General features: G+C 73.0%; 50 protein-coding genes and 1 riboswitch. Of the genes, 27 read left to right on the plus strand and 23 right to left on the minus strand.

The window, feature by feature from the left end; translation table 11 throughout:
• Positions 1–446, plus strand: a 446-nt coding sequence (locus tag C1I92_RS16310; protein WP_158564158.1) for a DUF222 domain-containing protein, incomplete at its 5' end; no start/stop codon positions are given.
• A gap of 2 nt (positions 447–448) precedes the next feature.
• On the opposite strand, the gene C1I92_RS16315 is transcribed toward C1I92_RS16310, so the two are convergent.
• From C1I92_RS16315 to C1I92_RS16325, 3 genes are all read right to left on the minus strand, one after another.
• A complete protein-coding gene (locus tag C1I92_RS16315; protein WP_111255709.1) occupies positions 449–1,381 on the minus strand; it encodes an NUDIX hydrolase in 933 nt (310 codons plus the stop codon).
• Positions 1,382–1,745: 364 nt separating this feature from the next.
• Entirely contained in the window at positions 1,746–4,976 is a 3,231-nt protein-coding gene (locus C1I92_RS16320) for an ATP-dependent helicase (protein WP_111255755.1), read from the minus strand.
• Positions 4,977–4,978: 2 nt separating this feature from the next.
• A complete protein-coding gene (locus C1I92_RS16325) occupies positions 4,979–8,131 on the minus strand; it encodes an ATP-dependent helicase (RefSeq protein WP_111255710.1) in 3,153 nt (1,050 codons plus the stop codon).
• Between the two features lie 146 nt (positions 8,132–8,277).
• On the opposite strand from C1I92_RS16325, the gene C1I92_RS16330 reads away from it, so the two are divergent.
• From C1I92_RS16330 to C1I92_RS16360, 7 genes are all read left to right on the plus strand, one after another.
• The gene (locus C1I92_RS16330) at positions 8,278–8,946 is read left to right on the plus strand and encodes a ThuA domain-containing protein (RefSeq protein WP_111255711.1); all 669 of its coding nucleotides are present in this window, start codon (positions 8,278–8,280) and stop codon (positions 8,944–8,946) included.
• On the plus strand, positions 8,931–9,821 hold the full coding sequence (locus tag C1I92_RS16335; protein WP_111255712.1) for a nucleoside hydrolase: 891 nt from the start codon (positions 8,931–8,933) through the stop codon (positions 9,819–9,821). Before C1I92_RS16330 ends, C1I92_RS16335 begins: the two co-directional genes overlap by 16 nt.
• A 91-nt stretch (positions 9,822–9,912) precedes the next feature.
• On the plus strand, positions 9,913–10,986 hold the full coding sequence (locus C1I92_RS16340; protein WP_111255713.1) for a Gfo/Idh/MocA family protein: 1,074 nt from the start codon (positions 9,913–9,915) through the stop codon (positions 10,984–10,986).
• A 120-nt stretch (positions 10,987–11,106) separates the two neighbouring features.
• A complete protein-coding gene (locus tag C1I92_RS16345; protein WP_111255714.1) occupies positions 11,107–11,865 on the plus strand; it encodes a phytanoyl-CoA dioxygenase family protein in 759 nt (252 codons plus the stop codon).
• Positions 11,862–12,779: a sugar phosphate isomerase/epimerase family protein gene (locus tag C1I92_RS16350; protein WP_111255715.1), complete on the plus strand. Its 918-nt coding sequence runs from the start codon at positions 11,862–11,864 to the stop codon at positions 12,777–12,779. The genes C1I92_RS16345 and C1I92_RS16350 overlap by 4 nt, the downstream gene beginning before the upstream one ends.
• A 33-nt stretch (positions 12,780–12,812) precedes the next feature.
• Positions 12,813–14,885, plus strand: coding sequence for a type 1 glutamine amidotransferase family protein (locus tag C1I92_RS16355; protein WP_111255716.1), 2,073 nt, complete (start codon positions 12,813–12,815; stop codon positions 14,883–14,885).
• The gene (locus tag C1I92_RS16360) at positions 14,869–15,834 is read left to right on the plus strand and encodes a zinc-binding dehydrogenase (protein ID WP_111255717.1); all 966 of its coding nucleotides are present in this window, start codon (positions 14,869–14,871) and stop codon (positions 15,832–15,834) included. Before C1I92_RS16355 ends, C1I92_RS16360 begins: the two co-directional genes overlap by 17 nt.
• Positions 15,835–15,846: 12 nt before the next feature.
• Here C1I92_RS16360 and C1I92_RS16365 read toward each other — a convergent pair whose 3' ends face one another.
• Positions 15,847–16,875, minus strand: a complete 1,029-nt coding sequence (locus C1I92_RS16365) for a LacI family DNA-binding transcriptional regulator (protein ID WP_111255718.1) — start codon at positions 16,873–16,875, stop codon at positions 15,847–15,849.
• Between the two features lie 50 nt (positions 16,876–16,925).
• Between C1I92_RS16365 and C1I92_RS16370 the strand changes: the two genes are divergently transcribed.
• The 6 genes from C1I92_RS16370 (at position 16,926) to C1I92_RS16395 (ending at position 23,192) form a co-directional block, all read left to right on the plus strand.
• Positions 16,926–17,756: an AraC family transcriptional regulator gene (locus tag C1I92_RS16370; RefSeq protein ID WP_111255719.1), complete on the plus strand. Its 831-nt coding sequence runs from the start codon at positions 16,926–16,928 to the stop codon at positions 17,754–17,756.
• Positions 17,757–17,889: 133 nt separating this feature from the next.
• Positions 17,890–19,197, plus strand: coding sequence for an ABC transporter substrate-binding protein (locus C1I92_RS16375; protein ID WP_111255720.1), 1,308 nt, complete (start codon positions 17,890–17,892; stop codon positions 19,195–19,197).
• A gap of 20 nt (positions 19,198–19,217) precedes the next feature.
• On the plus strand, positions 19,218–20,159 hold the full coding sequence (locus tag C1I92_RS16380) for a carbohydrate ABC transporter permease (protein ID WP_111255721.1): 942 nt from the start codon (positions 19,218–19,220) through the stop codon (positions 20,157–20,159).
• A complete protein-coding gene (locus C1I92_RS16385) occupies positions 20,156–21,145 on the plus strand; it encodes a carbohydrate ABC transporter permease (protein WP_158564159.1) in 990 nt (329 codons plus the stop codon). Before C1I92_RS16380 ends, C1I92_RS16385 begins: the two co-directional genes overlap by 4 nt.
• On the plus strand, positions 21,142–22,140 hold the full coding sequence (locus C1I92_RS16390; protein WP_158564160.1) for a Gfo/Idh/MocA family protein: 999 nt from the start codon (positions 21,142–21,144) through the stop codon (positions 22,138–22,140). The genes C1I92_RS16385 and C1I92_RS16390 overlap by 4 nt, the downstream gene beginning before the upstream one ends.
• A complete protein-coding gene (locus C1I92_RS16395) occupies positions 22,140–23,192 on the plus strand; it encodes a Gfo/Idh/MocA family protein (RefSeq protein WP_111255723.1) in 1,053 nt (350 codons plus the stop codon). Before C1I92_RS16390 ends, C1I92_RS16395 begins: the two co-directional genes overlap by 1 nt.
• Before the next feature lie 3 nt (positions 23,193–23,195).
• Here C1I92_RS16395 and C1I92_RS16400 read toward each other — a convergent pair whose 3' ends face one another.
• The 3 genes from C1I92_RS16400 to C1I92_RS16410 all read right to left on the minus strand — a co-directional run bounded on the left by C1I92_RS16400 (position 23,196) and on the right by C1I92_RS16410 (position 25,315).
• On the minus strand, positions 23,196–24,389 hold the full coding sequence (locus tag C1I92_RS16400; RefSeq protein WP_111255724.1) for an endo-1,4-beta-xylanase: 1,194 nt from the start codon (positions 24,387–24,389) through the stop codon (positions 23,196–23,198).
• Between the two features lie 120 nt (positions 24,390–24,509).
• Positions 24,510–24,935, minus strand: coding sequence for an RbsD/FucU family protein (locus C1I92_RS16405; protein WP_111255725.1), 426 nt, complete (start codon positions 24,933–24,935; stop codon positions 24,510–24,512).
• A gap of 29 nt (positions 24,936–24,964) precedes the next feature.
• Positions 24,965–25,315 (minus strand): Rieske (2Fe-2S) protein, encoded by a 351-nt coding sequence (locus tag C1I92_RS16410; RefSeq protein ID WP_111255726.1) that lies wholly within the window; start codon positions 25,313–25,315, stop codon positions 24,965–24,967.
• 103 nt (positions 25,316–25,418) lie between these two features.
• On the opposite strand from C1I92_RS16410, the gene C1I92_RS16415 reads away from it, so the two are divergent.
• A complete protein-coding gene (locus tag C1I92_RS16415; RefSeq protein WP_111255727.1) occupies positions 25,419–26,567 on the plus strand; it encodes an amidohydrolase family protein in 1,149 nt (382 codons plus the stop codon).
• Between the two features lie 10 nt (positions 26,568–26,577).
• On the opposite strand, the gene C1I92_RS16420 is transcribed toward C1I92_RS16415, so the two are convergent.
• Positions 26,578–26,886: an MGMT family protein gene (locus tag C1I92_RS16420; RefSeq protein ID WP_111255728.1), complete on the minus strand. Its 309-nt coding sequence runs from the start codon at positions 26,884–26,886 to the stop codon at positions 26,578–26,580.
• A gap of 55 nt (positions 26,887–26,941) precedes the next feature.
• Between C1I92_RS16420 and C1I92_RS16425 the strand changes: the two genes are divergently transcribed.
• Positions 26,942–29,329 (plus strand): flippase-like domain-containing protein, encoded by a 2,388-nt coding sequence (locus tag C1I92_RS16425; protein WP_158564161.1) that lies wholly within the window; start codon positions 26,942–26,944, stop codon positions 29,327–29,329.
• A 52-nt stretch (positions 29,330–29,381) separates the two neighbouring features.
• Positions 29,382–31,784: a lysylphosphatidylglycerol synthase transmembrane domain-containing protein gene (locus C1I92_RS16430; protein WP_158564162.1), complete on the plus strand. Its 2,403-nt coding sequence runs from the start codon at positions 29,382–29,384 to the stop codon at positions 31,782–31,784.
• Between the two features lie 6 nt (positions 31,785–31,790).
• Here C1I92_RS16430 and C1I92_RS16435 read toward each other — a convergent pair whose 3' ends face one another.
• From C1I92_RS16435 to C1I92_RS16445, 3 genes are read right to left on the minus strand one after another with little or no spacing between them, the layout of a single operon-like run.
• Positions 31,791–32,618 carry a hypothetical protein gene (locus tag C1I92_RS16435; RefSeq protein ID WP_111255731.1) on the minus strand — a complete coding sequence of 276 codons (828 nt, stop codon included), beginning with the start codon at positions 32,616–32,618 and terminating at the stop codon, positions 31,791–31,793.
• A 4-nt stretch (positions 32,619–32,622) separates the two neighbouring features.
• Positions 32,623–33,795: an adenylyltransferase/sulfurtransferase MoeZ gene (moeZ, locus tag C1I92_RS16440; protein WP_111255732.1), complete on the minus strand. Its 1,173-nt coding sequence runs from the start codon at positions 33,793–33,795 to the stop codon at positions 32,623–32,625.
• Between the two features lie 11 nt (positions 33,796–33,806).
• Positions 33,807–34,802: an alpha/beta fold hydrolase gene (locus C1I92_RS16445; protein ID WP_158564163.1), complete on the minus strand. Its 996-nt coding sequence runs from the start codon at positions 34,800–34,802 to the stop codon at positions 33,807–33,809.
• Positions 34,803–34,883: 81 nt separating this feature from the next.
• Here C1I92_RS16445 and C1I92_RS33850 point away from each other — a divergent pair, with 81 nt between their 5' ends.
• The 3 genes from C1I92_RS33850 to C1I92_RS16460 all read left to right on the plus strand — a co-directional run bounded on the left by C1I92_RS33850 (position 34,884) and on the right by C1I92_RS16460 (position 36,095).
• Entirely contained in the window at positions 34,884–35,075 is a 192-nt protein-coding gene (locus tag C1I92_RS33850; protein WP_111255733.1) for a hypothetical protein, read from the plus strand.
• Between the two features lie 94 nt (positions 35,076–35,169).
• Positions 35,170–35,754 carry a TetR/AcrR family transcriptional regulator gene (locus tag C1I92_RS16455; RefSeq protein WP_369124108.1) on the plus strand — a complete coding sequence of 195 codons (585 nt, stop codon included), beginning with the start codon at positions 35,170–35,172 and terminating at the stop codon, positions 35,752–35,754.
• A gap of 113 nt (positions 35,755–35,867) precedes the next feature.
• Positions 35,868–36,095: a DUF3107 domain-containing protein gene (locus C1I92_RS16460; RefSeq protein ID WP_111255735.1), complete on the plus strand. Its 228-nt coding sequence runs from the start codon at positions 35,868–35,870 to the stop codon at positions 36,093–36,095.
• 51 nt (positions 36,096–36,146) lie between these two features.
• Here C1I92_RS16460 and C1I92_RS16465 read toward each other — a convergent pair whose 3' ends face one another.
• On the minus strand, positions 36,147–36,842 hold the full coding sequence (locus C1I92_RS16465; protein ID WP_111255736.1) for a ferritin-like fold-containing protein: 696 nt from the start codon (positions 36,840–36,842) through the stop codon (positions 36,147–36,149).
• A gap of 224 nt (positions 36,843–37,066) precedes the next feature.
• Here C1I92_RS16465 and C1I92_RS16470 point away from each other — a divergent pair, with 224 nt between their 5' ends.
• Positions 37,067–38,590 (plus strand): DEAD/DEAH box helicase, encoded by a 1,524-nt coding sequence (locus tag C1I92_RS16470; RefSeq protein ID WP_111255737.1) that lies wholly within the window; start codon positions 37,067–37,069, stop codon positions 38,588–38,590.
• A gap of 38 nt (positions 38,591–38,628) precedes the next feature.
• Here C1I92_RS16470 and C1I92_RS16475 read toward each other — a convergent pair whose 3' ends face one another.
• Positions 38,629–39,594 (minus strand): threonine ammonia-lyase, encoded by a 966-nt coding sequence (locus C1I92_RS16475; protein ID WP_111255738.1) that lies wholly within the window; start codon positions 39,592–39,594, stop codon positions 38,629–38,631.
• A 380-nt stretch (positions 39,595–39,974) separates the two neighbouring features.
• Between C1I92_RS16475 and C1I92_RS16480 the strand changes: the two genes are divergently transcribed.
• The gene (locus C1I92_RS16480; RefSeq protein ID WP_146605166.1) at positions 39,975–42,548 is read left to right on the plus strand and encodes a helix-turn-helix transcriptional regulator; all 2,574 of its coding nucleotides are present in this window, start codon (positions 39,975–39,977) and stop codon (positions 42,546–42,548) included.
• A 90-nt stretch (positions 42,549–42,638) separates the two neighbouring features.
• Here C1I92_RS16480 and C1I92_RS16485 read toward each other — a convergent pair whose 3' ends face one another.
• From C1I92_RS16485 to C1I92_RS16510, 6 genes are all read right to left on the minus strand, one after another.
• Positions 42,639–43,376 carry a L,D-transpeptidase gene (locus C1I92_RS16485; protein WP_111255740.1) on the minus strand — a complete coding sequence of 246 codons (738 nt, stop codon included), beginning with the start codon at positions 43,374–43,376 and terminating at the stop codon, positions 42,639–42,641.
• A gap of 143 nt (positions 43,377–43,519) precedes the next feature.
• Positions 43,520–44,353, minus strand: coding sequence for a RecB family exonuclease (locus C1I92_RS16490; protein WP_111255741.1), 834 nt, complete (start codon positions 44,351–44,353; stop codon positions 43,520–43,522).
• A 34-nt stretch (positions 44,354–44,387) separates the two neighbouring features.
• Entirely contained in the window at positions 44,388–44,993 is a 606-nt protein-coding gene (locus C1I92_RS16495) for a MarC family protein (protein WP_111255742.1), read from the minus strand.
• A 33-nt stretch (positions 44,994–45,026) separates the two neighbouring features.
• A complete protein-coding gene (locus tag C1I92_RS16500; protein ID WP_111255743.1) occupies positions 45,027–45,866 on the minus strand; it encodes a PHP domain-containing protein in 840 nt (279 codons plus the stop codon).
• 39 nt (positions 45,867–45,905) lie between these two features.
• Entirely contained in the window at positions 45,906–46,547 is a 642-nt protein-coding gene (locus C1I92_RS16505; RefSeq protein WP_111255744.1) for a DUF6758 family protein, read from the minus strand.
• Positions 46,548–46,605: 58 nt separating this feature from the next.
• Positions 46,606–47,205 (minus strand): histidine phosphatase family protein, encoded by a 600-nt coding sequence (locus C1I92_RS16510; RefSeq protein ID WP_111255745.1) that lies wholly within the window; start codon positions 47,203–47,205, stop codon positions 46,606–46,608.
• 43 nt (positions 47,206–47,248) lie between these two features.
• Between C1I92_RS16510 and C1I92_RS16515 the strand changes: the two genes are divergently transcribed.
• The gene (locus C1I92_RS16515) at positions 47,249–48,211 is read left to right on the plus strand and encodes a magnesium and cobalt transport protein CorA (protein ID WP_158564164.1); all 963 of its coding nucleotides are present in this window, start codon (positions 47,249–47,251) and stop codon (positions 48,209–48,211) included.
• On the opposite strand, the gene C1I92_RS16520 is transcribed toward C1I92_RS16515, so the two are convergent.
• The gene (locus tag C1I92_RS16520) at positions 48,208–48,693 is read right to left on the minus strand and encodes a YflT domain-containing protein (RefSeq protein WP_111255747.1); all 486 of its coding nucleotides are present in this window, start codon (positions 48,691–48,693) and stop codon (positions 48,208–48,210) included. The two genes, C1I92_RS16515 and C1I92_RS16520, sit on opposite strands and share 4 nt — an antisense overlap.
• Positions 48,694–48,814: 121 nt before the next feature.
• Between C1I92_RS16520 and C1I92_RS16525 the strand changes: the two genes are divergently transcribed.
• Positions 48,815–49,465: a TetR/AcrR family transcriptional regulator gene (locus tag C1I92_RS16525; protein WP_111255748.1), complete on the plus strand. Its 651-nt coding sequence runs from the start codon at positions 48,815–48,817 to the stop codon at positions 49,463–49,465.
• A gap of 97 nt (positions 49,466–49,562) precedes the next feature.
• Positions 49,563–49,970: a RidA family protein gene (locus tag C1I92_RS16530; protein WP_111255749.1), complete on the plus strand. Its 408-nt coding sequence runs from the start codon at positions 49,563–49,565 to the stop codon at positions 49,968–49,970.
• A 12-nt stretch (positions 49,971–49,982) separates the two neighbouring features.
• Here C1I92_RS16530 and C1I92_RS16535 read toward each other — a convergent pair whose 3' ends face one another.
• The 3 genes from C1I92_RS16535 to C1I92_RS16545 form a co-directional block, all read right to left on the minus strand.
• Positions 49,983–50,489, minus strand: a complete 507-nt coding sequence (locus C1I92_RS16535; RefSeq protein WP_111255750.1) for an HNH endonuclease — start codon at positions 50,487–50,489, stop codon at positions 49,983–49,985.
• 160 nt (positions 50,490–50,649) lie between these two features.
• Positions 50,650–51,381 (minus strand): lysophospholipid acyltransferase family protein, encoded by a 732-nt coding sequence (locus C1I92_RS16540; RefSeq protein ID WP_158564165.1) that lies wholly within the window; start codon positions 51,379–51,381, stop codon positions 50,650–50,652.
• A gap of 48 nt (positions 51,382–51,429) precedes the next feature.
• The gene (locus tag C1I92_RS16545) at positions 51,430–52,146 is read right to left on the minus strand and encodes a hypothetical protein (RefSeq protein WP_111255752.1); all 717 of its coding nucleotides are present in this window, start codon (positions 52,144–52,146) and stop codon (positions 51,430–51,432) included.
• A 257-nt stretch (positions 52,147–52,403) separates the two neighbouring features.
• Positions 52,404–52,509: riboswitch (TPP riboswitch) on the plus strand.
• 91 nt (positions 52,510–52,600) lie between these two features.
• On the opposite strand from C1I92_RS16545, the gene C1I92_RS16550 reads away from it, so the two are divergent.
• Positions 52,601–53,200 carry an ECF transporter S component gene (locus C1I92_RS16550; RefSeq protein WP_111255753.1) on the plus strand — a complete coding sequence of 200 codons (600 nt, stop codon included), beginning with the start codon at positions 52,601–52,603 and terminating at the stop codon, positions 53,198–53,200.
• On the plus strand, positions 53,200–54,541 hold a 1,342-nt coding region (locus C1I92_RS16555; RefSeq protein WP_111255754.1), incomplete at its 3' end, for an ABC transporter ATP-binding protein. The genes C1I92_RS16550 and C1I92_RS16555, both read left to right, overlap by 1 nt.

Consider the following 54,541-nt stretch of genomic DNA (forward strand, 5'->3'; position numbering starts at 1 on the left):
CCCTGGCCCGCCGCGACCTCCCCCGCGTCGCAGCCGCGTTCCAGCGTCAGGGCGCCCATCTCGACGCGATGCAGGCACGCGTCATCGCCGAGCTGGCCGGCCGCACCGACCCGCCGGGCGGCCCGGCGACCGCCGTCACCGTCGCCGAGTCGCTGCACCTGGAGCTCGACGCCGCCACCGAGCTCGTCGCGCTCGCCGTCGAGCTCGTGAGCGGACTGCGGGCCACGCTCACCGCCCTGGACGAGGGTCGCATCACGCTGGCGAAGGCGCGGGTCATCGCCCAGCGCACCCGCCGGCTCGGCCAGGCCACGCGGCTGGCGGTCGAGGCGGTCGCGCTGGCCCGGGCGCCGCAGCTCACCGAGGCGCAGCTGCGCCGCTGGCTCGACGACGCGATGGACGGCGAGAACGGCAACGGCGGCAACGGCGAGCACCGCGCCTCGTCCTGAGGTCAGGAGGCGACCGCGCGGAGGGCCTCGGTGGTGACGGCGGTCAGCGCGAGGTCGGCGACGGCGGCCGGGTCGAACCAGCGGGCGCCGACGGTGGAGCCGCCGACGTCGGCGAGGACGACCTCGCCCGGCTCGTCGACGACGACGTCGTAGTAGGGGCGGACGCCGTGCCAGTCGATGGCGAAGCCTTCCGGGCCGACCTGCGCGGGCTCGCGGTGACTGGCGACGCCGAGCAGCCGGCGGACCCGGCCGACCTGACCGGTCTCCTCGTGCAGCTCGCGCAGCAGCGCCTGCGCCGGCTGCTCGCCGAAGTCGGTGCCGCCGCCGGGCAGGTGCCAGCAGCCGGCGTCGGGATAGCCGTCGGCGACCTGGGTCAGCAGGATCCGCCCGCGCGGGTCGCGGACCAGCCCGTACGCGGCGAACCGCTGCACGGTGTGCCGGCCGTCGGCCGCCTGCTGGATGTGGAAGCCGGGCAGCTCGGGCATCCGCTCCGGCGGCAGGTCCACCGTCGACAGCGGGAGCTTGAGGATCTGCGCGACGAACGGGCGCAGCTGCAGCGTCGCGGCCTCGTCCAGGCTGACCCAGCGGACGTCGTCGACCATCGGCGACAGCGGCTCCGGCTCGCCGCTGATCACCTCGGCCTCGAACAGGATGCGGTCGGTGTGCAGGGTGACCTCGCGGTGCGGCCGCGACCGGGTGTCGGCCAGCACGTCCATCGGCGCGACGGCGCGCAGCAGCAGCCCGGACTCCGCCGCGGCCTCCCGGACGACGGCGTCGCGCGGGTGCTCGCCGTGCAGCACGCTCCCGCCGGGCAGCGTCCACACGCCCGGTGTCCCCGACCGCACCGACTCGCGGATCAGCAGCACGCGCTTGGACGCGTCGAGGCAGACGGCGTACGCGGCGATGCGGCGCAGCGGTTTCAGCGCGGGGGTCACGAGACAGGAGTGTCGCCCGGCGAGCCGAGGCGATCAAGTGGCATCTCCGGGACCGAGACAACGAGTCATTTCTACTGCCAAACGGTGCGCGAGCAGGTATGATGCGCACTTCGGCCGGGACGCCGGAGCGCCCAACTCCGTATTTCGTCACAGAATCCGGCTGATCGTCACAGTTCGGCCGGTGACCTGGAGGATCATCCCCGGATTGACCACAGTGGTGGTCATAGGTCCCGTGGCCGCGACACTCGCGCAGCGGCCGGGGACGCGCCTCCCGACAGGGCTCGACGGGGACGGAGCGACGGGAGCGCGATGGTTGCCGGACCGGCGCCCGCAGGGCGGACCGGCCCGGCGACCATCGTGATGTCTACTCGGCCACCGGCACCGCCGTCACCAGCGCCGTCAGCTCCGCCTCGTCCATGACGTCGGCCGGCCGGACGGTGACGTCCTGACGCACGTGGTGGAACGCGGCGCCGACGTGGTCCAGCGGCAGGTCGTAGAGCCGGGCGAAGGCCAGCCGGTACGCCGCCAGCTGGACGGTGCGTGTGGCGGCCTCCTCGTCGGTCGCCGGCGGCCGCCCGGTCTTCCAGTCCACGACGTCGATGCCGCCGTCGTCGGTGCCGAACACGGCGTCGACCCGGCCGCGCAGCAGCACGCCGCCGACCAGCAGCTCGAACGGCGCCTCGACCTCGACCGGGGTGCGCCCGGCCCACGCGCTGGCCAGGAACGCCTCCTGCAGCGACGCCAGCTCGCGGTCCGGCGCGGCGCCGTCGTCGGCGTAGCCGGGCAGCTCGTCGACGTCGACCAGGCGCGGCGCGCCCCAGCGGGACTCCAGCCAGGCGTGGAACAGCGTGCCCCGGCGGGCCAGCGGCGCGGGCTGCCGCGGGACCGGGCGGCGCAGCGCCCGGGCCAGGCCCTCCGGGCTCTCCCGCAGCGCCACCAGCTGCGACACGGACAGGTGCTCGGGCAGCGCGACGTCGATGGGCCGCAGCGAGGAGTTCCGCTCCCGCTCGGCCAGCAGCCGCTCGACCTCGGCGTCCCACTCGGTGGCCGGCTGCGCGAGGTCGAACAGCACGCCGTCGACGGCGCCCTGCGTCGCCCGGACCAGCGCGGCGCCGTGCTCCAGCAGCGCACGCCGCTGCCCGAGCGGGTCGTATGGCCAGCGCAGCTCGCGGACCTGCTGGGTCAGTGGGTTGACGTCGTCGTCCTCCGGCGCATGCACCCACACGCCGATCTCGCCGGCGCCGTCCTCGCACGCGACCTTGATCTCGTGCAGGAACATCGACAGCTCGCGCGGCCGGGTGGCGTCGTCCCAGCAGTAGCCGGAGCAGACCAGCAGCCGCCGGGCCCGGGTGACGGCGACGTAGGCCAGCCGGCGCTCCTCCAGCCGGGCCGCGGCCGCGGCGTCGCCGTAGAACGCGTCGACGGCGTCGCGGACGCCGACCTGGTCGGCGGCCTCGGAGAGGTCCAGCGGCGGCAGCGACGAGGCATCACCGCGCAGCGCGTACGGCAGCTCGCCGGGGTCGCCGAGCCAGGCCCGCTGCCGTTCGCCGCCGGCCGGGAACACCTTGTCGACCAGCCCGGTGACGAAGACGGCGTCCCACTCCAGGCCCTTCGCGCCGTGCACCGTCAGCACCTGGACGCGGTCGCCGGAGACCTCCACCTCGCCCGGTGCCAGGCCGCGCTCGGCGGTCTCGGCGGCGTCGAGGTAGGCGAGGAACCCCGACAGCGTGCCGCCGCCGTGGTCGGTGTTCTCGAACTCCGCCGCGACGTCGAGGAAGCGGTCGAGGTTGGCCCGGCCGCCGGGGCCGCGCCGGGCGGCCAGCTCGACGTCGAGGCCGAGGGTGCGCTGCACGTCGTGCACCAGCTCCGTCAGCGACTGGCCGGTGCGGGTGCGCAGCTCGCGCAGCTCCGCCGACAGCGCCCGCAGCCGGCGGTCGCCGTCGGGTGAGAACCAGTCGCCGCCCTGCGGCAGCGCGTCGAGCGCGTCGACGATGCTCAGCTCGTCGACCTCGTCCAGCGTGATACCCTCGGCGGTCGCCTCGCGCATGGTCAGGGCCGGACGGCGCGCGCCGCCGGCGTCGTCGTCGGGCCGGCCCAGCCGCCGCGCCCAGCGGGCCAGGGCGTCGAGGTCGCGCGGCCCGATGCGCCAGCGCGAGCCGGTGAGCAGCCGCATCAGCGCGTCGCCGCGGGACGGGTCGTTCACCACCCGCAGCGTCGCCACCACGTCGCCGACCTCGGCCGTCGCCAGCAGCCCGCCGACGCCGACGACCTCGACCGGCAGGTCCACCGCACGCAGCGCCGACTCCAGCCGCGGGATCTGGCTACGGGTGCGGACCAGCACGGCCGCGGTCCGGCCGGGCTCGGAGGCGTCCCAGAACGCGCGCGCCCGCCGTGCGACGTCGGCGGCCTCGTCGTCGGCGGTGAGGTGCAGCGACGCGACGACGGTGGACGGCGGCAGGCCGGGGAACGCGGTCAGCTCCGGCACGTCCAGGCCCTGCTCCCGCAGCGGCTGCGACAGCCGGTTCGCGACCTGCAGGATCTCGGCGCCGTTGCGGAAGCTGGTGGTCAGCGAGTCGAGCCGGGCGAGCTCGCCGTCGCCCGACGCCCGGAACTCGCGGCGGAACGACGTCAGCGTGCCGGCGCTGGCGCCGCGCCAGCCGTAGATGGACTGGCACGGGTCACCGACCGCGGTGACCGGATGGCCACCACCGAACAGCGACCGCAGCAGCACCAGCTGGGCGTGGCTGGTGTCCTGGTACTCGTCGAGCAGCACGACGCCGTACGTCGCCCGCTCCGCCTCGCCGACCTCGGGGAACCTGGCCGCCAGGGTGGCGGCCAGCTCGGCCTGGTCGGCGAAGTCGAGCACCTCGTCGGCCTGCTTGCGGGCGCGGAACTCCGCGACGACGGGCAGCAGCGCCACCCGGGTGTCCTGCACGGCCAGGCCCTTGGCGACGTCGGCGTAGAGCAGGTCCTTGGTGCGCTGCCCCTTGGCCTTCGGCAGCGCCTCGATCCGCTCGCGCAGCCGCGCGGCGTACTCCTCGACCTGCTCGGGCGTGACGAGGTGCCCGGCCAGCTCGGCGTGCAGGTCGAGCACCTTCTGCACGACGGTGGACGGCGCGTAACCGACGGCCTCCATGTCGCCGTCGTAGGACGACACGACCCGCTGCGAGTACTGCCAGGCCACCGCCTCGGTGACGAGCCGGGCGCCGGGCTCGCGGCCCAGCCGCAGCGCGTGCTCGGCGACGATGCGCCCGGCGTAGGCGTCGTACGTCAGCACCGTCGGCTCGCCGTCGAGGACCTCGTGCGGCACCAGCCCGCGGGCGGCCAGCTGGGCCAGCCGGCGGCGGATCCGGGCGGCCAGCTCGCGCGCGGCCTTGCGGGTGAACGTCAGGCCCAGCACGTCCTCGGGCCGGACCAGGCCGTTCGCGACCAGCCAGACGACGCGGGCGGCCATGGTCTCGGTCTTGCCGGATCCGGCGCCGGCGACGACGACCCCCGGCGCGAGCGGCGCGGCGATGGCGTCCGCCTGCTGCGGGGTCGGGTCCGGCTGGCCGAGCCGGCGGGCGAGGTCGGCCGGCCAGATCGACGACGTCATCGTCACGGCGTCACCTGCTCGCCCTCGGGCCAGACCGGGCAGGACGGCCGGGCCGGGCAGTACCCGCACCAGCCGCCCTTCTCCGCGCGGAACGCCGGCTGCCGCATGCCGGCGGCGGTGCGCTCCATCAGTTCGTGCGCCCAGGTCGGCTCGCCGTCGTCGGGCAGCGCGCCCTGCAGCTGCTCCTTCGCCCGGCCCTTGGCGTCCTTGCCGAGCTGCACCAGGCTCGCTCCCCCGGCCCGCCGCTCGCCGCCGGCCGCGGCGTCGAACCCGCCCTCGACGATGGCCAGCTGGTACGCGGCCAGCTGCGCGTGCTCCTCGACCTCGGCGCCGGTGGGCGCGGACACACCGGTCTTGTAGTCGACGACCACCAGCCGGCCCTCGTCGTCGGCGTCGAGGCGGTCGACCCGGCCGACCAGCCGCGCGTCGCCCACCCGGACGTCGAAGTCGAGCTCGGCGCCGACCAGCGTGCGCGGGTTCTCGCGCAGCCAGCGGCCCAGCCGTTGCACCATGTCGCGGACCCGGCCGTACTCGCGCGCGGCCACCCAGCCCTCGCCGGCGTCGATGCCCGGCCAGGAGTTGTCCAGCTCGGTGAGCAGCTTGTCGTCGGACCAGCCCTCGGTGGCGGCCCGCTCGGCGAGGTCGTGCACGAGCGAGCCGACACCGGCCCGGCGCAGGTCGGAGTCGGTGGCGCCGCAGGCCTTGAGCAGCCAGCGCAGCTCGCACCGGTTGAACTCCTCGACCTTCGACGGCGACACCCGCACCGGCCGGTCCGGGTGACCGAGCGGCTCGGTGACCGAGACCGGGCGCAGGCCGTACCACTCGTCCGGGTCGGCCTGCGGCACGCCGGCGGCGGCCAGCCGGGCCAGCTGGTGGGCGGCGCCGCGCCGGCGCTCCTCCGGCTCGGCCGGGTCGCAGACGACGCCGCGCAACTCGGCGACGACGGCGGGCAGGTCCAGCCCGCGCCCCGGCGGCTGCACCAGCCGCTCGACGGCGCCGTCGGCGGGCAGCGGGTCGATGTCGTCGAGGAACCGGGACGGCTGGGACTCCTCGTTGGAGACGGCGGTGACGTAGAGCCGCTGCCGCGCCCGGGTGACGGCGACGTAGAACAGCCGGCGCTCCTCGGCCAGCCGGGCGCTGGCCCGGGTGACGGCGGAGTCGTCGCGGTGCGCGACGAGGTCGACCAGCGACTCGGTGCCCAGCAGGCTGCCGCGCTCGCGCACGTCCGGCCAGACGCCCTCCTGCACGCCGGCGACCACGACGACGTCCCACTCCAGGCCCTTGGCGGCGTGCGCGGTCAGAATCGTGACGGTCGCCGCCTGCGGCCCGCCCGGGCGGTAGGTGTCGGCGGGCAGCTGCTGGTCGCGCAGGTGCTCGGCGAACCCCTCGGGCCGGGCGCCGGGCATCCGGTCGACGAACCGGGCGGCGGCGTCGAACAGGGCGACGACGGCGTCGAGGTCGGCGTCGGCGGCCGGCGCGGCCCGTCCCCGCGACAGCGCGGCGCGGGTCCAGCGCGCCTCCAGCCCGGACCCGGTCCAGACCGCCCACAGGACGTCCTCGGCGGTGGCGCCGTCGGCCGCGGCGGCCTCGCGGGCGGCGGTGAGCAGGCCGGCGATCCGCGTGGCCGGGGCGACCGCGCGGTCGTCGAGGAAGCGCAGCTCGTCGGGGCTGGCCAGCGCCTCGACCAGCAGCTCGCCGGAGGCGCGTCCGCCGCCGGCGGTCAGCTCGTGGGCGCGCAGCTCCTGCCGCAGCCGGCGCACGGCGAGCGCGTCGGCGCCGCCCAGCGGTCCGGTGATGAGGTCCAGCGCGGTCTCGACGTCCAGCTCGCGCAGCCCGGTGGCCAGCTCCAGCACCGTCAGCAGCGCCCGCACCGGCGGCTGGTCGACCAGCGGCACGTCGTCGATGCGCACGCTCACCGGGACACCGGCGCCGGCCAGCGCGCGGCGCAGTACCGGGATGGCGGACGCGCTGCGCACCAGCACCGCCATCGAGTCCCACGGCACGTCGTCGAGCAGGTGCGCCGCCCGCAGCCGGCCGGCGACGAACGCGGCCTCCTGGCTGGCGCTGGCCAGCAAGTGCACGGTGGCCCGGTCGTCGCCGTGCGCGGCGCCGTCCGGGCGCAGCTCGCGGTGCCGGCTCAGCCCGCCGAGCCGGGCCGCGACCCGTCGCGACGCCGTCAGCAGCCGGGGCCCGCAACGGCGCGAGACCGTCAGCGCCAGCACCCGCCCGGGCGAGCCGTCGGCGGCCGGGAAGCGGTCGGCGAACCGGCGGATCGCCTCGGGCTCCGCGCCGCGGAAGCCGTAGATCGACTGGTCGGGGTCGCCGACGACGAGCAGCTCGCGGCCGCCCCCGGCCAGCAGCGCCAGCAGCTCCTCCTGCGCCGGGTCGCTGTCCTGGTACTCGTCGACGACGACGAATGCGCGCGCCTGCCGCTCCCGTGCCAGCAGGTCGGCGTCGTCGCGGAGCAGGCCGGCGGCGGCCCGCACCAGTTCGGCCTGGTCGTACGTCGGCGGATAGCGGAACGCGGTGACGGCGCCGTACTGCTCGGCGAACCGGGCGGCGGCCCGCCAGTCGTCGCGCCGGTGCTGAACGGACAGCTCGACAAGGTCATCAGCGCCCAGGCCGCGCTCAACCGCTCGCATCAGGAAGTCGCGCAACTCGGCGGCGAACCCGCGGGTCAGCAGCGCCGGGCGCAGGTGATCGGGCCAGTAGTCCGCGCCCAGCTGCTCGACGTCGCCGCGCAGCAGCTCGCGGATCAGCACGTCCTGTTCCGCGCCGCCGAGCAGCCGCGGCGACGGCTCGCCCTGCGCGATCGCCTCGCGCCTGAGCAGGCCGAACGCGTAGGAGTGGAACGTGCGGGCCAGCGGCTCGCGGATGGTGCGGCCGAGCCGGCGGGCGATGCGCTCGCGCAGCTCACCGGCGGCCCGCCGGCTGAACGTCAGCACCAGGATCTCGCCCGGGTCGAGGCCGTCGTGCTCGACCCGGTGCGCGACCGCTTCGACCAGCGTCGTCGTCTTGCCGGTGCCCGGCCCGGCCAGCAGCAGCAACGGCCCGCCACGGTGCTCGACGGCGGCCCGCTGCGCGTCGTCGAGACGCACCGGCGGGGCGTCGGGACGGACGGTGCGCACCAGCCGGACGGCTGCGGGTCGCCTCACGGAGAGCCGCTCCTTTCCTGTCGTCCGGGTGGTTCGGTCCCATCCCACCACGCGGTGCCGACAAGGTCGCGGTCCCGCGCCGATCGCTGGACCTTCGCAAATCGATTGGCTAGGGTGCGAGCGGATCACCCCGAGGGAGGAACCGCATGGACACTGGAACGCGCCGGGCCCTGATCGTGCGGGGCGGCTGGGACGGACACAGCCCGGTCGAGGCCACCGACCGGTTCGTTCCACACCTGAAGGAGCACGGCTTCGACGTCGACGTCCACGACGGGCCGGAGGTGTACGCCGACGCCGACCGGCTGGCCGCGACCGACCTCGTCGTCCAGTGCTTCACGCAGGGCGAGGCCACCGACGAGCAGGTGCTCGGGCTGTCCGCCGCCGTCGCCAACGGCACCGGCCTGGCCGGCTGGCACGGCGGCATCTGCGACTCCTACCGCGGCTCGCCCGACTATCTGCACCTCGTCGGCGGCCAGTGGGCCGCGCATCCCGGCGGGTTCGTCCGGTACGACGTCGAGGTGGTCCCGGAGCAGGCGCGACACGAGCTGGTCGCCGGCCTGAGCCCGCGCTGGTCGCTCGACACCGAGCAGTACTGGGTGCTCACGGACGGGCTGAACGAGGTCCTCGCCACGACCACCTTCCAGCCCGCCGAGGGGACGCCGTGGCGCGAGGCCGTGACCTGCCCCGCCGTCTGGACCCGGCGCTGGGGCAGGGGGAAGGTCTTCGTCAGCACCGTCGGGCACAAGCTCGACGACCTCGACCACCCTGACGTGCGCACGCTGACCGAGCGGGGCCTGCTGTGGGCCAGCCGCTGACGCGCATCCTCCTGGACACCGACCTGGCGATGGGCGCGCCGGGCGCGGACATCGACGACGGCCTGGCGCTGGCGCTCGCGCTCGCCGACCCCGGCCTGCGGGTCGAGCTGGTCACGACCGTGAGCGGCAACAGCGACGTCGCGACCTCGACCCGGCTGACCCGGGAGCTGCTCGAGCTGCTCGGCCACGCCGACGTCCCGGTGGTCGAGGGCGCGCCGGCCGGCGGCGACGCCGCGGCGGAGATCGCCCGACGGCTGCTGGCCGAGCCCGGCGAGCTGACGGTCGTCGCCATCGGGCCGCTGACCAACGTCGCCCGGGCGGTGGCGTCGGACCCGCGGGTCGCCGCGGCCGCCCGCGAGATCGTCGTCATGGGCGGCGTCTTCCTCGAGCAGACCAACGTCGCCGCGATGCCGGGCGAGTACAACTTCTGGTGCGACCCCGACGCCGCGCAGGCGGTGCTCACCAGCGGCGCGGCCCTCCGGCTGGTCGGCCTCGACGTCACGCGGAAGGTCCGGCTGTCCCGTGCGGACACCAAGGCCCTGGCCGCCGGCGGGGAGTTCGGCCGGTTCGCCGCCACCCACATCGAGGGCTGGATCGACGCCCAGAACCGCACCAAGCCGCGTGACCAGCTCGAACAGGACAGCTGCGCGCTGCACGACCCGCTCGCCGTGGCCGTCGTGACCCGTCCGGACCTCGTCACCTGGCAGGACGCGCACGTCGCCGTCGAGACGGCCGGACGGGTGACCCGCGGCGTGGCGATCGCGGACCTGCTGATGTGGGAGAACCCACCGGCGCCGAACTGCCGGATCGCCACCGCCGTCGACGTCGAGGCGTTCACCGCGCTCTTCACCGAGCGCATGGCGGCGCTGCCGTAACCGCGGGACGGCCATTGACCGGCGGGTGCGCAGGGCCTAGTTTGCGACTACCAAACCGATTTGCAGTATCGCGACGACCGATAGGACAGAAGTGAGCACCCTGCGCGTCGGAGTCATCGGCCTGGGCGAGGTCGCCCAGCTCATCCACCTGCCCATCATCGAGTCGCTGCCCGGCCAGTTCGAGCTGACCGCGATCTGCGACATCTCCCCCGGCCTGCTCAAGAGCGTGGGCGACCGATACGGCGTCGAGGACCGCTACGGCGACTTCACCGACCTGATCGCCAACGGCGCGCTGGACTGCGTCTTCGTGCTCAACAGCGACGAGTACCACGCCGAGTGCGTCGTCGCCGCGCTGGACGCGGGGCTGCACGTGCTGGTCGAGAAGCCCATGTGCCTCAGCCCGCGGGAGGCGCGGGAGATCATCGCCGCCCGGGACCGGTCCGGCAAGACCGTCATGGTCGCCTACATGCGCCGGTTCGCGCCGGCCTTCACCGAGGCGGTCGCCCGGCTGCCCACGCTGGGCCCGATCCGCTACGTCCGGGTGCACGACGTGATCGGCGAGAACCGGCTGATCATCGACCAGACCGCGTACGTCGAGCGGCCCGGCGACGTGCCGCCGGACCTGATCGAGGAGAAGTGGGCCCGCCGGGCCGCGCTGGTCCGCGAGGCCATCGGCGACGTGCCCGAGGAGATCGGCTGGACCTACGGCCTGCTCTGCGGCCTGGGCAGCCACGACCTGTCGGCCATGCGGGAGCTGATCGGCCGGCCGCGCGAGGTGGCGGCGGCGAGGATGTGGCGCAACGGCTCCTACGTCGTCGCGCTGCTCGACTACGGCGACTTCGTCGTCACCTACGAGACCGGCGTCGACGACCAGCTGCGCTTCGACGCCCACATCGAGGTGTACGGCGCGAGCGGCTCGATGAAGGTGCAGTACGACACGCCCTACGTCCGGCACTTCCCCACCGTCCTGGAGATCGAGCGCACGTCCGGCGACTCCTACGAGCGCTCGGTCGTGCGGCCGCACCTCAAGGACCCCTACACGCACGAGCTGGAGTACTTCCACGAGGTCGTCACGACCGGCGGCACGCCGAAGACCACGCCCGAGGACTACGTGGAGGACATGGAGCTGTTCATCGACATCATCCGCGCCCTCGACCGGGCCTGACCGCTGTGCCGAAGATAGGTCGAGTCGACCCGAGGAAAGGCGTCGTGACCGCGGTGACCTCGCGCCTAGCGTCGTAGTCATCGAGAAGGACACCCCGACCAGACCAGAAAGGCCGCTGCGATGACCGAGACCCTGACCCCCGCCGACGTCGCGTTCTTCCGCGAGAACGGCTACCTGCTGCCCGGCCGCCAGCTGCTGTCCGAGGAGCGCCTGACCCGGCTGGAGCAGATCTTCAACGAGCACCTCGCCGACAAGGGCGACAAGCTCTCCGACGAGCTGGACACGCCGCACTACCGCGATGACCGGCTGCTGGACTTCTTGCTCTCCGACGAGGTGCTGGACTGGATCGAGCCGCTGGTCGGCCCCGACATCGCGCTGTGGTCCAGCCACTTCATCTCCAAGGACCCGTTCACCGGCCGCGCGACGCCCTGGCACGAGGACAGCGCGTTCTGGAAGGGCCGGTTCGACGACTACGACAACATCGTCACGATCTGGCTGGCGCTGGAGGACGGCTCGTTCAAGGAGAACGGCTGCATGCGGGTGATCCCGGGCTCGCACCTGAACGGCGGCTTCTCCGAGAACTACGAGCCGACGGACATGACCGAGCAGACCTTCCACGCGGGCCTCGCCGGCGTCGACGAGGACCGCGCGGTCTACTTCGAGCTCGGCCGGGGCGAGTTCTCCATGCACGACGGACGCATCGTGCACGGCGCCCGGGCCAACACCAGCGCGATCCGCCGCACCGGCTACACGATGCGCTACTTCCCGTCCTCGGTGAAGATGCAGGACGTGCCGCAGAACGAGGGCTGGAAGATCTGGCTGGCCCGCGGCCGGGACCTCGCCGGCAACGACTACGCCAACGTGCCCGCCCGCGCATGAGGCTGGGCCTGCTCACCGCCTGCCTGCCCGGCGAGTCGCTCGCCGACGTCGCCGGGTGGGCCGGTGCGCACGGCTACGGCGCGCTGGAGGTCGCGGCCTGGCCCGACCGGCCCGGCCGCGACTGGGAGGCCAGCCACCTCGACGTCGAGTCCTTCGACGCGGCCGAGGCGGCCCGGGTGCGCGGCCTGCTCGCCGAGCACGGCCTGGAGCTGTCCGCCGTCGCCTATTACGAGAACAACCTGCACGAGGACCCGGCCGTCCGCGAGGCGACGCACGAGCACCTGCGCCGTTGCATCGACGCCGCTCAGCTGCTGGGCGCCGGCCTGGTCGGCACGTTCGTGGGCCGCGACCTGTCCCGGACCGTCGCCGAGAACCTCCGGCTGGCCGAGAAGGTGCTGCCGCCGCTGGTAGACTACGCGGCCGCCCGCGACGTCCGGCTGGTCGTCGAGAACTGCCCGATGGAGGGCTGGCACCCGGACGGGTACCCGGCCAACCTCGCCTACTCGCCGGAGCTGTGGGGCTGGCTGGCCGAGCTCGGCCTGTGGCTCAACTACGACCCGTCGCACCTGGTGTGGCTCGGCATCGACCCGGTCGCGGCGCTCGCGGCACACGCCGACCGCGTCCTGCACGTCCAGGCCAAGGACGTCGAGGTGGACGCCGCCGCCCGCGACCGCTACGGCGTCTTCGGCCGGGTCATCGGCCGGGAGCCGTGGAGCAGCGGGTGGTGGCGCTACCGGATCCCCGGCCTCGGCGGGCTGGACTGGCGCCGCCTGATCGACGTCCTGCGCCGGACCGGCTACGACGGCGTGGTCTCCGTCGAGCACGAGGACCCGGTCTGGAGCGGCACGCCCGGCAAGGTCCGCCAGGGCCTGGCCGTCGCCGAGCGCACCCTCGGCCCCCTCCTCGCGCCCTGACCCCGTCACCGTCCCGACCCGAGAGGCTGCCCCATGCACCGCGGTGTGTACTTCGACGCCTGGTTCCCCCGCCAGCACTGCTATCACCCGAGCCTGCCGCCGCGCCGGCTGCGGATGGTCGACGACCTCGTCGACTACCGCGCGACGGTGCTGGTCTGGGCCTCGCTCGGCGGCGGCTCGCTGGCGCTGCCGTACCTGGAGCAGGAGGCGTTCGGCCCGGTGGACGCGCGGTCCCGGTTCTACGGCTTCGTCAACGACAGCGAGTTCATCGCCGCCTGCCACGAGCGCGGGATCAAGGTGCTCGGCATCGTGTTCGAGGCGCAGGGCTGGGAGTTTCCCGTCGAGCTGTCCGACGACGAGGACGAGGTGCTCGCGCTCAACGAGCTGCGCGGCGCCGGCAGGCGGGACTGGCTGGGGCTGCGCGAGTTCTCGTCGAACCGCTACCCGAAGCTGTGGAAGCCGGTCGAGCACTACTTCCCGGACGGGCTGGTCGACAGCGACGGCGAGCCGGTCACCGACCTGATCGAGGAGTGCGTGGTCCGCGACATCCACCAGCAGCCGTGCCACGCGCACTGGGTGGAGTGCCCGGACCGCGAGCACCAGTGCTTCTACATGGACCGCAACAACCCGGTCTGGCGCGAGTACCTCAAGGCCGTCATCCGGATCCAGATCGACGCCGGCGTCGACGGGATCCAGCTCGACGAGGCCGAGCTGCCGATGGGCGCGTTCCAGTACGGCGCCTGCTTCTGCAAGGACTGCATGAAGGGGTTCCGCGCATACCTGCAGGGCCTGAAGCCGTCGCAGGTCGACATCGCCCTCGACGGCGTCGACCTGGCCACGTTCCACTACGGCGAGTGGCTGCTCGCCCAGGGCTACGACTTCAAGGACGGGCGGGAGTCCACGCCGCTGTTCGGCGACTACTACGCCTTCCAGTGCCGGTCGATCAAGGCGTACTTCGCCGAGCTGGCCGACTACGCCCGCGAGTACGCCCGTTCGGCAGGCCGCGAGATCGTCGTCTCGGGGAACTTCTTCAACCTGGAGCCGATGTACCTCGCGCTCGCCGACGACGTCGACCTGATCATCACCGAGATGCGCAACACGACGTACCGGCAGCCGGAGTGGTACCGCTACGTCGCGGCGTTCGCCGGCGACAAGGACGTCGTGGTCGTCGAGAACCCGTACGGCGGGGTCGTGCCTGAGCTGATCGGCCTGCTGGCCGAGGGCAGGGGCCACGACCTGTTCCGGCTGTCGCTGTTCGAGGCGGCCGCGCTGGGCGCGAACATGTCGGTGCCCTACGGGTCCTGGATGGGCAGCGTCATCGAGGACTCCTTCTACGCGCCGCACGGCCTCGCGACCGAGATCCAGGCCTTCCTCGCCGATCACGAGCGGCTGTTCGCCCGCCGCACCGCCAACGAGGTCGCCGTCGTGTTCAGCGTCGCCAGCACCCGCGAGCTGATCGGCCAGGCCGACGCGAGCGACAACACCACCAACCGCCGCGACGAGTCGGTCGTGGTGCCCTACCGTGCGGTCACGCGGCTGCTCGCCGACGCGGCCGTCCCGTTCGACGTGGTCATCTGGCCCGACGGGGTGACGGCGCCGGACCGCGCGTCGGCGGCCGAGCTGGAGCGCTACACCACCGTCGTGCTGCCCGACGTGCACACGCTCACCGAGGAGCAGGCCGCGGCGGTCGAGGGCTACCTCGACGGCGGCGGGACCGTCGTCGCGACGGACCGGCTGGCGGCGCGGCTCGGCGGCGACGCGCGGATCCGCCCGGCCGGGCGCACGTCGGCCGGCGAGCTGCTGCCGCACGGCCGCCAGGTCGAGACGCCGGTCTCGGTCGCGGCGAACCTGCAGCAGCTCGCCGACGGTTCCTGCGCGCTGCACCTGGTCAACTACGACTACGACGCCGCGGCCGACGCCGTCCGCACGCTCGCCGACGTGCCGCTGCGGGTGCGGCTGCCCAAGGCCAAGCAGTACGCGACCGTCGTCGCGAGCGACGGGTCCCGCACGCCGCTGCAGGTCACCCGCGAGGACGGCGTGCACGGCGTGGTGCTGGACCGGCTGGGCGTCTACGCGATCGTGGTGTTCCATGACGGTGAGCTCTGACATGCGGATCGCGGTGCTGCGGGGCCGGGAGCGCTTCGAGATCGACGACGTGCCGGTGCCCCGGCCACGGCCGGACGAGGTGCTGGTCCGCGTGGTCGCGTCCGGCGTCTGCGCCGGCGAGCTGGACCGGTGGGCCGAGGGGCCGGCCGCGGCCGAGGAGCTCTACCTGGGCCACGAGGTGAGCGGCGTCGTCGCCGAGCTCGGCGCGGAGGCGGCCGGGCTGGCCGTCGGCGACCGGGTCGGCGTCTGGGTCACCGAGCGCGGCTTCGCCGAGTACGTGACCGTGCGCGCGGCGCACTGCTTCCCGGCCGGCGCCGGGCCGCTCGACGAGGCGCTGGCCGAGCCGCTGGCGTGCGCCGTCAACGCCGTCGAGCTGGCCGCGCCCCGGCTCGGCGACGACGTGGTGGTGATCGGCGCCGGCTTCATGGGCCACCTCGTGCAGGCGCTCACCGCGCTGCGCGGGCCGCGCCAGGTCATCGTCGCCGACACCCGGCCCGACGCGCTGGAGCGGGCCGGCCGGCTGGGCACCGCCCGCGTCGTCGACGTCACCCGGGAGTCGCTGGCCGACGTCGTCCGGGAGCGGACCGGCGGCCGCGGCGCGGACGTCACGTTCGAGTGCACCGGCACCCAGGCCGGGCTGACCACCTGCGGCGACGTGACCCGGATGAGCGGCACTATCGCGATCGTCGGCTTCCACCTTGGCGCGCCCCGGCAGCTCGCGCTGGGCCACTGGAACTGGATGGCGTTCTCGATCGCCAACGCCCATTTCCGCGACCCGGAGACGATCCTGCGCGGCATGGAGACGGGCATGCGGCTGGTCTCGTCGGGCGTCCTGTCGATGGCCGGCCTGGTCACCCACCGGTTCCCGCTGGAACGCGTCGACGAGGCGTTCGCGACGCTGCGCGACAAGCCCGCCGGCTTCGTGAAGGCGGTGATCGCCCTCCCGTAGGGGTGAGCCCGGTCAGGCGGTGCCGCGGACGACGAGCGGGCAGGGCAGCACGACGGTGCGTCCGGCACCGGAGTAGCGGCCGGACAGCCGGCTCAGCAGCAGGTCGCCGGCGGTGCTGCCGGCCTCGTAGGCCGGGTTGCGCACGGTGGTGAGCTGCGGCGTGACGATGGTGGCCGCGTCGACGTCGTCGAACCCGATGATCGCCAGGTCGCCGGGCACCTCGAGGTCGAGCTCGTGCGCGACGTCCAGCGCGCCGATGGCCATCAGGTCGTTGGCGCAGAACACCGCGTCCGGCGGCGAGTCCAGCGCCATCAGCGTCCGCATGGCCCGGTAGCCGCCCTTGCGGGTCCAGTCGCCGCGCACCAGCAGCTCGGGGACCACCTTGTGCTTCGCGGCCTGCATCGCGGCCCGGAAGCCGGCGGTGCGCTGCGCGCCGTAGCGCTGCGGGCCCTGGATCATCGCGATGCGCCGGTAGCCGCGGCCGGCCAGGAACGCCGTGGCCTCGCGCGACCCGGCCTCGTCGTCGGGGGTGATCGCGTCGCACAGCGGATGGTCGAGGTGGTCGCCGATGCAGATGATCGGGGTGGCGGCCTCGGCCGGCCCGAACGTGATGTCCGACGCGGTCTCGCCGGAGGCGAACACGATGCCGTCGACCCCGCGGTCCATGACGTCGTCGAAGAACTTGCGCTCGCGTTCGTGCTGGCCGTCGGTGTTGCAGACGTAGGTGCCGTACCCGGCCGAGTCGACCGCGTCGGCGAGCCCCCGCGTCAGCACCGCGTAGAACGGGTTGGTGATGTCGGGCACGACGATCGCGATCATGTGCGACTGCCGGGTCCGCAGGTTGCGCGCGACGTGGTTGGGCCGGTAGCCCAGCTCCCGGATCGCCGCCATCACCACCTCGCGGGTGGTCGCATTCACGACGCGCTTGCCCGAGAGGACGTGCGAGACCGTCGTCGGGCTGACGCCGGCGCGGTCGGCGACGTGAGCGATGGTGACGCGACCAGGCGTCGCCGGCACTTCGGTCCGGTCGCTCCACGACATGGCGCTACTCTACGTGAGTCAAATCGATTTGAGCCGACCGGGGCGCGCCGATGACCGACCTGATCGAGAGGTACACCGTCGAGTCGCTGCTGCCCGTCGACCTCGGCGCCCGGGTGATCCGCCAGCGGCTGACGTCGGCCGGCGTGCACTGGCACGACTACTACGAGCTGTGCCTGGTGCTCTCCGGCACCGCCGAGCACGTGCTGAACGGTGAGCCCCTCACGATCGGCGCGGGCAGCGCCTTCCTGCTCTCCCCGGCCGACCTGCACGAGCTGCGCGTGCTCGGGCCGGAGCCGCTGGACTGCTACAACACCGTGATCGAGCCGGCCCTGATGGAACGGCAGCTGGCCGCGCTCGGCCCGGCATCGGTGCACGGGTTCCCGTGGCGCGCCGACGACTTCGGCGGCGCCGGGCCCGACCTGCGCCGCCTGCGGGCCGAGTGCGAGGAGCCGCGGCTGGGCTCGTCGCTGCTGGTCGAGGCGCTGGTCGCCGGCCTGGTCGTCGAGCTGGCCCGGCGCTGCGACGTCGGCAGCGGTCCGCGCGTGCGTCGTCCGGCCGGCGAGGACCAGCTGCGCGACGCGGTGCTGTTCGTCGACCGCCACTTCCGCGAGCCGATCACGCTGGCCGACGTCGCGGCGCGGGCTCACCTGTCCGCGAACTACTTCAGCGAGCGGTTCCGGCAGTTCACGGGCACGCCGTTCCAGCTCTACCTGCAGGAACGCCGGCTGCGGTTCGCGCGGTCGCTGCTGGCCGCGTCGGCGCTGTCGGTGTCAGAGGTCTGCCACGCCTCCGGGTTCAACAGCCTGTCGCACTTCGGCCGGGCGTACCGCCGGCGGTACGGCGCCGCGCCGTCGGCCGGTCACGAAAGCATGAAAATGTGACGTCCGTGTGACGAGAACCACCTCAATCCCTTGACACGGGACGCACCGGCAACGATGCTTCCCGCCAGAGAGCCAAACGATTTGCATCCGGCAGTACCGGAGTGAGCAAGGAGCTGGTTCGGTGAGGATAAAGGTGTCCCGTAGGGCGGCCACTGCGGTCGCCGCCATCTCGATCACGTCCGTGGTCCTGGCCGCCTGTGGCGGCGAGTCCGACGAGCCGGACGCTGCGCCACAGGGTGCGGGCGAGGGCCCCGTCGAGGCCCCCTCGGAGCCCGTGACCGTCTCGTTCTTCTCGTGGATCGGCAACCAGCCGGAGATGCAGCTGCTGGCCGATGAGTTCCACGAGGAGCAGCCCAACATCACCATCGAGTTCGAGAACGTCCCGGCCGAGCAGGCCGCCCAGGTCCTGACGACGCGGATCGCGGGCAACAACGCACCCGACGTCGCGTACGTCAACGCCAGCGACACCGCCGACTACGCCTCGCGCGGCGCCGCGGTCGACCTGGCGAACTACATCGAGCGCAGCGAAGTGGTGAACCCCGACGACTATGTCGAGGCGTTCAAGACCTTCGTCACCTACGAGGACGCGATGTACGGCCTGCCGATGGGCGGCGAGACGACCGGCCTGTTCTACCGCACCGACCTGTTCGAGGCGGCCGGGATCGACGGCCCGCCGGCCACCTGGGAGCAGTTCGAGGAGGCGGCCGCCGCGCTGACCGACCCGGCGGCCGGCACGTACGGGTTCGAGATGTTCGCGCCGGAGTCGGCCTACTACTGGTACCCGTGGCTCTACCAGGCCGGCGGCGACCTGCTGAGCGAGGACGGCGAGATCCTGTTCACCAGCGACGAGGCCCGCGAGGCCGCGGACTTCTACGTCGGCCTGGCCCAGTACGCGCCGCCGGACTACCTGAACTCCAACTCGTGGGACGGCCGGGTCGCGTTCGCCGAGGGGCAGGTCGGCATGTACATCGCCGGCGCCTGGTTCGCCGGCACGCTGACCGAGGAGTTCCCGGACATCGAGGGCAAGTGGGCGACCGCTCCGCTGCCCGAGGGCGAGGCCGGCTGCAAGACCACCATCGCCGGCGACTCGCTGGTGATGATGGACCAGACCGACAACCCCGACGCCGCCTGGCTGTGGATGGAGTTCCTGTCCCGGCCCGAGACCCTGGCCCGGCTGACGTACGAGACCGAGGGCACGCTGCTGCCGCCGCTGACGTCGCTGCTCGAGGGCGAGGAGATCACGCAGGCCAAGCCGGTCCTGCAGGGCTTCATCGACCTGATGCCGTGCGGTGTCGCGAGCACCGTCGCCAACCCGCTGTTCCCGCGGATCGAGACCGTGCTCAACGAGGAGCTGGGCAAGGCGATCTACGGCGACCAGAGCGCCGAGGACGCGCTGAACAACACCGCACAGCAGGCCGAGGCGATTCTCGCCCGAGGTTGACGATCAACGGAGGAGGACGCATGTCGAGGGCGGTGGCGCCGGCCGGCGAGGACACCCAGCGGACCGGACGCAGCAGCGGGCTGCGCCGGCGAGTCTGGCGGGAACGCTCGGCGTACCTGTTCATCGCCCCCGGCGTGATCGTCTTCTCGGTCTTCACGCTGGCCGCGCTGATCTTCGCGTTCTACCTGACGTTCCACCGGTGGAGCATCATCGAGCCGGACCGGCCCTTCGTCGGGACGCAGAACTACGAGGACATGATCCACGACGAGCGGTTCGTCCAGTCGGTCCTCAACACGGTGTACTTCACCGGCGCCTCGGTCCCGCTGACGATGATCATCGGGCTCGGCCTGGCGCTGCTGCTCAACCAGCCGATCCGCGGCCGGGCGATCTTCCGCACCGCCTACTACCTGCCGGTGGTGACGCCGTTCGTGGTGTCGGCGCTGCTGTGGAAGTGGCTCTACAACGGCGAGTTCGGGCTGTTCAACTACTACCTGATGCGGACCCGGCTGATCGACGAGCCGCTGCTGTGGCTGTCGGATCGCAACCTCGCCATGCCCGCCGTCGTCCTGATGAGCGTGTGGAGCGGGGTCGGGTTCTCGATGGTCGTGTACCTCGCCGGCCTGCAGGCCATCCCCGCGCAGCTGTACGAGTCGGCCAAGATCGACGGCGCGGGGATGTGGCGGCGCATCCGCCATGTGACGATCCCGCTGCTGCGCCCGACGACGCTGTTCCTGCTGGTCATCGGCATCATCGGCTCGCTGCAGGTGTTCACCCAGATCTTCGTCATGACCAGCGGCGGGCCGGTCAACAGGACCACGACGATGGTCTATTACATGTACCTCTGGGCGTTCAAGTACTACGACATGGGCTATGCCAGCACGCTCGCGTTCGCCCTGTTCGCGATGCTCCTCGTCTTCACCGCGCTGCAGCTGCGGCTGTTCCGGGACGGAGGAACCGAGTGACCGACGTGACGGACGAGCAGACGATCCCGGCGCTCGCGCCGCCGCCCCCGGCCCGGCCCAAGAAGCGGAAGCGGCCACTCGACAAGGACCACGTCACCCTGCGGGCGAAGCTGGGGAGCTACCTCATCCTCGCGCCGGTCGCGATCCTGTTCGTCGCGCCGTTCGCCTGGCTGATCAGCGCGTCGTTCCAGCCGATCAGCACCATCTTCGCCAACCCGCCGACCTGGCTGCCCGACGACCCGACGCTCGACGGCTACAAGGGGTTCCTCAACCTCGGCGAGCTCAGCGAGGCCCAGCAGGCGCAGGGACACGGCGACTGGCGGTGGTTCGCGAACAGCGCGTTCGTCGCGGTCACGATCACGGTGCTGCAGACGTTCTTCAACGCGCTGTGCGCCTACGCCTTCGCCAAGCGCCGCTTCCCGGGCCGCAACGTCATCTTCGTGCTGTTCCTCGCGACGATGATGGTGCCCGGCCAGGTCACGCTGATCCCGAACTACATCATCATCCAGCACATCCCGTTCTTCGGCGGCAACGACTGGCTCGGCAACGGCGGGCACGGCTGGCTGGACTCCTACTGGGGGCTGATCATGCCCGGCGTGGTCAGTGCGTTCGGCATCTTCCTGCTCCGCCAGTTCATGCTCTCCATCCCCGACGAGCTGCTCGACGCCGCACGGGTGGACGGCGCCGGCGAGCTGCGGATCTTCTGGAGCGTGGTGCTGCCGCTGTGCACGCCGGCGCTCGCCGCGAACGCGATCTTCACCTTCCAGGGCGCCTGGGAGGACTTCTTCTGGCCGCTGGTCATCCTGTCCGACCCGGACAAGCTGACCGCGCCGGTCGGCCTGGCGCTGTTCGTCGTGCAGAACCGGACCGACTGGAACCTGCTGTTCGCGGGATCGGTGATCGCGACGCTGCCGATGATCCTGGTGTTCGTGATCTTCCAGCGGCACTTCGTCCGCGGCATCGCGGTGACGGGCATCAAGGGGTGAGCGACGAGCTGACGGTCGGCCTGCTCGGCGCCGGCCGGATCGCCGGCGTCCACGCTCAGGCGTACCGCGCGCTGCCCGGCGTCCGGCTGGTCGCCGTCGCGGACCCGGTGGCCGGGAAGGCCGAGCGGATCGCCGTCGAGCACGGCGCCGAGACGTTGCGCGACCTCGGCTCCCTGCTGGAGCTCGGTGTCGACGTCGTCGACGTCTGCACCCCGCCGCACCAGCATGCCGGGCCGACGCTCGCGGCGCTGGCCGCCGGCCGCCACGTGATCTGCGAGAAGCCGCTGGCCCGCACGCTGGACGAGGCCCGCCGGGTGGTCGCGGCCGCGGCGGCCGCGCCGGGCCTGCTGATGGTCGGTCACGTCGCACGGTTCGAGCCGGATCACCGCGGCGCCCGCGACCGCGTCGTCGCCGGTGAGATCGGCGTGGTGCGGCAGCTGACGCACAGCACCACCTCGGGGCTGCCGGGCTGGGGCGAGGCCGGCTGGCTGACCGACCCGGCGCGGTCCGGCGGGCCGCTGCTGGACCAGGCCGTGCACAGCTTCGACTTCGCCCGCTGGGTGATCGGCAGCCCGGCGGTCCGGGTGCAGTGCATGGCCGCGGCCGGCGCCGCCGGGCCGGCGACGTACACGCTCACCACGGTCCGGTACGAGAACGGCGCCATCGCGCACGTCGAGTGCGGCTGGGCGCACCCGGCCGCGCGCGGCTTCAAGCTCTCGGCCGAGATCGTCGGCGCCGAGGGCCGGCTGTCCTGGAGCTACGACCAGCTGATCGGCGGCGTCCTGTATCCGCGCGAGGGCGACGCCGAGTGGTGGGACGTGCTGGGCGACCGCGGGTTCGTGCTCGAGCTGGGCGCGTTCCTCGACGCGATCCGCGCCGGTGGGCCGTCACCGGTGCCGGCCGCCGAGGCACTGGAGTCGCTGCGCACGGCGCTGGCCGCGCTGGAGTCGGCCGGCACCGGCCGCACCGTCGACCTGACCACCTGGGAGGGCTGATGCGCCCGATCGGCATCGCGATCCTCGGCGCCGCACACACGACGCACGCCTGGGCCTACGCGCGCGCGTTGTCCGGGCTGCCGGACGTCCGGGTGACCGGCGTCCACGACGCGGTGCCGGCGCACGCGGAGTGGATCCGGCGCGACTTCGGCGTCCCCTTCGTGGACGACGCCGAGGCGCTCGTCGCGGCGCCGGACGTCGACGCCGTCATCGTGTGCGGCGCCACCGTGGACCACCGCGCGCACGTGGAGCTGGCCGCCGCGCACGGGCGGCACGTGCTGTGCGAGAAGCCGCTCGCGACGAGCGTGGAGGACGCCCGGGCGATCGTCGGCGGCTGCGACGCGGCCGGCGTGCAACTGCACGTGGCGTTCGTGTCGCGGTTCCTGCCGCTGGTCGGCCGGGCCCGGGCGGCGGTGCGGTCGGGCCGGCTCGGCGAGCTGATCGGGCTGGTGGGCGGCAACCGCGGCCGGCCGCCGCTGCCGCCGTCGTACCCGCCGTGGATCACCGACCCGGTCGCCGCCGGCGGTGGCGCCCTCATCGACCACTCGGTGCACGTCACCGATGCGATGCGGCATGTCAGCGGGCTCGAGGTCACCGAGGTCTCCGCCGAGGCCGGCTCGCTGCTCTGGGACCTTGGCGTCGACGACGTCGCGGTGCTGTCGCTGCGCTTCGACAACGGCGCCGTCGGCAGCGTCGACCCGAGCTGGTCGGTGCCCGAGGGCAACCCCTGGGACTACGACTTCTACCTGCGCCTGGTCGGCACCGACGGCTCGCTCGACCTCACCGACGCCGCCGAGGCGCTGCGGGTGGTGTCCGTCCGCGACGGCGCACCGCGCGGCCTGCGGCTTGGGTCATTCGCCGAGGACGCGGACCGGGCCATGCTCGCCGCGTTCGCCGAGTCGGTCCGGGCGGGCGCCGTCCAGGACCCGTGCGCCACGGGCGTCGACGGGCTGCGGGCCCTGGAGATCGCTCTCGCCGGCTACCGGTCCGCAGCCCGTCACACCCCCATGATCATCAATGATCCAACCACCCAGAGGGGGGTGGATCATTGATGATCATGGGACTCGCGGTGGGGTCCAGAGGGGGTCGCGGCAGGGCGCGGCGGCGAAGGCGGCGCTGATCGCGTCGGCGGCCGGCTTGCGCTGCAGGTTGTCGTCGAAGGCGAGCGGCCGCCGAGGTGCGCCGTCCGGCCGCGGCTGGTCCTCCTCGAGCCAGGTGTAGCGATCGGTGAGGCCGAACGCGACGACGACCTTGACGGCCTCCTCGTCCAGCGTGACGTCCAGGTAGCGGCGGTAGACGTCGGCCACCTTCTGGTCGCGCGGGCCGATCGCCGCGGGCAGGCCGTCGTCGAGGACGTCGAGCTCGGTGATGAGGATCGGCAGGCCCCGGTCGGCGATCTCGCCGAGAAACGCGCGGTAGGCGTTCTCGTTGAACCTGGTGGCGAACCGGTCGGCGAGCAGATGACCCTGGATGCCGACGGCCTGCACCGGGACGTCGTCGTCGAGCAGCGTGTCGATCGCCGTGAGGTACGCCTGCCGGCGCGGCCCGGGCTGGTCGCCGAACTCGTTGACGGTCTCGAAGCCGAACTCGTTGATGAGCAGCAGCGCGCCGGGGTCCTCCTGATGCGCGATGTGGAAGCTCTCGGCGATGTAGCTCGATCCGATGGTGGCGTACCACGGCACGTTGGTGCGGAACCCGTTCGCGTCGGCATCGAAGGGGTCGGTCACCTCGTTGGCGACGATCCAGCCGTCGGCGCGGCCGCGGTAGTGCGCCACCTCCGCGTGGATGACGCCGTACAGCAGGTCGCTGGCCTCGGCCGCCGTCAGCCCCCACAGATCGTCCTCGGTCCAGCCCTCGCCGAACCCCTCGTCCCAGGCGAGGTGGGCGGCGATGACCAGCTGCTCGTTCTGCTCGGCGAGCCCGATGATCTGGTCACCGGGGCCGAAGTTCAGCGGCGCGTCCGGGCTCGGCTTGAGCTGGTACCAGAGCAGGTCGTCCTCGGTGAAGAGCAGGCCGGCCTCGCGGGCATGCAGGGCCGGGTAGTCGGCGTCGAGCTGCCAGGTGGCGATGGAGGAACCGAAGACGATCCCCCTCTGCCAGGCCTGCTGCCACAGCGGTGGGTACCCGCTGCGGGGACGGCGGGGACGGCGCCCGGCCTGGGCGACGCCTGCCAGGCCGGTGGCGCCGACGGCCACGGCTCCGGCGCCGGCCAGCAGGGAACGACGGGTCACGGGTCTCGGCTCGTGCATGCGGACTCCTCGGGAGGACGGGATACCCGGTCGACGTTGTGACGACCCTCACACGCAAATCGATTGCCATGACCGTAGTGGCTGCCCCGCCGCGAGGGCAAGACCCCGGCGCGGCAGAGTTCAGACGACGCCCTTGACGAGGAGGAAGCAGCCGTAGGGACGTGCCTCGGTGGTCGCGACGACCAGGTAGGCCCCGGCCGCCCGCCGGTAGAACTCGAACCGCTCCAGCGGCGCCGAGGCGACCGCGCGCCCTTCGGCCTCGTCGACGGCGGCCTGCAGGTCGGCATGCACCTCCAGCACGGTGCCCTCGTCGCCGACCGGGCCCATCCGCAGCAGCGCGGGCTCGACGAAGGTGTCGACGGGGAACACGGTCAGGATCGCCCGGGCCGCCGTGGTGACGTCCACGCCGGACAGCGTCACCAGCCGCCGGGCGGTCGACGCCGCCGGGAAGTTGCGGTCGACGATCGCCAGCACGTCGCCGTGCCCCATGTCCGCCAGGTGGCCGAGCAGCGCGCCGTTGAGCAGGGGGTCGATGGTCTTGAGCACGTGAGTCCTCTCGTCGGTGGAGGCGGCGGTCAGGTGTGCAGGACGACCTCGCCGTCGCGCTGCGACACCCGGTAGGTCGGCAGCCCGACCCGCTTCGGCTCGAGCAGCGACCGGCCGGTCTCGAGGTCGAACTCCCACCCGTGCCAGGGGCAGCGGACCACCCGATTGTCCATCCCGTAGACCAGCTCGTGCGGACCCGCGGGCACGAAGGTGCCGCTCAGCGAGCCGGCGCAGATCGAGGCGCCCATGTGCGGGCACTTGTCGCCGATCGCGAAGAACTCCTCGCCGACGCTGATCACGCCGACCCGGCGGCCGTCGACCTCGACCACCCGGCAGCCGTCCCGCCGGACGTCCTCCACGGGTCCGATGCGCACGTCCATCCGCCCTCCCTCTCTGGACAATCGTCGAGCCAAACGATTTGCTAAGCATGAACTCTGACGGTTTCCGGACCGTCCCGCAACGGTTGCCCGCACAGGAGCCCTCATGACCGAACTCCTCGACCACCCCGCCGCCGAGGACGCCGAGGCGAGCCGCTACCGCCTGGTCGACTGCGACGTCCACCCGATCATGAAGGGCGGCATGGGCGACCTGCGGCCGTACCTGTCGCGGGCGGCGCAGCGCCGGCTCGGGCTGGACGAGCGCCGCAACCTCACCACGACCGGCCACCGCGAGGCGGTGTCGATCCCGCGGAACCTGCTCTACGTCAACCAGGCCGGCGTGCTCCGCGACGACGCCCGGGCGCCGGACGGCTCGGCGCCGGGCGCGGATCCGGAGTTCTCGGCCCGGCAACTGCTCGACACGCACGGCATCGACCGCGCCGTGCTCATCGGCGGCGAGGTGCTGGGGCTCGGCGCGCTGCCCGACCCCGACGCGGCCGCGCTCATCGCGTCGGCCTACAACGACTGGCTGGCGCAGACCTGGCTCGCCGCCGACGAGCGGTACAGGGGAACGCTCGTCGTCGGCGCCCAGGACCCCGCGCTCGCCGCCCGCGAGATCCGGCGCGCGGGCCGGGACGAGCGGTTCGTCGCCGTGCTGCTCCCGCTGACGAACATCCTCATGGGCGAGCGGCACTACTACCCGATCTACGAGGCCGCAGCCGAGCTCGGGCTGCCGGTCACCGTCCACCCCAACTCCGGCGAGGGCATCTTCCGCACGTCGCCGCCGATGGCCGGCGGCACCCCGACGTACTACGTCGAGTGGCACACCGGTCTGAGCCAGGTGTTCCAGGCCAACGTGATCAGCCTGGTCTGCCACGGCGTCTTCGAGCGGTTCCCGGACCTCAAGGTCGTCGTCACCGAGGGCGGGATCGGCTGGATCCCGGACGTGATCTGGCGGCTGGACAAGAACGTCAAGGGGCTGCGCGACGAGGTGCCGTGGATCAAGCGGCTGCCCAGCGAGTACATCGCCGACCACGTGCGGTTCACCACACAGCCGCTGCCCGAGCCGAAGCGGCGCAGTCACCTGCACGCGCTGCTCGAGGTCGCCCGGGCCGACCGGACGCTGATGTTCAGCTCGGACTACCCGCACTGGGACTTCGACGAGCCGTTGCACGTCCTCACCGCGCTGCCGCCGGCTACCCGGGACCGGGTCAAGGCGCGCAACGCGATCGAGACCTACGGCGACCGGCTCTGAGCCGAGCCGGTCAGTCCGGGTACCAGGCGGCCCGGCGCAGGTCGACGCGCTCGCCGTCGCGGGTGAGCGGGGTGCCCTCGGCGGCGAACTCGCGCAGGGCCCGCACCTCGTGCCCGCGCGGCGGCCGGCCGGCCGCCGTCACCACGCGCCACCAGGCCACCGTCCCGCCGACCGTCGACATGACGGTGCCGACCTGACGGGGCCCGCCGCGGCCCAGCGTCTGGCCGACGACGTCGGCGATGGCGCCGTAGGACATGGCCCGGCCCGGCGGGATGGCCTCGACCACGCTCAGCACCGCCTCGGCGTATTCGTCGTCCATCCGCCCATGGTGCCTGACCGACGACGGCCATCAGCCGTGCGACGATGCTTCCTCGATGACAGTGCCCAGCGACAACGACAGCACGTCGGCCGACGAGATCGTGGTCGACGAGCCGCCGCTGCCTCCGCGCGCCCGGCGCCCCGCCGACGTGCTGTCGCTGCTGATCGTCAGCGGGGTGCTGACCGGCCTGGTCGCGATGTCGATCGTCGCCGAGCGGACCATGACGTCGATCACGGCCGACCTCGCCGACCTCAACACGCGGGTGCCGGGCAGCATCGTCGGCATCATCGACTTCGCCGCGAACCTGGCCGGCGTCGTCATCCCGATCGGGCTGGTCGCGGTGCTGATGATCCGCGGCCGGGTCCGGACCACCGTCGAGCTGCTGCTCGCCGGCGTCACCGCCTCCGTCGCCGCCGCGCTCGTGTCGGAATGGCTGTCCGGGCCGGCGCCGCAGCGGCTGCAGGACAGCCTGGTCCCGGTGGTCGACGGCATCGAGGGCACGCCGGTGCCCGCCTACCCCGCGCTGCTGGTCGCCGTCGTCACCGTCGTGTCGCACCTGGACGTGAAGCGGCTGCGGCAGGTCGCGATCTTCGCCATCGCCGGCACCTACGCCGTCCAGTTGCTGCAGGGCGACGCGACCGTCGGCGGCCTGCTGATCGCGACCAGCATCGGCATCGCGGCCGGGCTGCTGGTGCGCATCGCCGGCGGTCAGCCGTCGCTGGCGCCGAGCGGGCAGAAGATCGCCGCCACCCTGGAGGCGGCCGGCTACCAGCTCAAGGCGCTGCGCGCGGATCCGTCCGGCGAGTACCGGCGGCTCACCGCGGAGACGCCCGAGGCCCGGTACAGCGTGCTGGTGCTGGACCGCAACCACGAGGGCGCCGGCACCATCGCCCGCGGCTTCGACCGGCTGCTGACCCGCGAGGAGGTGCTCCCGCGGCAGACGCTGACGCTGCGCGACGCCATCGACCGGATCGCGCTGCAGTCGTTCGCGGTGGCAAGGGCCGGCGCCCGCACCCCAGGGCTGCGCACCGTCCTGCGGGTCGACGGCGACTCTGCCGCGCTCGTCTACGACTACGTCCACGGCACCGCGCTGAGCGAGCTCACCGCCGACGAGATCAGCGACGAGATCCTGACCGACCTGTGGCGCCAGCTCGCCGACCTGCGCCGCAGCCACGTCGCGCACCGCCGGCTGTCCGGGCGCACCATCATGGTCGACGACGACGGGCACGTCTGGCTGCTCAGCCCGTCCGGCGGCGAGCTGGCCGCCAGCGACGTGGCGATGCGCACCGACCTCGCCCAGGCGCTCACCGCCACCAGCATCGTCGCCGGACCGGATCGCGTCGTCGACACCGCGCTGGACGTGCTCGGCCCCGACGTCGTCCGCTCGGCCATCCCGCTGCTGCAGCCGGTCGCGCTGACGCCGGGCACCCGGCAGCAGGTCAAGGGCCACCGCGAAGTGCTGATCCGGCTGCGCGACCGCCTGGTCGACCGGCTCGGCGCGCCGGCCGAACCGGTGCGGCTGCAGCGAATCCGGCCGTTGTCGCTGCTCACCGGCGTCGGCACGGTGGTCGCGGTCTACCTGGTCGGCACCCAGCTGTCCGATGTGTCGTTCAGCGAGTTGTGGGAGCGCACCGACTGGCGCTGGCTGATCCTCGCGGTCGGCCTGATGTTCACCAACTACCTGACGATGGCGCTCGGGCTGCTGGGCTTCGTGCCGGAACGGGTGCCGTTCTGGCGGGTCGTCGGCGCGCAGGTCGCGCTCAGCTTCCTGCGGCTGATGGCGCCGACGACCGTGGGCAACGTCGCGATGAACATCCGGCTGCTGACCAAGTCCGGTGTCGCGGCGCCGCTGGCGGCGGCCAGCGTCGCGGCCAACCAGGTCGCGCAGGTCGCCATCACGTTCCCGCTGCTGGCGGTGATGGCGGTGATCTCCGGGCGCACGGCGCTGCCGGGCCTGCCGTCGTCGAGCACGCTGATCGTCGTGCTGGGGCTGCTGCTGGCCGCGGCGGTCATCGCGATCATCCCGCCGGTGCGGTCCCGGCTGCGCACGCTGTGGAGCGACTTCGCCGAGCGCGGCCTGCCCCGGCTGCTGGACGTGCTGTCCGACCCGCGGAAGCTGGCCATGGCGGTCGGTGGGATCGTCGGCCAGACGGCGAGTCTGGTGCTCTGCTTCTACGCCTGCCTGCTGGCGGTCGGCGAGACGGTGAACCTGGCCGGCCTCGCCGTCGTCCAACTGGTCGGCAACACGCTCGGCATGGCGGTGCCGACCCCCGGTGGCCTGGGCGCCGTCGAGGCCGCGCTCACCGCCGGCGTCAGCACACTGGGCGTACCGACCACCGCGGCGGTGACGTCCGTGCTGGTGTTCCGCATCGTGTCGTTCTGGCTGCCGATCCTGCCCGGCTGGGTGCTGTGGACCCAACTGCGACGGCGCGACCTGCTCTGACTCGCGGGTCGTCGCCATGAGCGGGCCGGGCGCATGCGACGATCGGTCTGCGATGACGGAGACGACCGAGGCAACGCGCGCGCGGCCGGCCCCGGCCGCGAAGATCGTGGTCGAGGAGCCGCCGCTGCCGCGTCGTACCCGCCGGCCCATCGACGGGCTGCGGCTGGTGTTCGTCCTCGTCCTGATGACGGCGCTGGCGGCGCTCGCCGTCGTGGCCGAGCGGACGCTCACCAGCCTGACCGCCGACCTCGCCGCGCTGAACCGCGTCGTCCCGAGCGGCCCGGTCGACTTCATCGCGCTGGCGTCGGAGCTGGCCAGCCTGCTGCTGCCGCCGGTGCTGGTGTTCCTGCTGATGGTGCGCGGCCGCATGCGCACGACGGTCGAGCTGCTGGCCGCGGGCGCGCTGGCGTCGATCTCGGCGGCGCTGCTGTCGAACTGGCTGGCCGGGCCCGCGCCGGAGCGGCTGCACGACACGTTCGTCCCGGTGGTGAACGGGTTCGACGGGACGGCCGTTCCGGCGATGCCGACACTGCTGATGGCGATGATGACAGTCGTGTCGCGGCTGCAGCTGCCGCGGATCCGGCAGGTGGCGGGGTTCGCGATCGCCGGCAGCTTCGCCGTCTGGCTGTTCCAGGGCGAGGTGACGGTCGGCGGCCTGCTGGTCTCGCTCGGCCTCGGCCGTGCCGTCGGCCTGCTGGTCCGGCTGGTCAGCGGTCAGCCGTCGCTGGCGCCCAACGGCCACAAGGTCGCCGCCGTGCTGCGCGACAACGGCTACGACGTCACCGCGCTGCGCGCCGACCCCGTCGACAAGTACCGCCGCTACATCGCCGAGAGCTCGCAGGGCGCGCTCGGCGTGCTGGTGCTGGACCGCGACAACGACGGCGCCGGGATCGTCGTGCGCACCGCCGACCAGATCCGCACCCGCGAGGAGGTGCTGCCGCGGCAGATGCTGACGATGCGCAACGCCGTCAACCAGATCACGCTGCAGGCCCTCGCCGTCTCCCGGGCCGGCGCCCGCACGCCGAAGCTGCGCAACGTCCTGCGGATCGGGTCCGACGCGGCCGCCATCGTCTACGACCACGTCCCCGGCACGATCCTGGCCAAGATGCCCGCCGACCAGGTCACCGACGCGATGCTGGAGGACCTGTGGCGCCAGCTGGGCCGGCTGCGCAAGAACGAGGTGGCGCACCGGCGCATCTCCGGGCGGACCATCCTGGTCTCCGACGCCGGCAAGGTCTGGCTGCTGGACCCGTCCGGCGGCGAGGTGGCCGCGCCGGAGCTGGCGATCCGGGCTGACCTCGCCCAGGCGCTGGTCGGCTGCGCCCTCGTGGTCGGCGTCGAGCGGACCATCGAGACCGCGATCCGGGTCCTCGGCCGCGACGTCGTCAGCGCCGCGATCCCGCTGCTGCAGCCGGTGGCGCTGGCCCGGTCCACCCGGCTGGACCTCAAGGGCCGCCGCGACGTGCTGACGAAGCTGCGCGACGGGCTGGTCAGCAGCACGGGCCAGGAGCCCGACCAGCCGGTGCGGCTGCAGCGGCTGCGGCCGTTGTCGCTGCTCACCGGCGTCGGCGCAGTGTTCGCCGTGTACCTCGTCGGCACCCAGCTCTCCGACGTGTCGCTGACCCAGCTGTGGTCGCAGACCGACTGGCGCTGGCTGTTCATCGCGATCGTGCTGATGTTCACCAGCTACATCGGCGCGACGTTCGCGCTGCTGGGGTTCGTGCCGGAGAAGGTGCCGTTCTGGCGCGTCCTCGGCGCGCAGGTGTCGCTGGGCTTCCTGCGGCTGTTCGCGCCGGCCACCGTCGGCGTCGTCGCGATCAACATCCGGGTGCTGACGAAGGCGGGCGTGGCGGCGCCGCTGGCGGCGGCGAGCGTCGCGGCGAACCAGGTGGCGAACGTCTCGATCACGTTCCCGGTGATCGGCATCCTCGGCGTCGCGTCCGGCTCGTCGGCGGCGCCGGACATCGACCCGTCGCTGAACACGCTGATCATCGTGCTGATCGTGCTGGCGGCGGCGGCTGTGCTGGCGCTGATCCCGCCGGTGCGGCTGCGGCTGCGGGCGCTGTGGAGCGACTTCGCGCAGCGTGGCCTGCCGCGGCTGCTGGACGTGCTGAGCAACCCGCGCAAGCTGCTGGTGGCGCTGGCCGGGATCGTGCTGCAGTCGGCCAGCCTGATCTTCTGCTTCTACACGTGCCTGAAGGCGGTCGGCGGCGCGGCGAACCTGGCCGCGATGGCCGTCGTCCAGCTGGTCGGCAACACGCTCGGCATGGCCGTGCCGACGCCGGGTGGCCTGGGCGCCGTCGAGGCCGCCCTGACCGCGGGCGTCACGACGCTGGGCGTCAGCGCGACGACGGCGGTGACGGCGGTCCTGGTGTTCCGCATCGTGTCGTTCTGGCTGCCGATCCTGCCCGGCTGGGTGCTGTGGACCCAGATGCAGCGCCGCGAGATGCTCTGACCGCTCTCAGCGGTGCAGCACACCGACGCCGGGGGTGAACGTGTCGATCTGGTGCTCGCCGGTCTCGTCGTAGACCGGGATCGGCCCGGGCGACGGGCCCTCGGTCAGCGGGAGGTCGGCGGTGCGGACGTAGCCGGGCGCGCCCATGTCGCCGGTCGCCTTCACGAACCCGTGCAGCTCCGGCCAGCTCTCCAGGACGACGGCGTTGTAGCGGGACACCGGGTCGACGTCGTAGTACCGCAGCGCGACGGGGTCGGGCGCGGTGCCGGCCAGCAGCTCGGCGATCTCGTCCGGCGACTCCCCGGCCAGCGCCGCCCGGCCCGGCGTCTCCGGGCCGGACCCCTCGGGCACGTCGTCGTCGCCGACCGCAAGGACGGCGTGCGGCGCGATGGGGGCCCAGGCCGGCGGGCCGTCCTCCTCCGGCGTCAGCACCAGCACGGCGAGGTAGCGCTCCCCCACGTCGACCGGGACGCCGAACTCCACCGGCTCGCGGTCGCCGTCGTCGACCGACCAGCCGCCGGTGCCCCAGCTGACCTCGCCGGGCAGCGCCGGCGCGCCGTCGCGCGACCACAGCACGTCGCCGACGTCGGCGCTCACCTCACGCGGGACGTAGCCGTTCCCCTCGGGCTCGCCCTCGAGCTGCTCGAACGCCAGCTCGCGCTCGTCGATCACCTCGACGTAGGCGACATGGTCGGCGTAGGAGACCCAGTCGGTCAGCGTCTCGCACGGCAGCCGGCAGTCGATGGTCGCGGTGGCGTCGCCGGACGAGCCGGGGTCCGAGCCGCAGCCGGCCGCCGTCGCCACCAGGGCGAGGACGGCCGGCAGGCGGCGCATGGGATCAGTACGAGGGCTGGGACGGGTCGATCTGGTTGACCCACGCGGCGACCCCGCCGCCGACGTGGACGGCGTCGGCCAGGCCGGCGCCCTTGACGACGGCCAGCGCCTCGGCCGAGCGCATGCCCGACTTGCAGTGCAGCACCACCTGCTTGTCCTGCGGCAGCTTCGTGAGCGCCTCGCCGGTGAGGAACTCGCCCTTCGGGATGAGCACCGCGCCGGGGATGCGGTTGATCTCGTACTCGTTCGGCTCGCGCACGTCGACCAGCAGGAAGTCGCGCTGACCGGCCGCGCGCTCGTCGAGCCAGGCCTTGAGCTTGACGACCGAGATGGTCGCGTCGGACGCGGCCTCCGCGGCCTCCTCGCTGATCGTGCCGCAGAACGCCTCGTAGTCGATCAGCTCGGTGATCGGCGCGGCGGTCGGGTCCTTGCGGATCTTCAGCGTGGTGTAGTTCATCTCCAGCGCGTCGTAGATCATGAGCCGGCCCAGCAGCGGGTCGCCGATGCCGGTGATGAGCTTGATCGCCTCGGTGACCATGACCGAGCCGATGGACGCGCACAGCACGCCCAGCACGCCGCCCTCGGCGCACGACGGGACCATGCCGGGCGGCGGCGGCTCGGGGTAGAGGTCGCGGTAGTTCGGCCCGTGCTCGGCCCAGAACACGCTGATCTGGCCCTCGAACCGGTAGATCGAGCCCCACACGTACGGCTTGCCCAGCAGCACGGCGGCGTCGTTCACCAGGTAGCGGGTGGCGAAGTTGTCGGTGCCGTCGAGGATGAGGTCGTAGCCGGCGAAGATCTCCAGCACGTTGTCGTTGTCGAGGCGCGTCTCGTGCAGGACGACGTTGACGTACGGATTGACCTCCTTGACGGAGTCGCGCGCCGACTGCGCCTTCGACCGGCCGATGTCGGACTGGCCGTGGATGATCTGACGCTGCAGGTTGGACTCGTCGACCTCGTCGAACTCGACGATGCCCAGCGTGCCCACGCCGGCCGCCGCGAGGTACAGCAGCGCCGGGGAGCCGAGCCCGCCCGCGCCCACGACCAGCACCTTCGCGTTCTTCAGCCGCTTCTGGCCGTCCATGCCGACGTCGGGGATGATGAGGTGCCGGGAGTAGCGGCGGACCTCGTCGACAGTGAGCTCCGCGGCGGGCTCCACCAGAGGGGGCAGGGACACGATCGGCTCCGTCAGGTCGTGGCGTGCGTGCTTTCTCCGCTCAACGGTGCCACGGACGGCGGCATTCCCCGCCCCGGTGTTCGACTGGTGGACGCCGATGTCCGGATCCTGGACGCGTCGCGGACGAACTCGCGGATGATCCCGGCGACGGCGGCGGGGTGCTCCATCATCGCGACGTGCCCGGTGTTGGGCATGTAGACCAGCCGGGCGTACCGCAGCGCCCGCCGCCACCGGGTGCGGCCCCACGCGCCGACCAGGGCGTCGCGCGCGCCCATGATGACCAGCGTGGGCCGCAGGATGTGGCTGGCGGCCCGCCAGGCCGACTCGCGTCCGGGCCGGGTGTAGTGCCGCACGATCGAGCGCAGCGCCTGCAGCAGGACGGTGTCGGCATACGGCCGGCTCATCCACTGGTCGCGCTGCTCCGCGGCGAACGTGAGCTCGGCCATCGGGATCACGGCCACGTCGGCGAACAGGATGGCGGCGAGTCGCTCGGCCTGCTTCTCCGGTGCGACGTACGCGGCCGACCGGATGATGCGCTCGCCCAGCCACGGCACCGCCATGACGGCGGTCGCCTGCGCCGCCCACGGCAGCCGGTACTGCGGCATCGCCGGTGACACCAGGCTCAGCGTCAGCACCAGGTCCGGCCGCGAGGAGGCGACGTAGGTGCAGATCATGCCGCCGAGGGAGTTCGCGACCAGGTGCACCGGCCGGTCGAACGTCTCGAGGAACGCGACGACGTCGGCGACGTACTCGGCGACGGTGTGATGGTCGCCGGGCGGCGACTCGCCGAAGCCGGGCAGGTCGATGGCCCATTGCGCGGCGTCGTCGTGCAGCTCGCGCATGAGCGTCGTCCAGTTCGTGGACGAGCCGCCCAGTCCGTGGACATACACCAGCGGGGTGCGGTCGTCGCCGTCCCCGTCGCCCTCGGGCTCGGTGTGGCGGACGAACACGCGCCGCCCGGTCGAGAGCGTCAGGTGCTCCCCGGGCCAGGCCTCGATCCGTTCCACCCTCCGATGTTGGCACAGAAGGGGCTGAGGAAATGCTGAGCGGGTACCGTCGATGAGAGACACGGGTCCGGGAGGTGCACAGTGACCGAGCGCCGCAGCCACGACGATCCCGAGGTCGCCGAGGGCGACCTGACCGAGCAGCACCGTCCCCTCGTCGACGATCCGGACGATTCCGGCGACGACGTCCCGGCCACGGTTCCGGATGGCGTCGACCCCGCCGATGCGCAGGAACAACGCCAGCCGGTCGGGTACGACGAGGACGACTATCGCTGAGGGTTCGGGGCCGGGAACGATACGATCCCGACATATATCCAATCCGAGGAGTGCCGTGACGACCGTGCCCGCCATACCGGCCCGCGGCATCCGCATGCCCCGTGACCAGCGCCGGGCCCAGCTCCTCGGCGCCGCCCGCGAGGTGTTCGTCGCACAGGGCTACCACGCCGCGGCCATGGACGACATCGCCGACCGCGCCGGCGTCAGCAAGCCGGTCCTCTACCAGCACTTCCCGGGCAAGCTCGAGCTGTACATCGCGCTGCTCGACGCCAGCAAGAACGAGCTGCTCGAGATCCTGCACCGGGCGATGGCCTCCACCGACGACAACAAGCAGCGCGTCATCGCCACCGTCAACGCCTACTTCGAGTTCGTCGACAACGACAACGGCGGCTACCGGCTGCTGTTCGAGTCCGACCTCCCGAACGAGCCGGCCGTCCGCGAGCGGCTGGACCGGCTGACCGAGCTGTGCTCGCAGGAGGTCAGCCAGATCATCGCCGACGACACCGGCCTGCCGCCGCAGGAGTCGAACCTGCTCGCCGTCGGCCTGGTCGGCATCGCCCAGGTCACCGCGCGGTACTGGCTGTCGTCCGGCGCCGGAATCCCGCGCGCGGCCGCCGCCGAGCTCGTCGCCGCCCTCGGCTGGCGTGGCATCCGCGGTTTCCCCAAGCGCGACGGCTGACGATTACGCTCGCGGCGCACACGGCGTCGCGTGCGGAATGGCCTGGACTAGCCTTGCGGTTGACCAACACACCGACAAGCAGGTTCCTGCGCCGAGGGGAGACGAGAGTGGCCGTGGAGGTCAAGATCGGCGTGCACAACGCCACCCGGGAGCTGGTGCTCGAGAGCGGTCAGTCGCCCGAGGAGATCGAGCGAGTGGTGCGCGACGCCATGACCGACAAGGAAGGGCTGCTCGACCTCACCGACGAGCGCGGCAAGCGGGTGCTCGTCCGCACCGCCCACCTCACCTACGTCGAGATCGGTGAGCCGGTCGAGCGCCGGGTCGGTTTCGGCACCGTCTGATCGTCCGCCCCGGAGGGTCTCGCACCCTCCGGGGTTCTCGGTTCGCCCCAGTTAGGTCGACAGGCCGAGCTTGGTCATCCGGTCGCTGTGCTTCTTCGTGATGCGCGCGAACAGCTGACCGATCTCGGCGAGATCCATGCCGGGGCGGTCGACGCCGCCGACGAGCAGGACCGCCAGCGCGTCCCGGTCGACGGCGACGCGCTGGGCCTGGGCGAGGGCTTCGCCGACCAGGCGGCGGGCCCACAGCGCGAGCCGGCCGGCCAGGCGGGGGTCGGCGTCGACGGCCTCGCGGACCCGGCCGACGGCGAAGTCGGCGTGCCCGGCGTCGGCCAGCACCTCGAGCACCAGCTCGCGGGTCGCCGGGTCGACGGTCTCGGCGACCTCGCGGTAGAAGTCGGCCGCCAGCCCGTCGCCGACGTAGGCCTTGACCAGGCCTTCCAGCCAGTTCGCCGGCGCGGTGTTGGCGTGGAACTGCTCCAGCGGCGTCCGGAACGGCGCCATCGCGTCGTCGACCGGCGCGCCGAGCTGGTCCAGCCGCTCGCGGATCCGCTCGAAGTGATGGAACTCGGTGACGGCCATGCCGGCCAGCGCGGCCTTGTCGGCCAGCGTCGGCGCCAGGCCCGCGTCGGCGGCCATCCGCTCGAACCCCATCAGCTCACCGAGGCCCAGCAGACCGAGCAGATCGACGACGCCGGCCCGGTAGGCGGGGTCCTCGAAGGCGTCACTCGCGGTCACGATCGCAACGATAACGGCGTGGCGCCGATGACGGTGAACAGCACTCCAATCGACTTGCCGTTACACTGGGCGATGGTATAGATGGCGTCCGGGCGAAACGGGCGCCCCCTGGGGACGAACCGGACGTCCGTACGCGATACCACGCGGCCTCTGGGCCCGCCGGCTAAGTCGCCGGCGCGCGGCCCGGTTGGCGCGTCGCGTGCACGCCGTCTCGCGGCCTCGGGGTCCTGCGACGAATGAGGCGAGACGCCCTGACAACCTTCACCGAGCTGGGTGTGTTCCCACCCATCGCCGAGGCGCTCGAGCGCGTCGGCATCACCGAGGCCTTCCCCATCCAGGAGATGGCCATCCCGGTGGCCCTGACCGGCAACGACCTCATCGGTCAGGCCCGGACGGGCACCGGCAAGACGTTCGCGTTCGGCATCCCACTGCTGCAGCGCATCGTCGCTCCCGGCGACCGCGACTACGGCCTGGCCAACGAGCCCGGCAAGCCGCAGGCGCTGGTCGTCACTCCCACGCGCGAGCTGGCCGTCCAGGTCAACGGCGACCTCACCACCGCCGCGGCCGTGCGCAAGGTCCGCATCGTCACGCTGTACGGCGGCCGCGCCTACGAGCCGCAGGTCAACGCGCTGACCAAGGGCGTCGAGGTCGTCGTGGGCACCCCGGGCCGGCTGCTCGACCTCGCCGCCCAGGGCCACCTCGACCTCAGCCATGTCAAGGTCCTCGTCCTCGACGAGGCCGACGAGATGCTCGACCTCGGTTTCCTGCCCGACGTCGAGAAGCTGATCGCACTGACGTCCGAGCTGCGCCAGACGATGCTGTTCTCGGCCACCATGCCGGCCGCCGTCATCGGCCTCGCCCGTCGCTACATGCGGCACCCGGTGAACATCCGGGCCGAGGCCCCCGACGACACCCAGACGGTGCCGACGACGGCGCAGTTCGTCTACCGCGCGCACCAGCTGGACAAGGACGAGATGGTGGCGCGGCTGCTGCAGGCCGAGGGCCGTGGGCTGGCGATGATCTTCAGCCAGACCAAGCGGGCCGCCCAGCGGATGGCCGACGAGCTCCGCGATCGCGGCTTCGCCGTCGCAGCCGTGCACGGCGACCTCGGCCAGGGCGCGCGCGAGCAGGCGCTGCGGGCGTTCCGCAGCGGCAAGGTCGATGTGCTGGTGGCCACCGACGTCGCCGCCCGCGGCATCGACGTCGAGGGCATCACCCACGTCGTCAACCTCACCTGCCCCGAGGACGAGAAGGCCTATCTGCACCGCATCGGCCGCACCGGCCGGGCCGGCGCCTCGGGCGTCGCCGTCACGTTCGTCGACTGGGACAGCCTCACCCGCTGGAAGCTGATCAACGACGCTCTCGACCTGCCCTACCCGGAGCCGGTCGAGACGTACTCCAGCAGCGAGCACTTCTTCCACGATCTCGGCATCCCACCGGGCACGAAGGGGACGCTGCCGCGGTCCGAGCGGACCCGGGCCGGCCTGGAGGCCGAGCAGCTGGAGGATCTCGGCGAGACCGGCAAGAGCCGCAGCCGGCAGCCGCGGGCCCGCCGTGAGGGCGGTCGTCGCCGCACCCGCGGCGGCGAGTCGTCGGGCGGCGGGCACGGCCGGTCCGAGGCCCGCGCCGAGCACCGTCCCGACGAGGAGTCCCGGCCCCGCCGGCAGCGCTCCCGGCGCCGTACCCGCGGCGGCAAGTCCGTCGACGACGGCGCCGGCGGCGGCCACGCGCCCGAGGCGGACCCGACCGCCACGCCCTGACGGGCAGCTGACGATCGCCCCGGGCGCCGGGGCGATCGTCACACCACGCCCACCCAGCGGTGGTACGCGTCGAGATCGACGTTGCCGCCGCAGACGATGGTGGCGACGTGCCGCCCGGCGAAGCGGTCGCGGTCCTCGAGGATCGCCGCGACGCCGAGCGCGGCCGACGGCTCCACGACGAGCCCGGCGTGCTCGAGCAGGACCCGCATGCCGGCGGTGATCGACGCCTCCTCGACGAGGACGGCGTCGTCGGCCACCGCGAGCAGGTCGTCCAGCACGGCCGGGATCGGACGGCGCCCGGCGACGCCGTCGGCGATCGTGTCGGTGGACTCGGTGGTGACGACGCGCCGCTCGCGCCACGACAGCGTCATCGCCGGCGCGCCGAGCGGCTGGACGCAGATGACCTCGACACCGGGCGCGAGCGCCTTCAGCACGTGACCCACGCCGGTGGCCATCGCGCCGCCGCCGAGGGCGATCAGGACGGCGTCGAACGGCGGCGCCGCGTCCACCAGCTCCAGGCCGATCGTCGCCGCGCCCTCGCACGTCTCCAGATCCTGGCTGTCCTCGACCAGCCGGATGCCGTCGTGCCGCGCGATGGCCGCCGCCCGCTCGCGGGCCTGGTCGAAGTCGCCGTCGACGAGCTCCAGCCGGGCACCCAATGCGCGGATGCGCTCGAGCTTCGCCGTGGGCGCGAACCGCGAGGCCACGACGGTCACGTCGAGCCCGCGGCGACGACCGGACCACGCGAGGGCCTGGCCGAGGTTGCCCGCGCTGGCGCACACCGCGGCGCCGGCGCCGTTCGCCGCAAGCAGGCTCGCGACCACCTCGGTGCCGCGGCCCTTGAAGCTGCGCACCGGGTTCGCCGTCTCGAGCTTGACGCTCACCGCGCAGCCGAGGTCCGGTTCCATCGCCTCGCAGCGGTACAGCGGTGTGTCGAGGAAGAGCGGATCGATCATCCGGCGAGCCGCCCGGATCCGGGCGAGGTCGAGGCGCGTCTCCAGCACGTCGTCGAAGCCTAGCCGCGAACGTGCGAAGAGGTCCGGTGACCCCACGGGGGAGGGGGTCACCGGACCCCTTCGGTCCAGTGCGCCTTCCGATGCCCGCCGGCGCAGGGGTGGTGTGACCTCGGGGTGGAGGGTGCCGACGGTCATCGGAAGGCCACACGGCCGGGTGTCGCAGGCGCCCCCTGCTGTCCAGCCGTGCACGGGAGTCAGACGTGGGTACCAGCCCGCCGTCATCCCGAGCCTGTCGCGCCCGGCGTACCGGGCGACAAGCTGTGCCCAACGCTACGAACCGGCCCACGCGGCGACATCCGTAGTGATTACGCAAATTCTTATGCGGCGATCGTCGTGATCATGCTCAACCGCGTCTACCGTTGGCGTGCATGCACGCCACTCACGCGTTGAGCCAGTGGCCGTTGGTCGGCCGCTACGAGGAGTACGCGGCTGCGCTGCAGGTCCTGGCCGGTGACGACGCCTCGACGGCGTTGGGCGTGCTGCTCGTGGGCGAGTCGGGCGTGGGCAAGTCGACGCTGGCGAGCCGGCTGGAGCTGGCCGTCGCCGATACCGCGTATGTGGTGACCGTCACATCGCCGAGCCGGGCGCAGCCGGTGATGCTCGGCGCGCTGGCCCCGCTGCTGACCGACGTTGCGGCGCATGCCGACACCAGCCCGATCTCGGTGTTCCAGGCCGCCGCGGACCGCCTCGGCCGCGACGCCGGCGGGCGGTCGGTCGTCCTGCGGGTCGAGGACGCTCACCTGCTCGACGGCGCGAGCGCGGGCGTGCTGCGCATGCTGGCGATGTCCAGACGAGCCCGGCTGCTGGTGACCAGCCGGCCGGGCCCCGGCATCCCGGACGACCTGGTGACGCTGTACAAGGACGGCTGGCTGCGCTGGATCGACATCGCTCCGCTGGACCGGGCCGAGACGACGCTGTTGCTGCGCGAGGCGCTGGGCGGCGTCGTCGGCCGCGACACCGACCGCCGGATGTGGGAGGCCAGCCTCGGCAACCCGCTCTACCTGCGCGAGCTGGTCCGCTCCGCGCTCAGCCGCGACGAGCTGCTGCACAACCACGGCGTGTGGACGTGGACCGGGCCGGTGGTGCCCGGGCGGCTGATCGAGCTGGTCACCGCGGAGCTGCGCCGCCGCCCCGACGGCGAGCGCGAGGTCCTGGAGATCGTCTCGCTGGCCGAGTCGCTGCCGCTGCCGCTGCTGTTCGAGCTGGCCGACACCGGCGCCGTCGACTCCCTGGTCGAGGCCGGCATGCTGGTCGTCGACAACGCCGCCGTGCCGCCGACGGCGCGGCTGTCGCACCCCGTGTACGGCGAGGCGATCCGCAGTCTGGTACTGCCGGGACGGCGCCGGGTGCTGCGCGAGCGGGTCGTCCAGCACCTGCCCGGCCCGCACGACGCGTCGCTGCCGGACCTGCTGCGGTGGGTGTCGTGGGCGCTGGAGGCCGGGTCGGTACCCGAGCCGGAGCTGCTGGTCGAGGCGGCCGCGCTGGCCAACCGGCTGCAGCAGGCCGCCGACGCGCGCCGGTTCGCGGACCTGGCGCTGCTGGCCGACCCCGACGACAGCGTGGTGGCCGGCGCGCTGGCCCAGCGGGCCCGGGCGCACCGCGTGCTCGGCGCCGTCGACCGCGCCCAGGCCGACCTGGACCAGCTGGACGCGCTGCCGGCTCCGGTGCTGACGCCGGGGCTGCGGGCGCACGCCGCGATCACCGGCGCCGACGTGCTGTTCCACGGGCAGGCCGACCCGGCGGCCGCGGTCCGGCTGCTGGAGGCGACGCTGCCGCAGGTCGCGAGCTGCCCGCAGTCGTCGGCGGTGCTGCGCGGGCACCGGTTGTCGGTGCTGATGAACGCCGGCAGCGGCGAGGAGGCGTTGGACGAGGCGGTGGAGTTCCTCGCCGACACGACGCTGCCGCTGCTGGCCCGCATCCAGCTGGCGGCGTCGGCACAGCTGGCGCTGGCCCGGGCCGGCCGGGTGGCCGAGGCGCTGCGGCTGGGCGAGCGGTACATGTCCGCGGCCCGCGAGTCGCTGTCCGAGGCGACGGCGTTCCTCATGCCGCTGCGTGCGGCCTGCGTGGTGATCCGGCTCTTCGCCGGAGACGTCGACGGCGCGGAGCGGATGCACGCGGACGAGTCCGACCTCGACATCGGGCACGTGCACCATCACCGCAACGTGCCGGGGCTCGTGGAGGGGCAGCTGGCGATGGCCCGCGGCCGCTGGTCCGAGGCGTCCGGGCATCTGGGCGGAGCCATCGCCGCGCTGCGCGACGCCGACCCGCGCGGGCTGCTGCCCGCCGTCCTCGCGCTGGCGGCGGAGGCGGCCATCTGGACCAACGACCTCGACGAGGCGAACCGGTTCCGGGAGGAGGCGCTGCGCCAGCCGGTGCACGAGTCGTCGACGATGTACGGACGGCGCCGGCGCACCCTGCTGTGGGTGGGGCTGGCCCGCTGCGAGGGCGACGCCGTCGACCAGGCGCTGGCCGCCGCGGACTCGGCCGCCGACGCGCACCTTCCGCCGGCCGAGCTGGACTCCCTGCACATCGCGCTGCTCGGGCTGGCCGACGGGCTGCCCAGCGCCCGCGAGGTGACGCTGTCCGACGTCGCCGACCGGATGGCCGCCGCCGCCAAGCGGTGCGACGGCCTCCTCCGGGCCGACGCGATGGCCGGCTACGCCCGCGCACTCGCCGACGGCGACGCCGAGCTGGCCGCCGCGCACGAGGCGACGCTGGCCGGCTTCGGCGTCTGGACCAACCCGCCGCGGCAGCAGACGATCGCGCTGACCCGGCGCGAGCAGGAGATCGCCCCACTGGCCGCCGCCGGGATCTCCTCGCGCGACATCGCCCGCCGGCTCACCATCTCCACGCGGACGGTCGAGAGCCACCTGGCCCGCATCTACGCCAAGCTCGGCATCACCAGCCGGGCCGAGCTGCCGGCCGCGCTGAGCGGCCGCTGAATGATCACGTTAAGTAGGGCTGCTCCCGCTCTACCAGGCGTGCATGCCTAGGGAGGCGGCAGAAGACCGGGGGTGGTGGCGCGGCGGCCGTCAGGTGCGGACGACGACGACCGGGGTGCCGACCTCGGTGTGCTCCCAGAGCGCGACGGCGTCCTCGAGGTCCTGCCGGATGCAGCCGTCGGACAGCGGCGTGCCCAGCTGCGAGAGCGTCTGGACCTCGGCGCCGGTGGCGGTGGCGACCGGCAGGTCGTGGAAGCCGATGTTGGAGTTCTCGCCGCGGAAGAACCGCACCATGTACTCCATGGTCTCGGTGCCGTGCCAGCTGACGGCGTCGCGGGACTTGGAGAACACGTCGAACGTGCCGGTGGGCAGCTGGTCATAGCGGCTGCCGGAGACGAAGTAGGTGCGCACGACGGTCTCGTCGGCGGCGACCAGCCAGACCTGCTGCTGGGTGATGTCGAACACGACACGGTGGCCGGAGCCGCTGCCGGCCGGGAGCGGCGCGGTGGCGACCGGCTTCACGTTCGGGTCCGGCGGCGGCGCCACGACGACCTTCACCATGACCGGCCGGGTGGTCTTCGTGGCCGCCTCGCGGCCGTCGCCGCGGGAGGTGTCGTCGCCGTCGCGGTCCGACAGCGGCGGCAGCACGCCCGCGCTGGCCGGGACGTCGGGCCCGGTGGCGGTGCCGGCCAGCCCGAACAGGCCGGCGACGACGGCGACCGAGCCGCTGAGCACGGTGACCCGCACGCCGCTGACGCGGGAGCGGCGGCGCCGGCGGGACACCCGCCGCACGGCCGATCGGGACGAGACGCCGTAGCGTCCAGCCATCCGTGCTCCTTCAGGTCGGTCCGGGGGAAACCGTCACTCAGCGTACGCCACCCCGTCGACCCGGTGACCGCGCCCGCATGATCATGCTCTCGGGCGCGTCAGGGTAAACGTGACCGATGCGCCAATATCGGTCAGCGCCGTGGTCAGGAGGTCTCGAGGCCGGCCCACGAGGCTCGCGTCGGCGTCGACGCCCGGCCCTCGGGGCAGTGCTGCACGTAGTCGCACCAGCCGCACAGTGACGACGGCCGCGGCGGGAACCGGGTGTCACCGGTGTCGCCGGCCTTGAACGCCGCGTCGGCCTCGGCGCACTCGGCGGCGATGCCGTCGGCGCGGTCGAGGTGCCGGGCGAGGGTGCGATCGTCGTGCTCCCACACCGCGACGGAGCCGGACGGCAGGTGGTGCAGCTCGACCCGCCGGCACGGCGTGCGCAGCGTGCGGGCGGCGGCCGCGGCGTAGACCGCCAGCGCCAGCGACGCGCGGGCGTCGTCGGTGGTGAGCACGTGCCGGCCGGTCTTGTAGTCGACGATGACCAGCTCGTCGCCGCGCTGGTCGACGCGGTCGATGCGGCCGGTCAGCGACGTGCCGCCGTGGATGAGGCCGACGGTGCGCTCCACGCCGCGCGGCTCGTCGTCGGGGTCGAGCTTGCCTGCATACCCCGTCACCATCTCGCGGGCCCGGACCCGCCACAGGTCGGCCTGCTCGGCGTCGCGGAAGCCCTCGGACGTCCAGTACTCGTCGACCATGGCGCCGGCCTTGAACGGCGTGCGCGCCTCGCGCGGCAGCCGCCACCAGCCGGCCAGCGCGTTGTGCACGACCGCGCCCAGCGTGTTGTGCGCCCACGGCGGCCCCTTGGGCGGCGGCGGCCGGTCGAGGTAGGTGAAGCGGTAGCGACGGGGGCAGTCGAGCCAGGTGTTCAGCCTGGTCGGCGTGGCGCTGTACAACCGCCGCGGCATGCCGTCGAGGATGGGCTGGCTCATGCGGCCATTCTCCCCGCCGGCACCGACAGGGTCCTCACCCCGCGCCGTCGATGAAGGCACGGACGGAGTCGGCGATCAACTGGACGGCGATGGCCGAGAGCAGCAGGCCGGCGATCCGGGTCACCAGCAGGATGCCGGACTCCCTCAGCACCCGCAGCAGCACCACGCTGAACCGCATCGACGCCCAGATCGACAGCAGCACCACCACGATGCCCAGCCCCAGCGCGAGGTAGTCCCAGCCGCCGTCGGAGTCCTGCACGAACACCATCGTCGCGACGATCGCGCCGGGCCCGGCCAGCAGCGGCGTGCCGAGCGGCACCATCGCGACGTTGCCCGCCGACGCCGTGTCCGGCTGATCCGCCTTGCCGGTCAGTAACTCCAGCGCGACCAGCAGCAACAGCAGCCCGCCGGCGCCCTGCAGCGCGGGCAGGCTGATGTGCATGTAGTCGAGGATCGTGCGGCCGAACAGCGCGAAGATGGTGATGACGAAGCCGGCCACCGCGACCGCCTGCCAGGCCGCCCGGGTCCGCTCGGCCGGGCGCCGGTTGCCGGTCAGCGCGAGGAACACCGGCACCGTGCCCGGCGGGTCCATGATCACGAACAGCGTGACGACGACCTCGCCGAACAGCTGCCAGTTCATCGGGGCTCCGCGGGCTCGTGGGTCGCGGCGGGGTCAGTGCCCGCCGGCCAGCGATCGTAGCCGCTCCCACTCCTCCGGCGCCGTCGTGTTGACACCCAGCTCGTGGTCGAGCTTGCCGGTGCCGTGGTAGTCGCTGGAGCCGGTGACGACCAGGTCCAGCTCCTGGGCGAGCCGGCGCAGCGTGCGCCGGCTGGCGTCGTCGTGGTCCTGGTGGTCGACCTCGATGCCGTCCAGGCCGGCCTCGCGCAGCGCCTCGATGGACGACGGCGTCAGCGCGCGGCGGGCGCCCTCGCGGCCCCACGGATGGGCGAGCACGCACACCCCGCCGGCCGCGTGCACCAGGTGGATGGCCTCGTCGATCGGCGGCGCGTACTTCGCCGCCCAGCCGGGCCGGCCCTGGCCGAGCCACCAGGCGAACGCCTCCTCGCGGTCGCGCACGTAGCCCTTCGCGATCATCGCGTCGGCGACGTGCGGACGGCCGACGGTGGCGGCGTCGGGCGAGTGGGCCAGGATGTCGGCGACGTCCATCGGCAGCCCGGCGGCGGTCAGCGCGGCGGCGATGCGGGCCAGCCGGGTGCGCCGGTCGTGCCGGACCCGGCCGAGCTCCTCGGCCAGCGGCTCGTACGCCGGGTCGACGAGGTAGGCCAGCAGGTGCACGCCGTGGCCGCGCAGCTCCGTCGAGATCTCCGCGCCCGGCACCACGTCGACGCCGGCCTCGTCGCCGGCCGCGAGCGCCGCCGTCCAGCCGTCGAACGTGTCGTGGTCGGTCAGCGCGACGGTGTCGAGGCCGACCTTCTTGGCCCGCCGGACGACGTCCTCCGGGCGGTCGGTGCCGTCGGAGACGCTGCTGTGCGTGTGCAGATCGATGCGCAACCGGGGCACCCTCGATGTGATCGCTGGACTGCCGATACCTCAGTGATCGTAGCCCGGTACCAGCCAGGGCGGGGGCGTTCCGTAGGGCAAGAGATCGGCCTCGTGGCCGAGATCACGTAGATCGACGATCTCGACGTCCTCCAGCAGCAACACGCCGGCGGTCTGCGGGTAGAGGATCGCCCAGAGCCAGCTGCCACCCCAGTGCCCGACGTAGACGGCCCGGTCGGCCGGCCCCTCGACGAACCACAGCGGCACCGTGCGGCCCTCGACCTGCACCTTGGCCGTCGGCTCGCCCTCGACCGCCTTGCCGGGATCGGCGCCCTCCAGCCCGGCCAGCCCGGCGCCGAGCCCGACACCCTGCTCCTCGGCCACGAGCAGGAAGTCGCCCGGGCCGCCGAGCGGGTTCGGCCCGCTGATCCCGACCCCGCTGGCCCGCACGCCGCTCGCGTCGTCGCCGGCGTGGATGACGGCGCCGACGACCCAGCCGCGCGGCAGCGGCCACGGCAGCCACAGCGGCACGTGCGAGTCGCGGGCCAGCTGGTGCACCAGCGCCGCGCTCGGCGTCGTCACCGGGGCCAGCGGGTACACCTCGCCGTGCAGGTCGCAGACCCACCGGCTGGACCAGGCGCCGGGTGGACGCGCGGGCGCGCCGCAGCGCGGACAGCTTCGTTCGCCTCTCACCCAGACGACGCTGACGGTTCACGGCCCGCCGCGTCAAGCGCCTGACCGTCTTGTCCGGTCAGGGGGCGTTCCAGCGGCCGATCGCCGGGTTCTCGCGTTCCCAGCCGAGGACGGACACCGTCGCGGTGTCCAGGCGCAGGTGCGCGCCGGCGGCGACCGACGAGCCGATCCAGCGCGCGCCGACCGCCCGCAGGATGTGGCCGTGCGCGAACACCAGGACCCGCTCCCCCGGCGCCGATCGCAGCCGCTCGATCAGCCGGTCCACCCGCGCCTCGACCTCGGCCGGCCGCTCGCCGCCGGGCGCGCCGTCGGTCCACAGCGACCAGTCCGCGTCGGTCTCGCGGATCGTCGCGGTGGTGATGCCCTCGTACTCGCCGTAGTCCCACTCGCGCAGGTCGTCGTCGATCTCGGCGTCGGCGAAGCCGGCCAGCTCGGCCGTCACCCGGGCCCGTTTGCGCGGGCTGGACAGCACCAGGTCGAAGGTCGTGCCGGCCAGCTTGGCCGCCAGCGTCCGGGCCGCCTCCTCGCCCACCGGCGTCAGCGGCAGGTCCGTGCGGCTGGTGTGCTTGCCGTCGCGGCTCCACTCGGTCTGGCCGTGCCGGACCAGCCAGATCTCGGGCCGGTGAGTCTGCGGGTGCGGCTGCTGGAACGTCGCCATGCTGGTAACGCTAGCGGGGGAAGCGGCGCGGCGAGGAGGAACCGTGACGGTGAGCGACTGGGCGTTCTACCGCGATGGACAGCGGCAGGACGCGGACTACGACGCGGCCATCGCGGCGGCCCGGGACCGCCAGGGGTTCGTGTGGATCCGGCTGCACGAGCCGGCCGCCGACGACCTGCACCGCGTCGCCGCCGACGTCGGACTGCACCCGCTGGCCGTCGACGACGCGCTGGACCAGCGGCAGGGCACCAAGATCGGCCACTACGACGGCCTGGTCTACCTGGTGCTGCGCCGCGTCCGCTACGACGGCGGGGTGCGCGACGCGGGCCGGCTGACGGTGCTGGCCACGGCGGAGGTCGTCGTGACCGTGAGCGAGGGCGACCCGGATCCCGTCGCGGTCATCGCCGAGCGGCTGGAGGCGCGACCCAAGCTGCTCGGCCACGGCCCGGCCGCCCTGCTCTACGTCGCCGCCGACGCCACCGTCGACGAGTACACCGCGACCGCCGAGACGTTCGAGGCCGATCTCACCGACATCGAGGCGGCCGTGTTCGACGACGCCAGCGGCAACCAGGCCGGCCGGATCTACCACGCCAAGCGGGAGCTGCTGAAGCTGCAGCGGGCGATCGCGCCGCTCGGCACGCCGGTCCGGTCGCTGTCGCAGCACCTGCCGGACCTCATCCCGGCGAAGGTCCAGACCTACTTCCGCGGCGTCGCCGACCACGTCGACCGGCTGCACGCGCAGCTGGGCGGCTACGACGAGATCATCGGCTCGATGCTGCAGGCGAACCTCGCGCAGCTGTCGGTTGCCCAGAACAACGACATGCGCAAGATCACCTCGTGGGCGGCCATCATCGCGGTGCCGACGGCCATCGCCGGCATCTACGGCATGAACTTCCGCGACATGCCCGAGTTGCGCTGGTCGTTCGGCTACCCGGGCGTGATGCTGCTGATGGCGGCGCTGTGCTGGATGCTGTACGTGAACTTCAAGCGCCGGGGTTGGCTCTAGGACACCGTCCCGGTGCCGGTCTGCAGCGAGAGCTTGGCCAGCTGGTTGCGCGCCTCGTCGGCGTGCTGGTGCTGGCAGAAGATCTCGTACCGGCTGGCCACGGTGACGCTCTGCGACGTGAAGTCGCGCCGCCCGCCGGTGAACCAGTAGCCGACCAGCCCGAAGATCATGAAGAAGATGGCGCCCCAGAGCACGCTGAGCAGGATGATCGCCAGCCAGCCCTCGTCGGTGAACAGGCCGAGCAGCAGACCGATGAGCAGACCGAACCAGGCGCCCGTCGCCAGGCCGCCGAGCGCCGCCTTGCCCCACGTCAGCCGGCCGGTGACGCGCTCGACCTGGCGGAGGTCGCTGCCGACGATGGCCAGGTTCTCGACCGGGAACTTCTGGTCGGAGAGGAAGTCGACCGCCTTCTGCGCTGCGGGGTAGTCGTCGTACGTGGCGACGACGATGCCGGTCGGGAGACCGGGAACAGGACTCACCATGACGCACCTCCTAGAGGCCGACAGTACCGGTGCGAACGATCAACAGGCGGCTCATTCGCGCACGACATGGCCGGAACGTCGCTGCTGAGCGCGCCGATTCGCCGGGCTACGATGAGGCGTGATGGCTCAGGACCGCCAGGAACGGACGCTGCGGACCGATGCGGCACGCAACCGCGAGCGGGTCCTGGCCGCCGCACGAGAGGTGTTCGCCGAGCGCGGCCTCGACGTGCCGATGGCGGAGATCGCCGACCGCGCCGGCGTCGGCGTCGGCACGCTGTACCGGCGGTTCGCCGGCCGCGACGAGATCGTCTCCGCCGTCTTCGCCGCCGACCTGCGGGCCTACGCCGACACCGCCGAGGAGGCGTTGTCCGATCCCGACCCCTGGCGGGCGTTGTCCGGCCTGCTCTACCGGATCTGCGAGTGGCAGGCGTCGGACCAGGGCTTCAGCGACGTCCTGCTCACCCCGCTGCCGCAGGCGCCTGAGGTGGACCGTCAGCGCGACCGGTTCTACTTCGCGATCCTGGACCTGGTCCAGCGGGCGAGGGCGGCCGGCGAGCTCCGCGACGACGTGACGGCCGACGACGGCATCGTCCTGCTCATCGCGAACGCCGCGCTGCTGGCCGCGACCCGCGACGTCGCCCCCGACGCCTGGCGGCGACCGGCGAAGCTGATGATCTCGGCCTTCCGCTCCACCAACACCGATCCGATGCCGCCGGCTCCCGGCAACGAGGTGGTCCACGAGATCCTGCGGCGGCTGAGCTCAGCCCGGTGAAGTGGAATGCCTCCGTCCGCTTGTGCTAGCGTCCAGCTAAGCGGACGACGAGATTCCGCATAGCTGCGTCGGCCGATCCGGCCGGGAGGAGACATCGATGTCCACTAGCCGCACCGTGATCGCTCCTTGGCCGGGCGACGAGAACCTCGCGTTCCTCCAAGGAGGCGTCGAGGTGTCCGCGACCCGCACGCTCTACCTGTCCGGCCAGGCAGCACTGGCCGACGGGAGGGTCCTGCACGAGGGGGACCTGCGCGCTCAGGTCATGACCTCGCTGGACCGCACCCAGACCGCTCTCGATGCGGCCGGGTACACCTGGGCCGACGTCGTTCGCTTCAACTGGTACCTGCGCGCCGACCAGCTCGAGGCCTTCCTCACCGAGGTGCAGCCGGCGTTCAAGCAGCGTCTCGACGCGGCCGGGTGTCGCGCGCCCGGCGTGCTGCTGGGCGTCGCCAGTCTCGCGCTGCCCGGCATGTTGTGCGAGTTCGAGGCGACGGCGGCGCGCTGACCGAGGGCAGGGCTAGGCCGTCGCCGCGACCAGCCAGTCGGGCAGCTCGGCGGCCGCGGTGACGCCGAGGGCGAGCACCAGCGCGCGGTGCGCCTTGGGCTCGAACGGCTCGACGAGCAGGGACATGCCCGCCTCGACCGGGGTGCGGTCGGCCTTGAGCTGGTTGCACGACACGCAGGCCGCGACGGTGTTCAGCCAGCTGCGCTGGGCGCCGCCGCGGGAGGTGGGCACGATGTGGTCGATGGAGTTGGCCCGGCCGGCACAGTAGGCGCAGCGGCGCCCGTCGCGCTCGAGGACGCCGCTGCGCGACCACGGGACCTTGCGCCGGTACGGCACCCGGACGAACCGGAGCAGCCGCACGACCAGCGGCGTCGGCAGCTCACGGGTGGCCGAGCGGATGAGCTTCTCGGTGTCGGCGTGCTCGACGACGGCCTTCTCGGTGAGGATCAGGATGACGGCGCGGCGGACCGAGACGACGGCCAGCGGTTCGTAGGAGGCGTTCAGAACGAGTGTGTTCACAGCGCACACGCCTCCTTCCCGAGCCCACGTCAGGGCTCGCCGCTCTGACTCTAGTGTGGCCTATTCACTCGGTAGGGAACGTAACGGCAAAATCTGGACCAATCGCCGGGCCCGCCCGCACGCGCGGACCCGCCTCTACAGTGCATCGACGCCGCCGCGTTCACAACGGTTTTTCCGGCTGGTCCAGGTCGAGCCGCGGCAGCGACTCACCGGAGACGGAGCGCCACACGTCGGTGACGCGGTCCTGGATGACCTCGACGACGTCGCGCAGCGGCAGGCCGGTGAACTCGTCGGGCAGGATCGGCTTGCCCACCCGCAGCTTGATGGTGGGACGGCGGACGATGGAGGTGAGCGCGCCGCCGAGGCTGCGCGCGATGGACCCGGAGCCGATGCGCCGGGCGTCGTGGTGGGCCACCGGGATGACCGGCGCCTTCGCGTCGGCGGCCAGCCGGCCGATGCCGAAGCGGAACCGCCGCGGCGAGCCGTCCTCGGTGGCGGAGACGTCGCCCTCGGGGTAGATGCCGACGACCTCGCCGCGGTCGAGCGCGTCGTGTGCGGCCTTGAGCGCGGCGGCGCCGGCCTGCCGGCCGCCGACCTCGATCATGCCGGCCTGACGCGCCAGCGGGCCGATGAACGGGTTCGCGAACACCAGCGACGACGCCATGAACCGCACGTGGCCGTGGGTGACGCCGCAGCCCTCGCGGTTGCACGGGACGCTCGGGTGCAGTCCGGCGCGGTGCAGCGTGGCCAGCACCGGCGGCACGTCGCAGATGGTGGTGTGGTTGACGGCCACGATGGCCGGGCCGCGAAAGGGCAGCACCGCGAGGCCGTCGGGCTCGACACTGCCGAACAGTCTGGTCAGGCCGACGGCGACCTTACCCACCACCTCCACGTACCGAAGATTAACCCATCGGCCCGGCAGCCCGGTGACGGCGCGGCGTCAGGGCGTCGGGGTGGCCGTCGGGACCGGGATCTTGGTGAGGTCGACGACGGCCTCGGGGGCCGGCGGCGTGACCGCGACCTCCGTCCCGTAGTCGCTGAACGTGATGACGCCTGCGCCGGCCGAGGCGCCCTTCTCCTCCAGCCGTAGCGGCAGCGGCTCGCCGGACGCGGCGACCCACAGCGTGCCACCGGTCTCGGGGAACAGCAGGCCGATCGCCGGCCGGCCGTCGACCTCCTGGATCGGGGTGAGCGCGTCGGGGTCGTCGGCGCCGAGCACCGCGGCGGCGAAGGCGGCGCCGTCGGCGAAGATGGCGAAGCTCGAGGCGGCCTCGGGCGAGATGAGGAGCCACTTTCCGGCCAGCGTGGTGCCGACGTCGGCGCCGACGGACGCGGCCAGCGACTCGTCGCCGGTGACGTACACCGCTCCCGGCGTCGCGACCAGCTGCACGGCGTTCTCCGAGCCGACCGACCCGACCGAGCCGACGCCGTCCTTGAACGCGATGTCGATGGTGTTGCCGCTCACCGTGGTGCCGGTGACGCGGTACGAGCCGGTCGCCTGCATGGCGGCCAGCGATTGCTCCAGCACCTCGGCGGGCGCGAGCTCGTCGATGCCGTTGGGCGCCTGGGTCAGCCCCTCCTCGACGCTGATCTGCGCCAGGGGCGAGACCGACGGATGTTCCGGCCCAGATGTACACGCCGTCAACGCGACGGTCACAAGGGCGGCGGAACCGGCTGCAGCCAGTCGGCGAACGACCAGTTGCATGTGCGCCTGACCTCTTCGTTTCCATCGTCGGCTCGGGTGCGAGCACGAGGCGTTCCGGCCGGAGCGCCTGATGGAGCATACCCACGCCCCGGCCCGGCCGTCACCAAAACGTGACCTGGCCGGTCCCGCCGGCCCGCCCGTTCCGGACGTTACCGCTGATCATCGCGGGTGCGAACAAAGGGTGTAATCTCGTTCACGCGACAACTGAATACCCACGACAGGGGAGCGCTGCAGCGCTGAGAGTGCGGGACAGTCCCGCAGACCCTCGAACCTGATCCGGGTAATGCCGGCGCAGGAAGTCGACACCTCGACCGCAGCAGCGCGTCCCACGGGCCTGGTCCCGTGGCGGCGCGCTGTGTCACGTCGCGAGGGCCCCTCGTCGTCCCCGTGCGAGAGGAGCTTTTCCGTGAGCGAGCCAGCCACCGTCCAGCTGCGCCGGCACCGCTGGCGCACCGTCGACATCGTCGTCGCGTCTGTCATCGGCGTCGTGTTCGGCGTGGTGTTCGCCATCTGGAACAACCTGCTGTACTCCGTGATCAACGCGCCACTCGGCTCGATGCCGATCGCGCCGCTGGCGTCGGGGGTCTGGCTGATTCCGGCCGTCCTCGGCGCGTTGGTGGTGCGCCGCCCCGGCGCCGCCCTGTTCACCGAGTTGCTGGCGGCGATCGTCTCGATGTTCTTCGGCTCGGCCTGGGGTCTGTCGGTGTTCATGTCCGGTGTCTGGCAGGGCCTGGGCGCCGAGCTCGTGTTCGCGCTGCTGGCCTACCGGCGGTGGGGGCTGGTCGCGGCGCTCCTCGCCGGCGGCGGGGCCGGCGTGGCGATGGGTCTCTACGAGATCGTCACCTATGTCCCGACGTACTCGTGGGACTGGAAGGTCATCTACGTCGGCTGCGCGATCGTCGCCGGTGCCGTCGCCGGTGGGCTGGCTTGGCTGCTGGTGCGGGCGCTGGCCCGGACGGGTGCGCTGGCGCCGTTCGCGGCCGGCCGGGCGCAGGGCGAGATCTGATGGGCGCCGCGGTCCGGCTGCGCGGGTTCGGCTGGCGCTACGCGGGCCGGAAGGCGTGGGCCTGCCGCGGCGTCGACCTCGACATCGCCGCCGGCGAGCGGGTGCTGCTGGTCGGGCCGTCGGGCGCGGGCAAGTCGACGCTGCTGCGCGCGGTCGCCGGGCTGCTGGACCCGGAGACCGCGGCGGAGCACGAGGGCGACGTCGAGATCGACGGGATGCCGGCGGCGGGCGCGCGCGACCGGGTCGGCATGGTGCTGCAGGATCCCGAGACGTCGCTGGTGATGTCCCGCTCCGGCGACGACGTCGCGTTCGGCCTGGAGAACGCCGGCGTCCCCGCCGAGGAGATCTGGCCGCGCGTGGACGCCGCGCTCGCTCAGGTCGGGTTCGCGCACGGACGGGACCGGGCGACGGCGGCGCTGTCCGGCGGCGAGCAACAGCGGCTGGCGCTGGCCGGCGCGCTGGTGCGCCGTCCGGCGGTGCTGGCGCTGGACGAGCCGACCGCCAACCTCGACCCGGCGGGGACCGCGACGGTGCTGGGCGCCGTCTCGTCCGCGCTGGCCGGCTCCGGGACGACGCTGCTCATGGTGGAGCACCGGGTCGACGCGGCCGCCGGGCTGGTCGACCGCGTCGTTGTGCTGGCGCCGGGCGGCGGTGTGCTCGACGAGGGGCCACCGGCGGAGGTGTTCGGCCGCCGCGGCGCCGCGCTGGCCGACGCGGGGGTGTGGGTGCCGGCGCCGTGGGGCCCGGCCGCTCCCCCGTTCACGCCCGGGCCCGGCGGCGACGTCGTGCTGACGGCGCGGGACCTCAGCCTGACGTACCCGCGCACCCGGCGGCCGGCGCTGTCGGCGGCGTCGCTGGACGTGCGCGCCGGCACCGCGGTCGCCGTCACGGGGCCGAACGGCAGCGGCAAGTCGACGCTGGCGATGCTGCTGGCCGGCCTGCTGCCGCCGGACACGGGGTCGGTGCTGGTCGGCGGGTCGGACCGGCCATTGCACCGGTGGCGCGCGCGGGACCTGTGCCGCCGGGTCGGGACGGTGTTCCAGGATCCGGAGCACCAGTTCGTCACGCGCACCGTCCGCGAGGAGCTGCTGGTCGGTCCGCGGCGGGCCGGCGTCGCCGCCGACGTTGCGGAGCGGCGGGCCGGCGAGCTGCTGTCCCGGCTGCGGCTGGAGCGGCTGGCCGGCGCCAACCCGTTCACGCTGTCCGGTGGCGAGAAGCGGCGGCTGTCGGTGGCGGCGATGCTGGCGACCGCGCCGGACCTGCTGGTGATGGACGAGCCGACGTTCGGCCAGGACGCGAGGACGTGGGCGGAGCTCCTCTCGCTGTGTGTGGGGTTGCGGG

The organism is Jiangella anatolica, assembly GCF_003236295.1.
Lineage (GTDB): Bacteria > Actinomycetota > Actinomycetes > Jiangellales > Jiangellaceae > Jiangella > Jiangella anatolica.

Excerpts from the sequence above, each read along its gene's own strand:
- C1I92_RS16320 (WP_111255755.1), bottom strand. The coding sequence starts at position 4,976 with ATGACGTCGTCGATCTGGCCGGCCGACCTCGCCCGCCGGCTCGGCCAG.
- C1I92_RS16330 (WP_111255711.1), top strand. The coding sequence starts at position 8,278 with ATGGACACTGGAACGCGCCGGGCCCTGATCGTGCGGGGCGGCTGGGAC.
- C1I92_RS16345 (WP_111255714.1), top strand. The coding sequence starts at position 11,107 with ATGACCGAGACCCTGACCCCCGCCGACGTCGCGTTCTTCCGCGAGAAC.
- C1I92_RS16350 (WP_111255715.1), top strand. The coding sequence starts at position 11,862 with ATGAGGCTGGGCCTGCTCACCGCCTGCCTGCCCGGCGAGTCGCTCGCC.
- C1I92_RS16355 (WP_111255716.1), top strand. The coding sequence starts at position 12,813 with ATGCACCGCGGTGTGTACTTCGACGCCTGGTTCCCCCGCCAGCACTGC.
- C1I92_RS16360 (WP_111255717.1), top strand. The coding sequence starts at position 14,869 with ATGACGGTGAGCTCTGACATGCGGATCGCGGTGCTGCGGGGCCGGGAG.
- C1I92_RS16365 (WP_111255718.1), bottom strand. The coding sequence starts at position 16,875 with ATGTCGTGGAGCGACCGGACCGAAGTGCCGGCGACGCCTGGTCGCGTC.
- C1I92_RS16370 (WP_111255719.1), top strand. The coding sequence starts at position 16,926 with ATGACCGACCTGATCGAGAGGTACACCGTCGAGTCGCTGCTGCCCGTC.
- C1I92_RS16380 (WP_111255721.1), top strand. The coding sequence starts at position 19,218 with ATGTCGAGGGCGGTGGCGCCGGCCGGCGAGGACACCCAGCGGACCGGA.
- C1I92_RS16395 (WP_111255723.1), top strand. The coding sequence starts at position 22,140 with ATGCGCCCGATCGGCATCGCGATCCTCGGCGCCGCACACACGACGCAC.
- C1I92_RS16400 (WP_111255724.1), bottom strand. The coding sequence starts at position 24,389 with ATGCACGAGCCGAGACCCGTGACCCGTCGTTCCCTGCTGGCCGGCGCC.
- C1I92_RS16410 (WP_111255726.1), bottom strand. The coding sequence starts at position 25,315 with ATGGACGTGCGCATCGGACCCGTGGAGGACGTCCGGCGGGACGGCTGC.
- C1I92_RS16415 (WP_111255727.1), top strand. The coding sequence starts at position 25,419 with ATGACCGAACTCCTCGACCACCCCGCCGCCGAGGACGCCGAGGCGAGC.
- C1I92_RS16420 (WP_111255728.1), bottom strand. The coding sequence starts at position 26,886 with ATGGACGACGAATACGCCGAGGCGGTGCTGAGCGTGGTCGAGGCCATC.
- C1I92_RS16425 (WP_158564161.1), top strand. The coding sequence starts at position 26,942 with ATGACAGTGCCCAGCGACAACGACAGCACGTCGGCCGACGAGATCGTG.
- C1I92_RS16430 (WP_158564162.1), top strand. The coding sequence starts at position 29,382 with ATGACGGAGACGACCGAGGCAACGCGCGCGCGGCCGGCCCCGGCCGCG.
- C1I92_RS16435 (WP_111255731.1), bottom strand. The coding sequence starts at position 32,618 with ATGCGCCGCCTGCCGGCCGTCCTCGCCCTGGTGGCGACGGCGGCCGGC.
- C1I92_RS16455 (WP_369124108.1), top strand. The coding sequence starts at position 35,170 with ATGCCCCGTGACCAGCGCCGGGCCCAGCTCCTCGGCGCCGCCCGCGAG.
- C1I92_RS16470 (WP_111255737.1), top strand. The coding sequence starts at position 37,067 with ATGAGGCGAGACGCCCTGACAACCTTCACCGAGCTGGGTGTGTTCCCA.
- C1I92_RS16480 (WP_146605166.1), top strand. The coding sequence starts at position 39,975 with ATGCACGCCACTCACGCGTTGAGCCAGTGGCCGTTGGTCGGCCGCTAC.
- C1I92_RS16485 (WP_111255740.1), bottom strand. The coding sequence starts at position 43,376 with ATGGCTGGACGCTACGGCGTCTCGTCCCGATCGGCCGTGCGGCGGGTG.
- C1I92_RS16490 (WP_111255741.1), bottom strand. The coding sequence starts at position 44,353 with ATGAGCCAGCCCATCCTCGACGGCATGCCGCGGCGGTTGTACAGCGCC.
- C1I92_RS16495 (WP_111255742.1), bottom strand. The coding sequence starts at position 44,993 with ATGAACTGGCAGCTGTTCGGCGAGGTCGTCGTCACGCTGTTCGTGATC.
- C1I92_RS16510 (WP_111255745.1), bottom strand. The coding sequence starts at position 47,205 with ATGGCGACGTTCCAGCAGCCGCACCCGCAGACTCACCGGCCCGAGATC.
- C1I92_RS16520 (WP_111255747.1), bottom strand. The coding sequence starts at position 48,693 with ATGGTGAGTCCTGTTCCCGGTCTCCCGACCGGCATCGTCGTCGCCACG.
- C1I92_RS16525 (WP_111255748.1), top strand. The coding sequence starts at position 48,815 with ATGGCTCAGGACCGCCAGGAACGGACGCTGCGGACCGATGCGGCACGC.
- C1I92_RS16530 (WP_111255749.1), top strand. The coding sequence starts at position 49,563 with ATGTCCACTAGCCGCACCGTGATCGCTCCTTGGCCGGGCGACGAGAAC.